We start from the raw sequence: 57,671 nt of genomic DNA on the forward strand, positions 1-57,671 counted from the left end.
GTGCATGTCACGCGGCGCCACGTTGGCGGTGACCGAGATGTTGCCGGCGCCGCCGCACAGCATCAGCGCCAGCGCCGTTGCATCGTCGCCCGAATAGACCGCAAAGTCCTTCGGCACGGCCTTGAGCAGTTCGAGGCCGCGGCCGATGTTGCCGGTGGCGTCCTTGAGGCCGACGATGTTCTCGATCGGCGCCAGGCGCAGCACGGTCTCGTTGCTCATGTCGGCCACGGTCCGGCCCGGCACGTTGTACAGGATTACCGGCAGGTCGACCGCTTCCGCGATCGCCCTGAAGTGGCGGTACATGCCTTCCTGGGTCGGACGGTTGTAGTACGGGACCACCTGCAGCGAGGCGTCGGCGCCGACTTCCTTGGCGTGGCGGGTGAGCGCGATCGCTTCGGCGGTCGAATTGCCGCCGGTGCCGGCGATCACGGGGATGCGGCCGGCGGCATGGTCCACCGCCAGCTTGATCATTTCGCCGTGTTCTTCCGGGCTCAAGGTCGCCGATTCGCCGGTGGTGCCGACGATCACGATCGCGTCAGTGCCTTCCGCGACGTGCCAGTCAATCAGCTTGCGCAGCGAGTCCCGGTCCAGACTGCCGTCTTCGAACATCGGGGTGACGATGGCTACAATGCTACCCTTAATCATATTCAATGGAACGTGCCGAGAAATAAAAGTTTGATTGTAGCGGATAGCCTGCCGTTATGGGTCATTCCTGACCAGATAAATGGCCGAGCTCCGCCCCTGAAAATGCATATGCCGGGCCGGCCGCGCACAGGCGCTGCACCATGGCCGGCCTGGGCCGCTGCACGCGGCCGTCCTCGAAAGCGATCACTTGCAGGCCGGCCGCGCGGGCCAGTTCCAGCAGTTCGCCGCGGCCCAGCAGGAAGCTTGGATTCGCGGGCTTGCCGAATGTTTCATTACCGATGGCGAAGGTTTCGTAAACCAGTACGCCACCGGGCGCCAGCGACGCCATCAGGGCCGGCATCAAGGGCCGGTGCAGGTAGTTGGTGACCACGATGCCGGCGAAGCGGCCCGCCGCAAACGGCCAGCGGGCGCCCTCGGCCTCGAGGTCGTATTCCATCGTGTCGATGCCGGGACCGCGGGTGGCGGCCAGCGCGGCCGGATCGCGGTCCAGCGCCAGCACCGGGTGGCCCAGCGCCGCGCACAGGCGCGCGTGACGGCCGCTGCCGCAGGCCAGGTCGAGCACCTCCCCTGCCGGTAGCAGCGGCGCGCAGCGGCGCACCCAGTTCGACGGCATGTCCATCATCAGGTGTAGAGGATCAGGTATAAGACAAGCCCATGGTGTCGCGCACGTCGCGCATGGTTTCCTGCGCCAGCTTGCGGGCCTTGTCGCAGCCGTCGGCGACGATGGCGCGCACCAGCGAGGGGTCGTCCAGGTACTGCTGGGCCCGCTCACGCATCGGCTCCTGCTCGGCCAGCACGGCGTCCACGACCGGCTGCTTGCATTCGAGGCAGCCGATGCCGGCGCTGGTGCAGCCCTGCATCACCCAGTCCCTGGTCGGCTGGTCCGAATACACCTGGTGCAGCTGGAACACCGGGCATTTCAGCGGATTGCCCGGATCGCTGCGGCGCACGCGCGCCGGATCGGTCGGCATGGTGCGGATCTTCTTGGTGACCGAGTCGCGGTCCTCGCGCAGCGTGATCGCGTTGCCATAGCTCTTGGACATCTTGCGGCCGTCCAGGCCTGGCAGGCGCGAGGCCTCGGTCAGCTTGACCTGGGGCTCGACCAGGATGATCTTGCGGCTGCCTTCGAGGTAGCCGAACAGGCGCTCGCGGTCGATGTTCGACAGGCTGCCGGACTCGTCCAGCATGGCCTGGGCCTGCTCCAGCGCTTCCCCGTTGCCGTCCTGCTGGAAGGCGGTGCGCAGCTCGGCGTACAGCTTGGCGCGCTTGCTGCCCAGCTTCTTGACCGCTTCCAGCGCCTTTTCCTCGAAGCCCGGCTCCTTGCCGTACAGGTGGTTAAAGCGGCGCGCGATCTCGCGCATCATCTCGATGTGCGGGATCTGGTCCTCGCCCACCGGCACCTGGGTGGCGCGGTAGATCAGCACGTCGGCGGCCTGCAGCAGCGGGTAGCCGAGGAAGCCGTAGGTGGCGAGGTCGCGGTTGGACAGGTTCTCGATCTGGTCCTTGTAGGTCGGCACCCGCTCCAGCCAGCCGAGCGGCGTGGCCATCGACAGCAGCAGGTGCAGCTCGGCATGCTCGGGCACGCGCGACTGAATGAAGATGGTCGACTGCGACGGATCGATGCCGGCGGCCAGCCAGTCGATCACCATGTCCCAGGTGCTCTTCTCGATGATCGAGGGGTCGTCGTAGTGGGTGGTCAGCGCGTGCCAGTCGGCGACGAAGAACAGGCAAGGCAGTTCGGACTGCATCTTGATCCAGTTCTTGAGGGCGCCGTGGTAGTGGCCAAGGTGCATCGCGCCCGTGGGGCGCATACCGGATACGACACGTTCGGGATACATGTTGTCAGCTCAGGAATAGTTGTAATGGGCGGGTCAGCAGGTTGATCAGCACGAAGGCATACTGCGACAGGTTGATGACCCAGAAATCGATCAGGTGCGTCAGCAGCAAGGCCATCACGATGAAGAAGCCATAGGGCTCGATCTGCGCGTACTGGTAGCCCATGCGCGGCGGCAGCAGGCTGGTCAGCACGCGGCCACCGTCGAGCGGCGGGATGGGGATCAGGTTGAAGGCGAACAGCAGCAGGTTGACCTTGATGCCGGCCACCGACATTTCATAGACGAAGCCGTCGGGGCCGCCGTAGTTGGACGAGAACAGGCCGAGGATCAGCCAGCCCAGCGCCATCAGGAAATTCATGGCCGGGCCGGCGAAGGCGACGAAGGCCGATTGCTTGCGCGGGTTGCGCAGGTTGCCGAAATTAACCGGCACCGGACGCGCGTAGCCGAACACCATCTGGCCGTGGCTGACCAGGTAGAGCAGCAGCGGCAGGAGGACGGTGCCGAAGGGGTCGATGTGCTTGAACGGGTCCATGCTGACGCGCCCGGCGATGTAGGCGGTCTTGTCGCCGAAGTACTTGGCGACGTAGCCGTGGGCGGCCTCGTGCAGCGTGATCGCGAAAAGAACGGGCAGTGCATAGACTGCAATGGTGCGTATGAGTTCATCCATAAGCGGGGATTCTATCAGAGGCGGGCAGCGTGGCCTAAGAGATACCGTCGCCCCCGCGCAGGCGGGGGGCCATGCTGAGTTTGCAGTTACGCGGCTTGTCTATGGCCCCCCTGCGCGGGGACGACGGTTTTAGGGCTAACTCAGATACCGAACGCGGCGGCATCGCCCCTGCCCTGGCGCAGCAGCACGGGTTCGTCGCCGGTCAGGTCGACGATGGTGGTGGGCTCCAGGGTGCCGGCGCCGCCGTCGATCACGAGGTCGATCTGCTTGCCGACGCGCGCCATCACTTCGTCCGGATCGGACAGCATGTGCTCGTCGCCTGGCAGTTGCATCGTGGTGCCGATGATCGGCTCGCCCAGCTCTTCCAGCAGCGCCAGCATGATGCGGTTTTCCGGCACCCGCAGGCCGATGGTCTTGCGCGAAGGGTGCGACAGGCGGCGCGGCACCTCGCGCGTCGCCTCCAGGATCACCGTGTAGGGTCCCGGCGTGGTGGCCTTCAGCAGGCGGTACTGGGTGTTGTCGACGCGGGCGTACTGGGCGATTTCGGACAGGTCGCGCACCAGCAAGGTCAGGTGGTGCTTCTCGTCGACGCCGCGGATCTGGCGGATGCGCTCGACCGCGGACTTGTCGTCGAGCCGGCAGACCAGGGCGTAGGCGGAGTCGGTGGGGGCGGCCACGATGCCGCCCTTGCGGATGATGTCCGCGGCCTGGCGCACCAGGCGCGGCTGCGGATTGTCGGGGTGGATCTGGAAGTGCTGGCTCATGCAATTCTAAAAGTTAGCCGCGCAGCTGCTGCAGCGCGGCGATCCGTTCCTCCAGCGGCGGATGGCTGGCGAACAGCGCGCCCCAGCCGCTGCCGCCGCCGGAGATGCCGAAGGCCTGCATCGACTGCGGCAGGCCATCGCCCTGCATCTGGCCCAGGCGCGCCAGTGCGTGCTGCATCGGCAAGGTGCTGTTCAAGAGGCGGGCCGAGCCGGCGTCGGCGCGGAATTCGCGCCAGCGCGAGAACCAGGCCACGATCATCGAGGCGACGATGCCGAACACGATTTCGCACACGAACACGCTGATCATGTAGCCGATGCCGGGGCCGCGGCGCTCGCTGTCGTTGTTGCGCAAGAGGACCTGGTCGACGAAGAAGCCTACCACGCGCGACAAAAACACGACGAACGTGTTGACCACGCCCTGGATCAGGGTCAGGGTGACCATGTCGCCATTGGCCACGTGCGAGATTTCATGGCCGAGCACGGCCTCGATTTCTTCGTGGTTCATGCCGCTCAGCAGGCCCGTGGACACGGCCACCAGGGCCGAGTTCTTGAAGGCGCCGGTGGCGAAAGCGTTCGGCTCGCCGTCGTACACGGCCACTTCCGGCATGCCGATGCCGGCGCGGTTGGCCAGGCTCTGCACCGTATTCACCAGCCACAGCTCGGTCGAGTTGGCGGGCTGGGTGATGACGCGGGCGCCGGTCGACCACTTGGCCATCAGCTTGCTCATCAGCAGGGAAATGATCGATCCGGTGAAGCCCACCACGACCGAGAACACCAGCAGCGCCGTCATGTTGTTCGGCCCCACCGCGCGGCCGACGCCGAGCAGGTTGAGGACGATGGTCAACACCAGCACCACGGCAAGATTGGTCGCGAGGAACAGGATGATGCGTTTCATGGAGGCCTCCGGGCCGTCGTATTAACAGGCCGCTAAGATACGGCTGCCCTATGGAAAATTCAAGGGCTCAGCCTTAACGCGGGCTTAAAACCAGTCGTGCCAGACCGGGGTGAGCTTGGCCGGCAGCGGCGGCAGCTGGGCGAAATCGATGCGCGCTTCGCCCGGGCCGTGGAAGTCGGTGCCGCGCGAGGCCAGGAAGCCGTAGCGGCGCGCTTCTTCCGCGTAGGTGGCGTACTGGTCGGGCGTGTGGCTGCCGGTGACCACTTCAATCGCGGCGCCGCCGAGCTGGCGGAACTGGTCGAACAGGGCGCCCTCCACCACCGGCACGAACTTGTAGCGGCCCGGGTGGGCCACCACGGCGACGCCGCCGGCGCCGCGGATCCAGCCGACCGCCTCCTCCAAGGTGGCCCAGCGGTGCGGCACGTAGCCGGGGCGGCCTTCGGACAGGAATTTGCGGAACACCTCGGCGGTGCAGTCGCAGGCGCCGATTTCGACGAGGTAGCGGGCGAAGTGGGTACGCGACATCAGGTCGGGATTGCCGACGTACTTGAGCGCGCCGTCGTAGGCGTTCGGGACGCCGGCTTTTTCGAGCTGCGCGGAAATGTCGCGGGCGCGGCGTTCGCGGCCGCTGCGGGTTTGCGCGAGGCCATTGATGAGCGCCGGGTTGTCCTCGTCCACTTGCAGGCCGACGATGTGCACGGTCTGGCCGGCCCAGGTGATCGAGATCTCGACGCCGGGGACGAAGCGCATGCCGAGGTCCTGGGCGGCGGCGCGGGCCTGCTTGATGCCGCCCACTTCGTCATGGTCGGTGAGCGCCCACACGTCGACCCCGGCCTTGCGGGCGTAAGCGGCCACGGCCGCCGGCGCGAGCAGGCCGTCGGAGATGGTGGAGTGGCAGTGGAGGTCGACTTTCATGCGGTCATTTTACGATGCATTCAGCCCTAACTTCAAAACGACGTCCCGGCGCGTGTGTTCCCGCTCAGCTCCCAAGCGCCGGGACGAGGTGCTAGATGGAAAGGAATTGTTCGATCATCCGCGCCAGCAGCTCGGGCTGGTCGTGGTGCAGCATGTGGCCGGCGTCGGGGATCATTTTCGGGGTCACGTTCGCCAGGTGGCCGAGACGGCGGTCGACTTCGGCGCGCGCCTCTTCCTTCGGCCCCATCCAGCGCCACATATTGGTGTCTTCCGCTTCCACCCACAGCACCGGGGCGGTGATCCGGCTGGAGCAGGCCAGCACTTCGTCGACGTGGTAGAGCAGCGGGCCGTGCTGCTTGTGGGCGGGGTCGCCGAGGATGAACCATTGGCCGGACTCGTCGCGCGCGGCCCAGTGCTCGGCGAGGAAGGCGGCGCGGGTGGCGGACAGGCGCGGGTTGGTCTTGCGCAGGCGCGCGGCAACGTCGTCCAGGCTGGCGTAGCCGCGCATCTGCGGCGGGGTGTGCAATTCATCCAGCCATTGCGCCACCCTGCCCGGCCATTGCTCGGCCCGCGTGGCCGGCAGGCCGAAGCCTTCCAGATTGATCAGCTTGCCCACGCGCCCGGGCCGCACGCCGGCGTAGATGCCGGCGATGTTGCCGCCCATGCTGTGGCCGAGCAGGTTAATCGCTGCGCCCGGCGCGTAGTGGTCGAGCAGGAAGTCGAGGTCGGCCACGTAGTCCGGGAACCAGTAGGTGTCGCCCGGCCCGCGCTCGGTCAGGCCGAAGCCGCGCCAGTCGGGGGCGATCACGTGCCAGTCGCCTTGCAGGCAATCGACCACGAACTGGAACGAGGCCGACATGTCCATCCAGCCGTGCAGCATGAACAGCTTGGGCGCGCCGGCGCGGCCCCAGTGACGCACGTGGGTTTGCAGGCCGCGGATGGGGATGAATTCGGAGCGGGAGGTTTTCATGGCGTTCACACTGCGCTGCGGAAATGGTGTTCCCGCGTGCGCGGGAACGACGTTCTCGTTTACTGAAATAGTACGATCGTTCAGATTATACGTGCCCTGTTGATTTCCTGCCGGTCATCCCAATCTTCCCTGCTCGGGCCTTGCCGGACCCGAGGGCGTAAAATAGCGGTATTTCAACCCTCTTCCGCGAGCATTCCATGGCGATTTACCAATTGGGCGACGATGTCCCCGAGATCGATGCGTCCGCTTTCGTGGCCGATTCGGCGAGCCTGATCGGCAAGGTGACGGTCGAGGCAAATGCGTCCGTGTGGTTCGGCGTGACCATCCGCGGCGACAACGAGCGCATCACGATCGGGGAAAACAGCAACATCCAGGAAGGCACCGTGATGCACACGGATCTGGGTTTCCCCCTGACCGTGGGCAAGAACGTGACGGTGGGCCACCAGGCCATGCTGCACGGCTGCACCATCGGCGATGGGGCGCTGGTCGGCATCCAGGCCGTGATCCTGAACGGGGCCAAGATCGGCAAGGGCTGCCTGGTCGGCGCCGGCGCGCTGGTGACCGAAGGCAAGGAGTTCCCCGACCATTCGCTGATCATCGGCGCGCCCGCCAAGGTGGTGCGCACGCTGACGGAAGAAGACTTGCAGCGCCTGTCCGCCAACGCCGCACATTATGTGGCGCGCGGCCAGCGCTTCAAGGCTGAGCTAAAGAAAATCGGATAGACAATGACGACAGTAGACAACAAGGACACCCTGCAACGCTTCATCTTCGAGAACGCCGCCGTGCGCGGCGAACTCGTCGAGATTTCCCAGGCCTGGCGCGAGATCCAGGCGCGCAACAGCTACCCGACAGCGGTGCGCGCGGTGCTGGGCGAGATGGTGGCGGCGGCCGCGCTGCTGTCGGCCAACCTCAAGTTCAATGGCTCGATCGTGATGCAGATACACGGCGACGGCCCGGTGCGCCTGCTGGTGGTCGAGTGCGACGCCGCGCTGCGCGTGCGCGCCACCGCCAAGCTGGCGCCGGAGGCGATGGTGGCGGATGGCGCGACCATCCCGCAGCTGTTCAATGCGCACGGCAAGGGCCGCTTTGTGATCACGCTCGATCCGCAGGACAAGGTGCCGGGCCAGCAGCCCTACCAGGGCATCGTGCCGCTGGTGGGCGACGACATGGCGACCGTGATCGAGAACTACATGCTGCGCTCGGAGCAGATGGATACCAAGCTGTGGCTGGCGGCGGACGAGCATGTCGCGCGCGGCCTGCTGCTGCAGAAGCTGCCGCGCAACAGCAATGCCTCCGACCAGGTCAAGCAGGCCACGGCGGAAGAGGACCAGGAAACGTGGAACCGCGCGGTCTCGCTGGCCAGCACTCTCAAGCGCGAGGAGATGCTGGAAGCCGATATCGCGACCCTGATGAAGCGCCTGTTCTGGGAAGAGACGCTGCGCGTGTTCGACCCGGCCCATCCGGAGTTCTTCTGCAGCTGCACGCGCGAAAAAGTGGGCGCGATGCTCAAGACGCTGGGCCAGGGCGAGGTCGATGCCGCGCTGGCCGAACTGGGCGAGCTGTCGATCAATTGCGATTTCTGCGGCAAGCACTACGGCTTCGACAAGGTCGACTGCGCGCAGCTGTTCGCGGGCGGGCCGGCCGCCGACGCGACCCAGCCGGCCAGCGGCACCAAGCACTGAGCTAGAGCCGGGTGCTGACCAGGGTCACGATGTTGGGGCGAGCGTGATGCCGCACGATGTCTTTTTTTTGCGAAGGCAAGGGGGACATATGCCTGGCGGTGGCATCGAGCGAGCCGGGCTACAACTTTGAGACCCGCTGATCGACTGAGCTTAGCGGTAGAGGTCGATGACCTTCATGATGGCGAGGGTCAGGTCGAGGGGGAGTTCGCCTGCGAGCAGGGCGTCGTGCAGGGCGGCGCGTGGGAAGCCGGCGGCGGCGGCTAATTCGGCCGCGGCGGGGGCGTTGGCGACGGCGCTGAAGGCCGCGCGGATGAGGTCGGCCTCGCCGGATTCGAAGGCGTCGGCGAGGTAGCTGGCAATCGCTTCGAGGGTGTCGAGCGGTGGGGTGGGGTCGGCCATGGCGGTGTGCTGGGGAACTGGGGTTCCCGCCGGCGCGGGAACGACGATGGAAAAATTAATCGTCGAGCGGTTTGGCGTTCTTGCCGGCAGGTTCGGCGGGGGGCTTGGGGTGCGGGGTCATGCTGGGGGCGTCCTTGCTGCCGGGCTTGAGGACCTGGATGAAGATCTCGTCCTGCTTGATCATGCCGAGCTCGTAGCGGGCCCGCTCCTCGACCGCGCCGGTGCCGTTCTTCAGGTCGCGCACTTCCGATTCCAGCTTGGCGTTGCGGGCCTTCAGTTCGTCCGTCTTCTTGCGGGTGGCGTCGACCTGGGCTTCCATCTCGTGCACGGCCAGCCAGCCGCCTTTCCCCAGCCACAGCGGGTACTGGATCAGCAGCAGCAAGGCAAACAGGGCCAGGGTGATCAGGCGCATGCGCGAACCCCGGCCGCGGCAAGCGGCCGGGGGCTCCCGGATTACTTCAGGTTGTAGAACGCGTCGCGGCCCGGGTAGCTGGCGATGTCGCCCAGGTCTTCCTCGATGCGCAGCAGCTGGTTGTACTTGGCCATGCGGTCCGAACGCGACATCGAGCCGGTCTTGATCTGCAGCGCGTTGGTGCCGACCGCGATGTCGGCGATGGTCGAGTCCTCGGTCTCGCCCGAGCGGTGCGAGATCACGGCGGTGTAGCCGGCGCGCTTGGCCATCTCGATCGCGGCGAAGGTCTCGGTCAGGGTGCCGATCTGGTTGATCTTGATCAGGATCGAGTTGGCGATGCCCTTCTGGATGCCTTCCTTCAGGATCTTGGTGTTGGTGACGTACAGGTCGTCGCCGACCAGCTGCACCTTCTTGCCCAGGGCCTCGGTCAGGATCTTCCAGCCGTCCCAGTCGCCTTCGGCCATCGCGTCCTCGATCGAGATGATCGGGTATTTGTCGCACCAGGTGGCCAGCATGTTGGTGAAGTCCTGGGCCGACAGCGCCAGGCCGCCTTCGCCTTCCAGCACGTACTTGCCATCCTTGTAGAACTCGCTGGCGGCGCAGTCCAGGCCGATGCAGATGTCCTGGCCGGCCACGTAGCCGGCCTGCTCGATCGCCTGCATGATCAGCTTGATCGCTTCCTCGTGGTTGGCGACCGACGGCGCGAAGCCACCCTCGTCGCCGACGGCGGTGTTCAGGCCCTTGCTGTGCAGGATCTTCTTGAGGGTGTGGAACACCTCGGCGCCGTAGCGCAGGGCTTCCTTGAAGGACGGCGCGCCGACCGGGATGATCATGAATTCCTGGATGTCCAGGTTGTTGTCGGCGTGGGCGCCGCCGTTGATCACGTTCATCATCGGGACCGGCATCTGCATCGCGCCGGAGCCGCCGAAGTAGCGGTACAGCGGCAGGCCGGCTTCCTCGGCGGCGGCCTTGGCCACCGCCATCGACACCGCCAGCATGGCGTTGGCGCCGAGGCGGCTCTTGTTCTCGGTGCCGTCGAGGTCGATCAGGGTGCGGTCGAGGAAGGCTTGCTCATTGGCGTCCAGGCCCATGATGGCTTCGCTGATCTCGGTGTTGATGTTCTCGCAGGCTTGCAGCACACCCTTGCCGAAGTAGCGCTTGGGGTCGCCGTCGCGCAGCTCGATCGCTTCGCGCGAGCCGGTCGAGGCGCCGGACGGCACCGCGGCGCGGCCCATGACGCCCGATTCCAGCAGCACGTCGCATTCGACGGTCGGGTTGCCGCGCGAGTCGATGATTTCGCGGCCGATGATGTCAACGATGGCACTCATGTAGTTCTGGTCTCCGAAGATTAAAAAGGGTGCGGGGCGGCACGCTCAGCATGGGTCCCCGCCTGCGCGGGGACGACGTGCCATATTACTTGAAGCTGTGTTCCATGAAGCCGGCGCGCTTGACGATGCGGTCGAGGTCGACCAGGGTCGTCAGCAGCTCCTTCATGCGGTCGAGCGGCATGGCGTTGGGGCCGTCCGACATTGCCACCGCCGGGTTGGGGTGGGTTTCCATGAACAGGCCGGCGATGCCGGCGGCGACGGCGGCGCGCGAGAGCACCGGGATGTGCTCGCGCTGGCCGCCCGACGAGGTGCCCTGCCCGCCCGGCAGCTGCACCGAGTGGGTGGCGTCGAACACCACCGGGCAGTTCGATTCGCGCATGATGGCCAGGCCGCGCATGTCCGACACCAGGTTGTTGTAGCCGAACGAGGCGCCGCGTTCGCAGGCCATGAAGTTGTCCGCTTCGAGGCCGGCGTCGCGCGCCGCGGCGCGCGCCTTGTCGATCACGTTCTTCATGTCGCCCGGGGCCAGGAACTGGCCCTTCTTGATGTTGACCGGCTTGCCGGAACGGGCGCAGGCGTTGATGAAGTCGGTCTGGCGGCACAGGAAGGCCGGGGTCTGCAGCACGTCGACCACGCTGGCCACCACCGGGATCTCTTCCTCGGTGTGGACGTCGGTCAGCACCGGCACGCCGATCTGCTGCCTGACCTTGGCCAGGATCTCCAGGCCTTTTTCCATGCCGGGGCCGCGGAACGATTTGCCGGACGAGCGGTTGGCCTTGTCGAACGAGGACTTGTAGATGAAGGGGATGCCGAGCGCGCTGGTGATTTCCTTCAGCGTGCCGGCCGTGTCCAGCGCCAGCTGCTCCGATTCGATCACGCAGGTACCGGCGATCAGGAAGATCGGCTGGTTCAGGCCGACGTCAAAACCGCAAAGCTTCATGCCACTTCTCCTTGCAGAACGGGCGCATTGGCCGCGGTGCGGGCGTTGGCGGCCTGGTGCGCCAGGGCCGCCTGGATGAACGAGGTGAACAGGGGGTGGCCGCCGCGCGGGGTCGACTTGAACTCCGGGTGGTATTGCACGCCCATGTACCACGGGTGGGTGCTGCGCGGCAGTTCCATGATCTCGCACAGGTCTTCATTCGGGGTGCGCGCGGCGACCACCATGCCGGCCGCTTCGACCTTGGGCAGGTAGAAGTTGTTGGCTTCGTAGCGGTGGCGGTGGCGCTCGGTGACCACGCTGCCGTAGATCTCGGCGGCCAGGGTGCCTTCCTTGACGGCGCAGGTCTGGGCGCCCAGGCGCATGGTGCCGCCGAGGTCGGAATTGGTGTCGCGCTTCTCGACCTTGCCGTCGTGGTTCTGCCACTCGGTGATCAGGGCCACCACCGGCTGGTCGGTCTCGGGATCGAACTCGGTCGAGTTGGCGTTCGGCAGGCCGGCCATGTGGCGCGCGTATTCGATCAGCGCGACCTGCATGCCGAGGCAGATGCCGAGGTAGGGGATCTTGCTTTCGCGGGCGAAGCGGGCGGCGGCGATCTTGCCTTCCACGCCGCGCTTGCCGAAGCCGCCCGGCACCAGGATCGCGTCGTACTTGGCCAGTTCGGCCGGGCCGCGGGTTTCCAGCTCTTCCGAGTCGAGGTATTCGATGTTGACCTTCGATTCGGTGTGGATGCCGGCGTGGCGCAGCGCTTCGGTGAGCGACTTGTAGGATTCGGTCAGGTCGACGTACTTGCCGACCATGCCGATCGTGACTTCGTGCTTGGGGTGCTCCAGCGTGTGGATCAGCTTGGTCCAGACGGACAGGTCGGCCGGCGGGGCCTGGATGTCCAGCGCCTCGAGGATGATGTCGTCCAGGCCCTGGTCGTGCAGCACCTGCGGCACCTTGTAGATGGTGTCGACGTCCCACACCGAGATCACGCCCTGCTCTTCGATGTTGGCGAACAGCGAGATCTTGGCGCGCTCGTCGTCCGGGATCGGGCGGTCGGCGCGGCACAACAGGGCGTTGGGCGAGATGCCGATCTCGCGCAGCTTCTGCACGCTGTGCTGGGTCGGCTTGGTCTTGAGTTCGCCGGCGGAGGCGATGTAGGGCACCAGGGTCAGGTGCACGAAGGCGGCCGACTTGCGGCCCACGCGCAGGCTCAGCTGGCGGGCCGCTTCGAGGAAGGGCAGCGATTCGATGTCGCCCACGGTGCCGCCGATCTCGACCAGCGCGACGTCGACGCCCTCGGCGCCGCGCCGGATGTAGTCCTGGATCTCGTTGGTGATGTGGGGGATCACCTGCACGGTCTTGCCGAGGTATTCGCCGCGGCGTTCCTTGCGGATCACGGATTCGTAGATCTGGCCGGTGGTGAAGTTGTTCACCTTCTTCATGCGGGTGCTGATGAAGCGCTCGTAGTGGCCCAGGTCGAGGTCGGTTTCGGCGCCGTCGTCGGTGACGAACACTTCGCCATGCTGCATCGGGCTCATGGTGCCCGGGTCGACGTTGATGTACGGGTCGAGCTTGAGCATGGTGACTTTGAGGCCGCGCGATTCGAGGATCGCGGCGAGGGAGGCGGCCGCGATCCCTTTGCCGAGGGATGACACGACGCCGCCAGTGACGAAGACAAATTTGGTCATTGTGCTGTTGGTGCCGAACGGCACGCGCGGGAAATTGAAATTATACCTTAAACCAGCCAATACTTCTTCATGTCAACGTAACGGCGCTACAACGGGCCCTATCCCCAAGCAACATCGTCCCCGCGCAGGCGGGAATCCGTAGACCGCTGGTTTGGCCGCCCCTTGCGCCGCCGTCCTGCAAACTCAGCATGGGGTCCCCGCCTGCGCGGGGACGACGGGGTGGCTTAGAACTGGGCGTGCAGGCGCAGCGCGTAGATGGGGACCGGGCCGCGGCTCTTGTTGTAGGCGGGGTTGCTGGCGCGCTGGACGTCGAGACTCAGGTTCAGCCAGCTGGCCAGGCGCGCCGCGTAATAGGCTTCGACGATTTTTTCGGCGCCGTAGCTGAGCGCGCCATCGCCGATCAGGATGCCCAGGCCGCCGCGCGCCAGGTAGGCGCGGGCGTCGCCCGACAGCTGGTTGGCGACGGCGGCCACGCCGAGCCGGTCGCCGGCGCGGCCCCAGCGTTCGCCCTCGACCACCAGCCCGGCCGCCAGCGAGCGGTTGATCTCGGTGAATTCGTAGGCTTCCTTGCTGCCGTCGTTGGCGCTGGCGCGGGCGAACAGGCCGATCCCGGCGTCCAGCTCCTGCTCCAGGTTGAGCGCCAGCCCGGCGCGCCAGCCGGGGCGCCGCACCAGCGCGATGTCGGGCGCCGCGCCCGCCCCGGCCAGCGCGACCGCATCGTCGTAGCGGCCCATGCGCGCCTTGTTGGCAAAGCCCAGCAGGCGCAGCGCGCCCGGGTGGCCGCGCCACTGGTAGCGCTGCTCCAGCTCGCCAACCAGCATGTACTGGCCGAAGCGGGGCTTGACGATCTTGTCGTTGGGCAGCGGCGACAGCTGGAACAGGCCGGCGCGCCAGGTGCGCGCGCCGCGCGCCAGTTCGGCCGCCACCCCGTAGGTGAAGCCCCAGGGGTCGGCCGCGTAGTCGAAGGCGCCGGCGTCGATCACCGCCCAGTTCAGGAAATCGGCGCGCGGGTCGTGGGCGTAGCGGTTGCTGTCGAAGATGTCGGTGACGGCGAACTTGCCGGCCGTGAGCGTCAGGCTGTCGTTGGGCACGCTGCCGGCCAGCTGGTTGGCGCCGCCCTCGACGGCCTCGGCCTCGGTGCCGAGCGCCAGCACGTGGCGCAGGAACAGGCGCGGCACCCGCAGGTAGGGGGCGTGGGCGCCGACCTTGTAGGCTTCGCCGCTGGGGAAGCCGGCCATGCCGGTGGTGTCGGCCAGGCCGAAGCCCTGGTCGATTTCGGGATTGATCCACAGTTCGGTGGCGCGGCCCAGGCGCAGGCCGGCGTACAGGGTGAGGTCGGTGGTTTCCTCAGTGTCGCCGCGCGCGTCCAGGCTGTTCGGGCCGCTGTAGGACGAGCGGAACGAGGCGTTCTTCTGGTAGACATTGGTGGCCTGGGCGTGGAGGGCCCAGTCCTCGGGGGCGGCGGTGGCGCGGGCGGCGGCCAGGCCCAGCAGGGCAAGCTGGCACAGCGCGTGGATCGGCTTGTTCATGGTTTGGCTCCGTAGTGCCGGCGGAGCTTAGCAGAAGTCACGCGTGCGCGTCGTGGCAAGGCGCAGCGGCGAGGGGTAGCGGTGAGGCGGCGGTGAGGCGGCGGTGAGGCGGCGGCGAGGCGGCGGCGGTGCGGTGGCAATGCGGCGTGGTAAGGCGTGTGGTCACGCGCAGCTGCACCGGGCCGTTGCGAGGCGCGGCGGCGTCAGGCCGGGGCTAGCGCGTCCATGCCGCGAGCAGCAGGCAGATGAAGCCGACCACGGCAATTCCTCCGTGCACCAGCACCAGCCATTTGGGCAGGGCGATCTCGTTCAGGTGAAAGCGCAGGTTCAATAGGACGCCGCCGGCCGCCGCCACCAGGAACAGGACCGCGGCCAGCTTGGCCGAGGCCGGCACAGGAGTGGTGGCCGCCGCGTACAGCAGCAGCGTGAGCGCGGCGCCGGCCAGCAAGCCGTGCAGCATCGCGAGCCAGTGCGGCGGACGCGGCGTGCCGCTGAAGCGCATCAGCGCCATGGCCGCGCCGCCCAGCGCCGCAATGGCGAACAGCACGGTCGAAGTTTGCAGCATCAGAGTCGAATCCATGCGGCCTCCTCATTCATGCGCTTTGCCAGCTACCAACTGAATGGTAGCCAAATCCAGCATCCGCGATCCGTGCGTTGACGTACGCCGCCTGTCCGAGTTCCCAGCCCGCCCATATGCAGTCCATGTCTAAGCTGATGTAAGCTGCCGGTGCAGATCAGTCCAGGCGGCAATCGTCGGCGAGTTCGTCGTCCGCGCGCCGGGCGCGGGTGACGCGCCGTTCGACCCGCGCGGCGGCCTGGTCGCGGGAATATTCAACCATCGCGAGCGCGGCATGCAGGGCTTCCGACATGCATTGTGCGGCGGCGCGCACCGCTTCGACCGGCGAGGCCGCTTCGGTTGGCGCGAGCTGCCTGGCGGCTAGTTCCTGCTCGCATATGCGGCGCAATTCGGATGCCGGCTGCCACTGCCGTTCGCCGGGCAACAGCACCCACAGGTCACGCCAGGCGTTGCGACACCGGCCGCCGCATTCCGTGGTGAAACTGTGCGGCGTTACGGTCCGTCCCTGGTAGAAGATGTTGTCGCCATCGACCTGTGCATAGTGAAACTGTCCGTCGAGGTACATGCGCAGGCCGCTGCCTGCAGGCAGGAACAGTACCTTCCACTGGTAGCCGCGCATCGGCGGCAAGCTGATGTTGGCCGGGTGGCCGCGCGCCGCCGCGATCCATTGATTGATGGCCATTGTCGCGGCCTGCTCCACCGTCAGCTCGCTCTCGATTTCTTGCAAAAATGCAGAGAGATGGCGCAGGGCTGCGGTGGGTGGCACGGGATGTGCTGCCGCTTTCATCTTTCACCTCCATGCGCGCTGTGTTGGTTTTTGTCGGTTCCTGTCTGTTTGACGGATTTGCGAAGGCTGAGTTCAACATCGACAGCAAGCGCAAAAATCGACAGCAAGCGCAGGCCATTTTCGACATGCTGCGTCAGGCCCCCTTGGCGATCCTGGTTTGCTTGCGCTTGCGGGAGCTGTTGATTGCTGTCGGTTCCTGTCGATTTGAGCCCGCTTCAATGGCTGGGTTCAGAAATCAACAGGAATCGACACGGACAGACAGAAAGCGCAGGCGGGTGCAAGCAAGAAGCTGCAAGGATATTTTCGGAAGGGGCCCATCCCATCCCGGCCGGCGCGGCGCTGGCGTTCCCGGCGGCGCAACGTGTATGCGGCGGGAGCGGCCACACTGGTGGATTTGGGCTGGTTCGGGCTGGTTCGGGCGATTCGGGCGGTTCGGGCGGCTCGGGCGGCTCGGGCGGTTCGGGCGGTTCGGGCGGTTCGGGCGGTTCGGGCGGTTCGGGCCGGTTCGGGCTGGTTCGGGCTGGTTCGGGCTGGTTCGAGCCGGTTCGGGCTGGTTCGAGCTGATTGACTGCCGTCAGCAGAAGTCGCGGCTGCGCGCATCGAGGCGCCCGAGCATCGACGACAGGTCGACCAGGCGCTTGGCGACGAGGTGGCGGACGTCGCCCTCCCGCTGCCAGATTCCGTAGACACCCAGCAAGGGCGCGTTGAGCACTTCGCGGCGCTGGCGTTCGACCAGATCGGGCCAGACGATGACGTTGACGTTGCCGGTCTCGTCCTCCAGCGTCATGAACAGCACGCCCTTGGCGGTGCCGGGCCGCTGGCGCACGGTGACGATGCCGCAGGCACGCGCCAGCTGGCCGTCCTCAAACCCGGCCAGCGTGGCGGCCGGCAGGAAACGCCGCGCCAGCAAGCGTTCGCGCAGCAGGGCCAGCGGATGGCGGCCGAGGGTCAGGCCCTGGGAGCGGTAATCGCCGACGATCTCGTCGCCTTCGGACGGCGCGGGCAATTCCGGCACTTCCTCGCGTGGCGTGGTCGGGCGCAGCAAATCCTGGTCGGGGACGGCGCCGACGGCCTGCCACAAGGCGTCGCGCCGATGGCCGGCGAGCGCGCGCAAGGCGTTGGCGGCGGCCAGCACCTGCAGGTCGGCGCGGTCGAGCGCGGCGCGGCGCGCCAGGTCGGCCACGCTGGAAAACGGCCGCACGGCGCGCGCCGTCTCGATCCGCAAGGCCGCCTCCTTGCTCATCCCGCGCACCAGCGACAGCCCGAGGCGTACCGCCGGCTGCGGGCGGGGCCGCCAGCCGGACGCGGACGGCGCCGGATCCGGCGTGGCGACCGCGTCCTCGGTATTGCCTGCGACACCGTCGCCATCGCCATCGCCACCGCCACCGCCACCGCCATCGTCATCGTCATCGTCATCGCCATCGCGATCACCGCACGCATCACCTTCGCCACCCGCTCCATCCCGGCCGTCGTTCCCGCGCAGGCGGGAACCCCAGTTCCCCTGCTCAGCCCCGGTCCCCGCATCCCGGCCCGGCTCCTCCAGCGCCGACTCCCAGCCACTGACCATCACATCCACCGGCCGCACCTCGATCTGGTGGCGGCGCGCGTCCTGCACCAGCTGCGACGGACTGTAGAAACCCATCGGCTGGCTGTTCAGCAGCGCGCACAGGAAGGCCGCCGGCTCATGGCGCTTGAGCCAGGAACTGGCATAGGCCAGCAAGGCAAAGCTGGCCGCATGCGATTCCGGAAACCCGTACTCGCCGAAACCCTGGATCTGGCTGAAGATCGCCTCCGCGAACGCCAGGTCGTAGCCGCGCTCCAGCATGCCGCGGACGATGCGGTCGTAATATTGTTCCAGCCCGCCCTTGCGCTTCCAGGCCGCCATCGCGCGCCGCAGCTGGTCGGCCTCGCCCGGGGTGAAGCCGGCGCCCAGGATCGCCACCTGCATCACCTGTTCCTGGAAGATCGGCACCCCCAGCGTGCGCTTCAGCGCGATCTCCATCTCGGGGCTCGGATAGACCACCTTCTCCTTGCCCTGGCGGCGCTGCAGGTAGGGATGCACCATGCCGCCCTGGATCGGCCCCGGGCGCACCACCGCGACCTCGATCACCAGGTCGTAGAACTCGCGCGGCCGCATCCGCGGCAGCATGCTCATCTGCGCGCGCGACTCGATCTGGAACACCCCCACCGTGTCGGCCGCGCAGATCATGTCGTAGGTGGCGCTGTCGGCGGCCGGAATGTCCTGCATCTCGAACACGATGCCGTGGCGCGCGCTGACCAGCTCGAGCGCGCGGCGCAGCATCGACAGCATGCCCAGCGCCAGCACGTCGACCTTCATCAGCCCCAGCTCCTCGAGGTCGTCCTTGTCCCACTGGATCACGCTGCGCTCTTCCATGGTGGCGTTCTCGATCGGCACCAGGCGCGACAGCTTGCCGCGCGCGATCACGAAGCCGCCCGGGTGCTGCGACAGGTGGCGCGGAAAGCCGAGCAGCCCGGTAGCCAGGGTGGCCCACTGCTGCGCCAGCGCCGCCTCCGGGTCGAGCCCGGCCTCGGCCAGCCGCTGCAGCAGGTCGGCGCGGCCGTCGAACCAGTGGTGGGTCTTGCACACCTTCTCGACGACCGCGAGGTCGACCCCGAGCGCGCGCCCGGCATCGCGCAGCGCGCTCTTGGGCCGGTAGCTGATCACCACCGCGGCCAGCGCCGCGCGGTCGCGCCCGTACTTGGCGTAGATGTACTGGATCACTTCCTCGCGCCGCTGGTGCTCGAAGTCGACGTCGATGTCGGGCGGCTCGTTGCGCTCGCGCGAGATGAAACGCTCGAACAGCAGCTTGGCGCGGGCCGGGTCGACCTCGGTGATGCCGAGGCAGTAGCAGACCGCCGAATTGGCGGCCGAGCCGCGCCCCTGGCACAGGATGCCCTGCGCGCGGGCGAAGCGCACGATGTCGTACACGGTCAGGAAGTAGTGCTCGTAGCCCATCTCGGCGATCAGGGCCAGCTCGTGCTCGAGCTGGCCCTGCACCTTGGCCGGGATGCCGTCGCGGAAGCGGCGGTGGGCCCCGATATAGGTCTCCTTGCGCAGGTAGCTGGCCGCGCTCTCGCCGGCCGGCACCACCTCGTTCGGGTACTCGTAGCGCAGCTCGTCCAGCGAAAAGGTGCACAGGCCGGCGATGCGCACCGTCTCGGCCAGCGCCGCGCGCGGGTACAGGTTGGCCAGGCGCAGCCGTGCGCGCAGGTGCTGCTCGGCGTTCTGGGCCAGGCCGTAGCCGCAGGCGCCCACCGCCTTGCCGAGCCGCACCGCCGTCATCGTGTCCTGCAAGGGCTTGCGCGAACGCACGTGCATCACCACATGCCCCAGCGCCGCCACCGGCAGCCGGTGCAGCGCGGCGACCTCCTCCACGGCGGTGCGGTGGACGTCGTCGAAGGCCCGGTGCAGCAGGTTCAGCCCGATCCAGGCGCGCCCCGGGAACTGCGCCGCCAGCCACGCGGCCTCCCCGTGCAGGCGGTCGACCGCCTGCGCCTCGTGGCCCGGATAGTCCGGCACCAGCAGCGCAAGGCAGTCGGGCATGCCGCGCAGGTGGGCGAAGCCGGGCGCGGGCGCCGCGATGTCGTCCGGCGTCAGCCGGTAGCTGCCCTTGGCGCTGCGGGTGCGCCCCAGGGTGACCAGCTCGCACAGGTTGCCGTAGCCATTGCGGTTCTGGGCCAGCAGCACCAGCGCCGGCCCGCCTGCCAGCCGGAAGTGGGCGCCGACGATGAACGGCAGCCCGGCGCGCTTGGCCGCCGCATGGGCCCGCACCACCCCGGCCAGCGAGCATTCGTCGGTCAGCGCCAGCGCCCGGTAGCCCAGCTGGCGGGCGCGCGCCACCAGCTCCTCGGCGTGCGACGCACCCTGCAGGAAGGAAAAATTGGACAGGCAAAACAGCTCTGCATACTCGGGCAGGCCGGCAAACGGGGCGCTCATCGGAACGGTGGCTGCAAAAACGCTACACTAAGCAGAGAATAAAACTACTGTATAAAAACACAGTATAACCGAAGGACGCCCGATGCGAACCACTTCCCTGCTCTGTTTCGGCAGCGCCGCCGGCGGCGGCAACCCGGCCCTCGTGGTCGCGGACGGCCCGGCCGACCCGGCCGCGCGCCAGGCGCTGGCGCGCGCGCGCAACACCACCGTCGTCTGCATCGACCGCGCCGCGGGCGCGGAGGGCCACGCGGCGGCCGGCGCCCCGCCCGTGCTCGACTACTGGTACCCGCACACCCGCAGCCCGCTGTGCCTGCACGCCACCCTCGCCGCCGCCGCCGTGCTGTTCGCCGAAGGAAGAACGTCGTTCCCGCGCACGCGGCAACCCCATCTTGCCGGCACCCCGCCCACGCTGGCCGTGACCACCGCCATGCGCGCCCAGCCGCTGGTCCTGTCGCGCGCAGGCGACGACTACTACGTGCGGCTCGCGGTGCAGCCGGCCCCGACGCTGGCCCGGCTGCCCGGCCTCGCCGCCCTGCTCGGCCAGCCCGTGATCCCGGCCAGCGCGCCCCAGGTAGCCTCGGTCGGCAGCCCCAAGCTGCTGGTCGAAGTGGCCGACGCCGCCACCCTGCACGGCCTGCGGCCCGACCTGGCCGCGATCTCGGCCTGGGGCAAGGCAGCCGGCGTGAACGGCATCTACGCCTGGTGCCGCCACCCGGACGGCCGCTACGAGGGCCGCAACTTCAACCACCTCGACCCGGCGCTGGAAGACAGCGCGACCGGGGTGGCGGCGGGCGCGCTGACGGTGCTGCTGGGCCACGGCCTGACCCTGCAGCAAGGCCGCGCCACCGGCCGCGATTGCCTGATCCGCACCCGCATCGAGCACGGCGCGATCCTCATCGGCGGCCGCGTCACCCCGCTGCCCTAAGCCACGCCACCAACCCAAAAACCGTCGCCCCGGCGCTCCCGTTTTCGTCCAGCGTAAACCGGCGCGCCGCCGCCGTCGCCACGATACCGGTGGTCAAGCCTCCGTTGCTGCAATGACACACCCGTTTTGCACCGCAGCATGGTTGTTAGCTAACATGGCGGTCTTCACCCAGGAGGCCCCGTGTTCCCACTTAAACCGCTGCGCCACGCAGTCTTGATCAGTCTTTATGGCGGCGCAGTCGCCGCCCTCGCCCCGGCCGCCCAGGCCCAAACCGGCGATGCCCCGCCAGCGGCCGCCCCGATGGCCACCGTCAGCGTGGTCGGCTCGCGCCGGGTCGGCACCGCCTCCAGCACCGACACCCCGGTGCCGGTCGACTTCATCCCGCTGACCAAGGCCGCCGAGCAAGGCGGCCAGTTCGACCTGGCCCAGACCCTGGCCTACATCTCGCCCTCGTTCAATTCGACCCGCCAGACCGGCGCCGACGGCGCCGACCTGGTCGACTCGGCCGCCTTGCGCGGGCTCGGCTCCGACCAGACCCTGGTGCTGATCAACGGCAAGCGCCGCCACACGGTGGCCCTGGTCAACCTGTTCGGCGCCCGCAACCGCGGCAACACCGGCACCGACATGAACGCCATCCCGCTGCTGGCGGTAAAGGACGTGCAGGTGCTGCGCGACGGCGCCGCCGCCCAGTACGGCTCGGACGCGATCGCCGGCGTGATGAACATCGAACTGAAGAAAAGCCTGGGCTGCGAAGCCGTGGCCGGCGCCGGCGAATACTCTAAGCACGACGGCAAGAACTGGCTGAGCTCGGCCTACTGCGGCGTGGCCATGGCCGGCGGCGTGCTCGGCATCACCGGCGAATACGCCCACCGCGGCCGCTCCAACCGCGCCGACGCCGACAACCCGCGCATCATCGGCGACACCAAGGTCAACAACCAGACCGTCTACCTGAACGGCGAATTCGCGGCCGGCGACGGCAAGCTGTACCTGACCGCCGGCGCCCAGAACCGCGACGCCTCGTCCGGCGCCTGGGCCCGCGGCGGCCTCGGCTCGGACGACATCCCCTCGCGCAATTCGGCGGCCATGTACCCGAACGGCTTCGTGCCCTTCATCAACGGCACCATCGACGACCGCTACGGCACCATCGGCTACCGCACCCGCCTCGGCGACGACTGGCACATGGACCTGTCGCAGACCTACGGCTCGAACCGGATGCTGTACGACATCAGCCACACCCTGAACGCCTCGATCGCCAACCTCGACCTGATCAAGGGCGGCAAGGGCATCAGCCCCGACCACTTCAATGCCGGCGGCTTCCAGTTCCGCCAGCTGACCACCAACGCCGACTTCTCGCGCTTCTACCCGGCCGTGCTGGAAGGGATGAACGCCGCCTTCGGTTTCGAGTACCGCAAGGAGAACTACCAGATCTTCGCCGGCGAACCCGGTTCCTGGATCGACGCCGACGGCGTCGGCTTCGGCGGCAACGCCGGCAGCCAGGGCTTCCCCGGCTTCCAGCCGGGCGACGCCACCGACAAGGACCGCCACAGCCACGCCGCCTACATCGACGTCGAGACCGATGTGACCCAGCGCCTCAAGCTGCAGACCGCGCTGCGCTACGAGCACTTCTCCGACTTCGGCTCGACCGTGAACGGCAAGCTGGCCGCCGCCTTCAAGGCGCTCGATGGCGTGCTGCTGCGCGGCTCGGCCAGCACCGGCTTCCGCGCGCCCTCGCTGCAGCAGGCCTACTTCTCGTCCACCTTCACCGACTTCATCAGCGGCGTGCCGATGGACGTGGTGCTGGCGCCGAACGGCGGCAAGGTCGCCAACGCGGCCGGCATCCCCAAGCTGCATGAAGAGAAATCGAAGAACTACACGCTGGGCCTGACCTGGTCGCCGACCGCGGCCACCTCGCTCACGGCCGACTTGTACCGGATCAACATCGACGGCCGCATCGTGCTGTCGGGCCGCTTCGACGCCGACAACTACCCGGCGCTGGGCGCGACCCTGTCGGCGCTGGGCGTGGGCCAGGCCCAGTTCTTCGTCAACTCGGTGGATACGCGCACCCAGGGCCTGGACCTGACGGTCTCGAACCGCAGCACGCTCGGCGCCGGCAAGCTGGTGACCTACCTGGCCGCCAACTTCAGCAAGACCGAAGTGACCGGGGTCCACGCGCCGGCCGCGCTCAAGGGCTTCGAGGACGTGCTGCTGTCCGACCGCGAGCGCCTGTTCATCGAACAGGGTGCGCCGCGCCGCAAGGCCACGCTCGACTTCGACTACACGCTGGGGCAGCTGGAGACGGACTTCAAGATCATCCACTTCGGGCCGCAGACGCTGGGCACGTTCTCGGGGCCGCCGGTGCCGAACCAGTACTACGCGCCGAAGACCTCGGCCGACCTGGCGTTCACCTGGGCGTTCACCGACAAGACCAAGCTGACGGTCGGCGCCAACAACATCTTCAACGTGCACCCGAGCCTGCAGAACCCGGACGAGACCGACAACGGCTTCAAGTACGAGAGCGTGCAATTCGGCCTGAACGGCGCCTCCTACTTCGCGCGCGTGTCGCACAAGTTCTAAGCACTTCCCCGTCGTCCCCGCGCAGGCGGGGATGACGGTTTTCAGCTAACGATTAAATCAGGCAGCCGGAAACGTCACGGTCGCCGACAGACCACCCAGCCGCGCCGACTCCCCCAGCACCAGCTTGGCCCCATGCCGCTCCGCGATCGACTTGATGATCGCCAGCCCCAAGCCACTGCCCTGCGCCTCGCTGCCCGCGATCCGGTAGAAGCGGTCGAACACCCGCTCTCGTTCCTCCGGCGCGATCCCGGGCCCGCTGTCCTCCACGCACAGCTCCGGACCCGCGGCCGTGGCCCGCACCGACACATCCACCGTACCGCCGCCTGGCGTGTACTTGACCGCGTTGTCGACCAGGTTGCGCACCAAAATATTGAGCGCCTCCGCCCGCCCCTGCACCACGACGGGCGCGGCCTGCTGCAGCCCGAGGTCGACCTGGCGCGCCTGCGCCACCGACACCAGGTCGGCCACCGCGCGCCGCGCCAGCCCGTCCAGCTGGACCGGCTGCCTGTCGGCCACGCTGGCCTCCTGGCGCGCCAGCACCAGCAGTTGCTCGACCAGCCGGGTGGCGCGCTCGATGCCGGCGGTCAGGCGCGCCACCGCCAGCTGGCGCGCTTCCACGCTGTCGGCGCGGCCCAGGCTCTGGGCCTGCAGCTTGAGCGCGGCCAGCGGCGTGCGCAGCTCGTGCGCCGCGTCGGCCACGAAATTCTGCTGCGCGTCGAAGGCCGTGCGCACCCGCCCGAACAGCAGGTTCAGCTCGCGCACCAGCGGCTGCACCTCGTCCGGCAAGCCGTTCTCCGACACCGGCGACAGGTCGTCGGCCTGGCGCGCCGCCACCTGCGAGCGCACCCGCTCGACCGGCTCCAGCGAACCGCTGACCACCCACCACACCACCAGCATCAGGATCGGCATCATCACCGCGATCGGCCCCAGCGTGCGCAAGGCCAGGTTGCGCGCCAGGTTGCTGCGCACCGACAGGTCCTGCGCCACCTGCACCGTCTGGTTATTCGACTGGATCGAATACACCCGGTACAGGGTGCCGTTGGCGCGCACATTGGAAAAGCCCAGCACCGCGCGCTGCGGCAGGCGCGCCCGCGACACGCTGTGGAACACCTGTACCCCGTCCGGGGTCCACACCTGCACCACCAGGTCGTCGCTGCCGCTGCCCGGGTCGACGTCGCCGAACGCGCCCTGGCTGGCCGCCAGCGGCGCGTTCGAGCGCAGCGACAACGCCATCTGCTGCATGTTCAGGTCGAAGATATTGTCGGCGTCGCGCAGCGCCGTGCGGTAGGCGATCGAGGCCTGCGCCATGGCCGCGATGGTGATCGCCGCCAGCAGATACCACAGCAGCCGGCCGCGCAGCGAGTGGGTCAGCTTGCGTACCCGCCTCATGCCTTGGGCACCATGTAGCCGACGCCGCGCACGTTCTGGATCAGGTCACTGCCGAGCTTCTTGCGCAGGCCGTGGATGTAGACCTCCACCGCGTTGCTGCTGACCTCGTCGCGCCAGCTGTACAGCTTTTCCTCGAGCTGGGCGCGCGACAGCACCGCGCCCGGGCGCGCCACCAGCGCCTCCAGCACCGCCCATTCGCGCGCCGACAGCGCCACCTGGTGGCCATCCACCGTCACTTCGCGGGTGGCCGGGTTGACCGCGATGTTCTTGTACTCGAACACCGGCTCGGCACGGCCGGCGGCGCGCCGCAGCAGCGCGCGGATGCGCGCCAGCAGCTCGTCCAGGTCATAGGGTTTGAGCACATAGTCGTCGGCGCCGGCATCCAGCCCGGCGATGCGCTGGGCCACGGCGTCGCGCGCGGTGGCCACCAGCACCGGGGTGCGGTCCTTCCGCGCGCGCAGCGAGCGCAGCACGTCCAGCCCGTCCTTGCGCGGCAGGCCCAGGTCGAGCAGCACCAGGTCATAGTTCTGGTTCTGCAGCAGGGCCGTGTCGGCCATTTCGCCATCCTTCACCCAATCGACGGCGTAGTGCTCGGCCCTGAGCAGGTCGAGCACTACTTCGCCGATCATCGTATCGTCTTCCACCAGCAACAGCCGCATCAACGCCCCCGTTTCTGTCGAACCAAGCGCAGGTGGTAGACGCTACGACCCTTAACCGATCCGCACTGGAATGAAGATTTTGTCATCCCCGCGTTGGATCAGCAAGGCCACGGACTTGGTGGATTTCGCCACCACGTCACGTACCTGGGCAACCGAACTGACCGGTTTCCCGTTTACCGACAACAGCACATCCCCCGGGCGCACGCCGGCGATCGCCGCCGCCCCGCCCGCATCCTCGATCACCAGGCCCGCCGGCAGCCCGCTCTCGCGGCGTTCGGCCGGATCGAGCGGGCGCAGCGCCAGGCCCAGCTTGGCGCCGGAATCGGCGCTGGCCACCTGCTCCGGCGCGGCCGGCTCGCCCTGGTCGCTGGCCAGGGTCGCGTTCAGGTGCACCAGCTTGCCGTCGCGCCAGACGTCGAGGCCCACTTTCTCGCCCGGCCGCGCCAGCGAGATCAGCGACGGCAGGTCGCCGGAGCTGACGATGTCCTGGCCGTTCACCTTGCGGATCACGTCGCCCGCCTTCAGGCCGGCCTTGTCGGCCGGGCTGCCGCGGCTGACGGTCGACACCAGCGCGCCTTCCACCGTGTCGAGCTTGAACGAATCGGCGAAGCCCTGGTTCACGTCCTGCACCGCCACGCCCAGCTTGGCGTGCTGCACCTTGCCGGTGGCGAGGATCTGGTCCTTCACGCGCACCGCGACATCGATCGGGATCGAGAACGACAGGCCCTGGAAGCCGCCGCTCTCGCTGTAGATCTGCGAGTTGATGCCGACCACTTCGCCACGCGTATTGAACAGCGGGCCGCCCGAGTTGCCCGGGTTGACCGCGACGTCGGTCTGGATGAACTGGGTGGTGTCGCCCGGCAGGCTGCGGCCCTTGGCGCTGACCACGCCGGCGGTCACGGTGCTTTCAAGCCCATATGGCGAACCGATCGCCAGCACCCATTCGCCGACCTGCAGGTTGCGGGTTGAACCGAGCGGCACCACGGGAAGGTTTTTGGCCTCGATCTTCAGCACCGCGACGTCGGTCTTGGCGTCCGAGCCGAGCACCTTGGCGCGGTACTCGCGGCGGTCCTGCAGCTTGACCGTCACCTCGTCGGCGTCGCGCACCACGTGCGCATTGGTCAGGATCACGCCGTCCGCGCTGACGATGAAGCCGGAGCCTTCGCCGCGCATGGTCGGCGCGCCGTTCGGCAGGCCGCCGCGGCCGCCGCGGGGCATGCCGGGGATGCCGAACTGGCGGAAGAACGAGAACGGGTCGTCGTCATCCATTTGCGGCGCGTTGCGCTGGCGCGCGCTGGTCTTGGTGCCGCCCACCACCTGGACGTTCACCACCGCCGGGCCGTTGCGCTTGACGATTTTGGTGAAGTCCGGCAGCGCCACCTGCGGGTCGGCCGGGGCCGCCGTTGCCGGGGCCACCTGGGCCACCGGGGCCTGCGCCGCGGCCGCGGCGCCCTCGGCCATTGCGTTATTGTGATTGACCGCGATTGCGCCCACCGCCCCGCCAATCACACCCGCGGCGCACAGCGCCAGCGTGAGACGTTTTGCGGTGATGGCCATCGAAGCACCTTCGTTTTGCATTTCCGTACTCCTGTTCTGGAAGAGATTATTGGTTGGGAATTTCTGTGCTGCCACGACATTATCTTGCTCCGGCAGACTTAGAACATGCTTAAGCTTGGGCTGGCCAGGGCGACAAAAAGGGCGCCCGCGGGCGCCCTCTCCTGCCTTACGGCCGGGCGTGCATTACGCGGCTTTCTGTTCCAGCGTCTGCACGTTGTTGGTGTTGCCGTTGCCGTCGGTGATCTGGATCTTGCGCGGCTTGAAGGCTTCCGGCACTTCACGCACCAGTTCGATGGTCAGCATGCCGTTGTCGAACGAGGCGGCGGTCACCTTCACATGGTTGGCCAGCTGGAAGCGCTGCTCGAAGTCGCGGGCGGCGATGCCACGGTGCAGGAAGGTCTTCTGGGCATCATCCTTGTGCTTGCGGCCGGTGACGGCCAGGGTGTCGCGCTCGGTGAGGATTTCCACTTCGTCGCGCGAGAAGCCGGCCAGCGCCATCACGATCCGGTACTGGTCTTCGCTGACCAGTTCGATGTTGTACGGCGGGTAGCTCGGGGTGTCGGCGCGCTGCTCCAGCAGGCTGGCCAGGCGGTCGAAGCCGATGGCGGAACGGTACAGCGGTGCAAGGTCAAAAGTACGCATGGTCATATCCTTTCAGTATTTAAGCGATATAGGGTGTCGGACCTCCGTGGAGCATCCGATGTCCCCCATCTAATGGCAGGTCTTTCCCATTTCAAGGCGTACGAAATAAGATTTTTTTCGTCACGCACAAAATTTTATTTCTGACGGTTCCGTCGGGCATTGCTTGTTGCTACACTCTTCCGCCACCGGCCGCGCCCGGTTCCCCGACGTCCAACCTGAACGGTTTCGAACAATGCCTGCACACCTGAGTTTTCCTTCGCTCGCCGCCCGCTCGGCATCCGCGCTCACGCTCGCGCTCGCCCTGGCCTTTCCGGCCGCCGCCGAGGTCCCGGTCCCGGTCGACCAGCCCTATCCCGGCACCATCGGCCTGACGGTCGATGCGACCGACCTGTCGCAGCAGATCTTTCGCGTGCGCATGAGCATCCCGGTGCGGCCGGGCCCGCTGACCCTGCTGTATCCGCAATGGCTGCCGGGCAACCACGGCCCCAGCGGCCCGCTGACCCAGCTGGCCGGGCTGAAGCTGTCGGCCAACGGCAAGGCGGTCGAGTGGACCCGCGATCCGGTGCAGGTGTTCGCCTTCCACCTGAACGTGCCGCAGGGCGCCAGCACGCTGGAAGCGGAATACCAGTACCTGTCGCCGCTGGACGGCAACCAGGGCCGCATCACGATGACCGACGACATCCTCGGCGTGCAGTGGCCGTCGGTGACCCTGTACCCGGCCGGCTACGTGGCGCGCCGCATCAATGTGCAGGCCAACCTGCTGCTGCCGGCCGGCTGGCAGTACGGCACCGCGCTCGAAACGGCCGAACGCCAGGGCAATGCAGTGCACTTCAAGCCGACCGACCTCGAAACCCTGGTCGACTCGCCGCTGTTCGCCGGCCGCTACTTCAAGCGCATCGACCTGGCGCCGGGCGCCAAGGTGCCGGTGATGCTGAACATCGTGGCCGACACGCCCGAAGCGCTGGAAGCCAAGCCGGAGCAGATCGCGGCGCACCGCGCGATGGTCGAGCAGGCCGCGAAACTGTTCCGTTCGCACCACTACGACCACTACGATTTCCTGTTTGCCCTGTCGGATGAATTCGGCGGCATCGGGCGCGAGCACCACCAGTCCAGCGAGAACGGCACCAAGGCCAGCTACTTCACCGAATGGAGCAAGGGCGAAGCCGGGCGCGACCTGCTGGCGCACGAGTACACCCACTCGTGGGACGGCAAGTTCCGCCGCCCGGCCGGCCAGGACGTGCCGAACTTCAACACCCCGCTGCAGAACAGCCTGCTGTGGGTGTACGAGGGCCAGACCCAGTACTGGGGCAATGTGCTGTCGGCGCGTTCCGGCATGTTCTCGCAACAGGGCGCGCGCGACGCCTTCGCCGCCGCCGCCGCCCACTACGACGCGGTCAAGGGCCGCGACTGGCGCGCGATGCAGGACACCGTCAACGACCCGATCATCAACGGCCGCCGTCCGCTCGGCTGGGCCAACTGGCAGCGCAGCGAGGACTACTACACCGAAGGCATGCTGATCTGGCTGGACGTGGACACCCGCATCCGCGAAATGTCGGGCGACAAGCGCTCGCTGGACGACTTCGCGCGCGCCTTCTACGGCGTCAACGACGGCAGCCACCTGCCCTCCTTCTACAACTTCGACGACGTGGTGGCGGCGCTGAACCAGGTCCAGCCCTACGACTGGGCGAACTTCCTGCGTGCCAAGCTCGACGGCCACGGCCCGGGCGCGCCGCTGGACGGCCTGGCGCGCGCCGGCTGGAAGCTGGTGTACACCGACACCCCGACCGACTACATCAAGAGCGGTGAGGAGCGCAGCAAGGCGACCGACTTCAGCTATTCGCTGGGCTTCTCGGCCAGTGTGGAAGGCAATATCCGCAATGTGGTGTGGGATGGGGTGGGCTTCCGTGCCGGGCTGGCGGCCAACAGCAGCATCGTGGCGGTCAACAACCGCGCCTACAAGGGCGCCCTGCTGAAGGCGGCGATCAAGGAAGCCAAGGAGAAGCACCAGCCGATCGAGCTGCTGGTCAAGAAGGGCAACACCTTCCGCACCGTCAAGCTGGAGTATTACGAAGGCCTGCGCTACCCGCGCCTGGAGCGGATCGCGGGGACCAAGGATCGGCTGGAGGAGATCTTCAAGGCGCTGAAGTAATCACCGCGCATCTGGGTGAATAAAGAACGTCGTGCTCGGCAGTGCCGGGCACGACGTTCTCCTTGTCAGCCGCTGTGCCGCGGCGCGAATGCCGAGCGTGAGGATGCATGAATTTTCCCGCCCTCAGGCTTGGGGTCCACCTTGCCACCTCGTGTCAGTCTGGAGCAAGCTGGATGCGCATTCGCCAAGGACACCCGCCGAGCAGCCACATCCTGCGAACCGCACGTGATACGGCCTTGCGTTCTTCACCCAAACAAGCCATGCAAAAACCAGCGCGGCTCGGCATCTTCGGCCGAGCCGACGATGCGTTCGCGGAACACCCAGTACAGCGCATGGTCCTGCCCTTCCGCCACGAAGTAATCGCGGGCCTGCGTGTCGTCCCACCAGCCCGCCTCGATGCGCTCCGGATTGGATGCCATCTTCAGCGGTGAACCATAGAACGGCCGGTGGTCGCGCATCAATAGCGCGATCGGCTTGGCCAGCATCCACACCGGCCGCGGCAGGCTGTGCACGTCCGGCGGCAGCTGGGCCGCGCGCTCGGACGGCCGGATCTTGCGGTCCAGCGGCACCCACGCGTTGGCCACCTCGGGCCGGTAATCGGCATACGGCGCCGCCTGCAGCACATTGTCCGCCCCCAGCCGCGCCACCAGCAGCTCGAACATGCGCTTGCGGTCTTCCTCGGTGCCGCCCGGCTCCGGGAACAGCGATTCCGTCGGCGGCGCCATCGGCTGCAGCTGCACCGCTTCCAGCCCCAGCCCGATCACCGGCGCGTCCAGCACGGTCTTGCCCAGGCGCTCGCGCAGCAGGCGTACCAGGTGCTCGTCGTGCCAGGTCGGCTCGGCCAGCGCGATGTCGATGAGGGTGGGCGGCCGCGCCACCCTGCCACGCTCGTGCACGAGCTTGAGCGTGACGCGCTCGGCCGCGAGCTGGCGCGCGCACAGCCAGCCGGTCAGCTGCAGCACCAGCCGGTGCGCGCCAGCCAGCAGCGCGTCCGCATGCTCGATGCGGTCGAACAGCTCGATGCGGGCGTTAAAGGTTGTTGGCGGCTCGATCCATTCGAACAGCTCGGGCAGCGAACCGTAGGCGGCATCGAGCAGGTCGATCAGCGGCCGCCCGCAGCGCCGCTGCAGGCCGGGCCGTGGCAGGCGCCGCAGGTCGGCCAGCGTGAAGCAGCCGATGCCTTCGAACCAGGGCAGGAAGGGCCGCGCCGGCGGCGGCGTGGACACCGGCAGCCGGTCCAGCCGGCGCATCATGGAGGCCGGCTTAAGCGCGCGTCCGGCGCGCCCCCGCGCCAGCAGCCAGGCGCCGCGCGCGGTGGGTGCGCAGGCGAGGATGCCGGTGAAGCCGAGCGCGCGCAGGTTGGCGCGGATGCGGCTGCACAGCCGGCGCACGCCGCCGAACAGGCGCAGGCTGGCGCCGACGTCCATCAGCAGCGTCGCTTCCTCGCCTTCGGTGACCAGCGGCGTGTACTGCAGCAGCGCCAGCGCCACCGCGCCCAGCGCCTCGGTCTCGCGCGCGGGATCGCGCTCGTGCAGGCGCGCCTCGGGCATCAGCATCAGCACGCTGCCACGCCGCATCCCCGGCAGCACGCCGGCCGCGCGCGCCGCCGGCGACACCGCCAGCACCCGCTCCTGCTCGAGCACGACGCTGCCGGGGTCACTGGACCAGGGCTGGCTGAAGACCTCGAGCGGTAGCTGGGGCAGGTAGAGGCCGATCCAGAGGCGCATGGCGCTGCAACAACGATGGGGTGAGTGGGAGGAACAGCGGCGCGTCGCGCTGCGGTCCCCGGCGTTTGATGAAATCGAGCTCGATGCCGCCGGCCGCCGGGCGCAGGGCCAGCCGCAGCGGCGCGGGCGAGGCGTCCTGCGCGGCCACCAGCGGCCGGAACAGGAAGAACAGGGTTTCGCCCTGCTGGGCCGCCAGGTGCAAGCGGCGCAGGCTTTCGCCGCGCGCGTGCTGCTGCCAGAACAGCAGCGCGCCGCAACTGCCGCTCTTGAGCACCTGCTCGGCGGCCCACAGGGCGTCCGCGTTGCGGCTGCTGCGCACCCAGACCAGCTGGGCCGGGTCCAGCCCCAGCGCGGCCAGCGCCAGGCCCTGCGGCGCGTGCGGCGGCGCCACCAGCACCACGCGGCGCGGCGCCACCTTGGCCAGCGCCGGCTGCAGCAGGCGGACTTCGCCGATGCCTGCCTGCTGCACCAGCAAATCGACCAGGGTGCCGACCGGCCAGCCGCCGCCCGGCAGCTGCGCCGACAGCGCGGCATGGCCGGTATCGACGCAGCGCGTGTTGGCATGCGCGAGCTGCGAAGCGCGCCACAGCGCCGGATGCAAATCCTCCGGCGCGGCAATGGATGCGGAACAGGTCATGGGAAATGGAAGAGAAAGTACTGTATAAACGTACAGTACCCGTTCGACCCGCTTTTGGCAAGGGCGAAGCGCCAATCGTGCGCGCCGGGCCTCACCCCCGCGGCAAAAGATGGAATAATGATCATTCTTTCCGCATTGCACGCACCAATGATCCCAGCCCTCCCTTCTCGCCCTAGCCAAGCATGAGCGACATGCAATTGACCGGCGCCATCGTGTTCGCCCTCGCCCTGCTGCACACCTTCAGCGCCAAGCGGTTCGAGCGCCTGGCGCCGCGCTTCCCGCGCCACGCCGGCCTGTTGCACCTGCTGGGCGAAGTGGAAGTCGTGTTCGGTTTCTGGGCCTTCGTGCTGATGCTGCTGATGGCCCTGTTCGAAGGCGGCGCCGCGGCCACCGCTTACGCCGAATCACGCCATTACGCGGAACCACTGTTCGTATTCGTGGTCATGGTGACCGCCGCCTCGCGCCCCGTGCTGGACGCGGTGCGCGCCCTGCTGCAGCTGGTCGCCCGCATCGTCCCGCTGCGCGCCGAGGTGGCGCTGGCCTGGCTCGGCCTGGCGGTGGTGCCGCTGGCCGGCTCCCTGATCACCGAGCCGGCCGCGATGACCCTGGCGGCCCTGATGCTGGCCCCGCTCGTGTTCCATCGAGGCATGCTCGAATGGCTGAAATACATGGCGCTCGGCGTGCTGTTCGTCAACGTGTCGATCGGCGGCACCCTGAGCTCCTTCGCCGCCCCGCCGGTGCTGATGGTGGCCAACAATTGGGGCTGGGACAGCGCCTACATGCTCCAGCACTTCGGCTGGCGCGCCGCCCTCGCCGTCCTCATCAATGCCACCGGCGCCACCGTGCTGCTCAGCAAGCACCTGGCGCCGCCGCCGGCCGAGGAAGACGGCCGGCCCCCGGTCCCGCTCGCCGTGCGCGCGATCCACCTCGCCTTCCTCGCGGCCGTGGTGCTGCTGGCCCACCACCCGGTGCTGTTCCTCGGCCTGTTCCTGCTGTTCCTCGGCTACACCCAGGCCTACCACCGCTACCAGGACGCGCTGATCCTGCGCGAAGGTTTGCTGGTCGGCTTTTTCCTCGCCGGCCTGGTGGTGCTGGGCGGCATGCAGCAATGGTGGCTGCAGCCGCTCGTGTCCAGCCTCGGCCCGACCGCCCTGTTCTTCGGCGCGCTGGGCCTGACCGCGATCACCGACAACGCCGCCCTCACCTACCTGGGCTCGCTGATCGCCGGCCTGTCCGGGCACGCCAAATATATGCTGATGGCCGGCGCCGTTGCCGGCGGCGGCCTGACCGTGATCGCCAACGCGCCCAATCCGGCCGGGGTCGCCCTGTTGCGCAACGGCTTCAGCGACGCCTCGATTGGCGCGGTGGGCTTGTTCCTGGGCGCGCTTGCCCCCACTATCGTGGCAGCGGCACTTTTCCTGATCTAGCGCTTCCACGGCCACGGAGGGATTGATGAGCGACGACGTACTGACCAGCAAGGCCGGCACCATCGAACGCTGCTGCCAGCGGGCGCGCGAGGAATACGAGAAGGACCCGACCACCTTCGTGAGCGACCTCACGCGCCAGGACGCGGCCACCCTGAACGTGATCCGGGCCTGGGAGGCGGCGGTGGAAATGGGCGACTACGTGCTGGCCCAGGGCGAAGGCGCCCTGGCGCGCGACGAGCGCGAGGTCATCAGCCTGCTGGCCGAACGCGGCTGGATCGACGCCGCCCTGGCCGAAGACCTCCAACGCAGCGGCGAGTTTTGCCGCGCAGAATGGGATTACCAGGCCAGCCCGCTGCCGGCCCTGGTCGCCATCCTGAAGCGCGGCCTGACCGACTTCGAAGCCTACGCCGCCACCATGCTCAACCTTGGCAAACCGAATTGAGATTCCTATAGGCAGCGACTATCTATCGTATGCCGCGACTTTGCAATTGAGGCTACCATCGGCTGCGTCCGACTCGCCTTCAGCACGGCGCCGCCGGACTCCCGCACGGATCAGGAGACCAGCCGATGGAATCGAAGGACGCCCTATCCCGCAGCACCTGCCCCGCCCCCGCCATTCGCATGGCCGCGGCAATCCCGGCGCCTGAGCGCGCATCCCTGACCAACAGCCAACCACCCTGCGCGGCTCAGCGGCGCAACCATCCGACCACCAGGCCGAACAGGCGCTCGACCAGGAATCCGAACGAACGGGTCGGGATCTGCTGGCCTGGCGTGCCAGCGTAATTGCAGCGCGGAATGTGCGACATGTTGAGGGCCTCCAAGGTTTCCAAAACAGAATAACTTTCGCGCAAGGTCCCCTTCTGTGCGCTGCCGCTCATAGCAGCGTTAACACAACAATTTTCGTGGAGGTGATGACATCGAGATTCCCCAGGGTAGCGAGTGTCCCCGCACGATTGAGCCACCTCAAACGTGCCACGCGCCGCCCCTCTAACCTGAGCCTTCACACAAGGGCTCGCCGACGTTTTGACAACAGGAGATACGACATGAGCTATATGGATCGCGACAAATACGGCATGTACAAGGACAAAAGCCGCACCGGCCCCGGCCCGGCGCTGATGGGGGCTGATACGCTGATCGGCGATACCGTGGTCAACGGTGCTGACGACGACCTCGGCGACATCAAGGAAATCATGCTGGACATGCAGACTGGCCAGGTGGCCTACGCCGTGCTTGCCTTCGGCGGCTTCCTCGGCATGGGCGAAAAGCTGTTCGCCGTCCCGTGGCAGGCCTTGCACCTGGACACCGCCAACAAGCGCTTCGTCCTCAATATCGACAAGGCGCGCCTGAAAACCGCCCCCGGCTTCGACAAGGACGCCTGGCCGGACATGAGCGACGTGACCTGGTCGAACCAGATCCACAGTTTCTACGGCACCGATCCGCACCGCAGCGGCGCACCGAGCATGGGCCCGGGCGTGGCGACGGGTGGCATGGTGTCGGGCATGGGCGGCGCCGGCGCCGGCCGCGGCATGGGCGCGGGCATGGCTGGCAGCTCCAGCGGCGCCGGCAGCTCCTCGCTCGGTTCCGGCGGTGGCACGGGCGTCGGCTCCAACACCACGCGCAACCGCGACCTCGACAACGATATTTAAGTTGCCGCCACCCAGCGTCCTCGCACGCTCGGGCACACACCTTCGAAACCCTGACGACCTCGTCAGCCAGGCCTGCCAACGGCAGAGCTAGCGGAGCTATTTCCCCCGCGCAAGCGGGGGCCACGGCTCTGCCGGGACGCTGGCCAAACAAGGTCGGAACAAGATAGGAACGTCGTCGCCAAACTTCGCAAATTGAGCACGTCGTCCCCGCGAAGGCGGGGGCCCCATTTTGCACGTGCCGACGCGAACGCCAGCGGAACGCCAGCGGGAGGCCGCCGCCTGCGCTCAACGCTGCATCGACTCCCACACCTTCTGCAGCCGCTTGGGCGACACCGGCATCGGCGTGCGCAGTTCCTGGGCAAACAGCGACACCCGTAACTCCTCCAGCAGCCACCTGAACTCGACCATGCGCGGATCCAGGTTCTTGCCCGGCTGGTTCTTCGACACCCGCTGGAACTGGCTCGCTGCGTTCTGCCACTCCGTCATCAGCTGCGCATCGCGCGCCGGATTGCCGCGCAGCTTTTCGATGCGCACATGGATCCCCTTCACGTAGCGCGGGAAATGCGCCAGCTGGCTGTACTCCGTGTCCGCCACAAAGCGCTTGTGCACCAATTCCTTCAGCTGCGCCTGGATATCGCTCGCCGCCTGCTGCGGCAGGCTCTGCAGCTTTTTCGGCAAGGTATAAAACTCGCCCAGGATCTGCCCCGCCAGCCGCGCGATCTCGTTGATCAGCAGGCCGAGCCGACCTTTGCCCTCGTCCTTGCGCTTGTTGAACGAGGCCGCATCGGTCGGCAGCGGATCCTGCAGGCAAGCGATGTCGATCGCCTTGCTGATGATCTGGTCGCGCAGCTCCTCCTGCGTGCCCACCGACATGAACTGCATGCCCATGTTCTGCAGTCCGGGAATATTCTTCTCCGCAAACTTCAGCTGGTCCTTGAACTGCAGCGCGAACAGCCGCCGCAAGCCCACCCGATGCGTGCGCGCCGCCACGTTCGGATCGTCGAACACCTCCAGGTCGCAGTGCGTGTTCTTGTCGACCAGCGCCGGGAAGCCGATCAGCGTCAGCTTGCCCTGGCTGATCTCCAGCAGCTCCGGCAGCTCGCCGAAGGTCCAGCCGGTGATATTGCTGTGCTGGCTGACCACCGGCTCCGCCGCTGGCGCGGCCGCAGCTTTGCTGGACGCGGCGGTAGCAGGCGCCGCGCCACCGCCGCGCGGCTTCTCGGAAACTGACGGCGTCAGTGTCGGCGCCGCCTCCGCCATGCGCTGGAAGCTCTGGCGCGCCTGTCCGCCCAGCTCCGCCTGCAGCGAGGCCAGGTTGCGTCCCATGTCCAGCTGGCGCCCGTGCTCGTCGATCACCTTGAAATTCATGAACAGGTGCGCCGGCAGCGTCTCCAGCTTGAAGTCGCTGGTCAGCACCTGCACCCCGCCCGTCTGCGAGCGCACGTCCGCGATCAGCGCATCGATCAGATCCCCGCGCCCGAACCTGCCCGCCTCCTGCACCCGCTCCGCGAAGCGCGCCGCGAATTCCGGCAGCGGCACGCAATGGCGGCGCAGCTTCTGCGGCAATGACTTGAGCAGCAGGTGCACCTTCTCCTTCAGCATGCCCGGCACCAGCCACGCCGCGCGCTCCTGCGGGATCTGGTTCAGCGCGAACAGAGGCACCGTCATCGTCACGCCATCGCGCACGCTGCCCGGCTCGAAGTGGTACGACAGACCCATCTCGATCCCGGTCACGTTCATCGTCTTCGGGAACAGCTCCGTCGTCACGCCCGCGGCCTCGTGCCGCATCAGCTCTTCGCGGATCAGGTAGAGCAGCTTCGGATTCTCGCGCGAGGCGTCCTTGTACCACTTGTCGAAGCCCGCGCCGTTCACGACGTCGGAGGGAATCTCCTTGTCGTAGAACGCGTAGATCAGCTGGTCGTCCACCAGCACGTCCTGGCGCCGCGATTTGTGTTCCAGGTTCTCGATCTCGCGCACCAGCTTCTGGTTGTGCGCGAAGAACGGCGCGCGCGTGTCGTAGTCGCCGCCGACCAGCGCGTCGCGGATGAAGATCTCGCGCGCCTCCATCGGATTGTGCAGCGCGTAGTTGATGCGGCGCTGGCTGTACACTACGATCCCGTACAGCGTCGCGCGCTCGCTCGCCGTCACCTGCGCCGGGCGCTTCTCCCAGCGCGGCTCGCCCCACGATTTCTTCAGCAGGTGCGCGCCGACCTTCTCCACCCACTCCGGCTGGATCTGCGCGATGGTGCGCGCATACAGGCGCGTGGTCTCGACCAGCTCCGCCGCCATCACCCACTTGCCCGGCTTCTTCGACAGCGAGGAGCCGGGCCAGATGTGGAACTTGATGCCGCGCGCGCCGAGGTACTGGCCGCCCTGCTCGTCCTCGCCCTTGAATCCGATATTCCCCAGCAGGCCGGTGAGCAGCGCCAGGTGCAGCTGGTCGTAGGTGGCCGGCGCCTCGTTCATGCGCCAGCCCTGCTCCTTGACGATGGTGAGCAGCTGCGAATGCACGTCGCGCCACTCGCGCAGGCGCAGCTGCGACAGGAAGTTCTCGCGGCAGGCCTCCTGCAGCTGGCGGTTCGACTTCTTGTGCTCGATCGCCTGCCCGAACCAATTCCAGATCTTCAGGTAGGACAGGAACTCGCTCTTCTCGTCCGCGAACTTCTTGTGCTTCTCGTCGGCCTGCTGCTGGTACTCCATCGGCCGGTCGCGCGGATCCTGCACCGACAGCGCCGACGCCACGATCAGCATCTCGGTCAGGCAGGCGCTGTCCACCGCCGCCAGGATCATGCGGCCCACGCGCGGATCGAGCGGCAGCTTGGCCAGCTTGCGGCCCAGCGGCGTGAGCTGGTTGACCTCGTCGACCGCGCCCACTTCCTGCAGCAGCTGGTAGCCGTCCGCGATCGCGCGGCCCTGCGGCGGCTCGATGAAGGGGAAGCTCTCGACATCGGTCAGGTGCAGCGACTTCATGCGCAGGATGACCGCCGCCAGCGACGAACGCAGGATTTCCGGGTCGGTGAAGCGCGGCCGCTGCGCGAAGTCGGCCTCCTCGTACAGGCGGATGCAGACGCCGTCGGCCACGCGGCCGCAGCGGCCGGCGCGCTGGTTGGCGGCGGCCTGCGAAATCGGCTCCACTTGCAGCTGCTCGACCTTGTTGCGGAAGCTGTAGCGCTTCACGCGCGCCAGGCCCGCGTCCACCACGTAGCGGATGCCCGGCACCGTCAGCGAGGTCTCGGCCACGTTCGTCGCCAGCACGATGCGGCGCGCGTTCGTGGTGCGGAACACGCGGTCCTGCTCCTCCACCGACAGGCGCGCGAACAGCGGCAGGATCTCCACGTGCGGCGGATGATGCTTGCGCAGCGCCTCGGCGCAATCGCGGATCTCGCGCTCGCCCGGCAGGAACACCAGCACGTCGCCCTGGCCCAGGCGCGCCAGCTCGTCGACGCCATCGACCACGGCGTCGATCAGGTCGCGCTTGTCGCGCGCGGCCTGCGCCTTGGTGACCTTGTTCGGATCGGTCCCCGGCGGCGAAACGACTTCGCTGTCCACCGGCCGGTAGCGCACCTCGACCTTGTACAGGCGGCCCGACACCTCGATCACCGGCGCCGGCTTCTCCGGCGTGCCGAAATGGCGCGCGAAGCGGTCGGCGTCGATGGTCGCGGACGTGATGATCACCTTCAGCTCCGGCCGGCGCGGCAGGATCTGCTTCAGGTAGCCGAGCAGGAAGTCGATGTTCAGGCTGCGCTCATGCGCCTCGTCGATGATGATCGTGTCGTAGGCCCGGAGCAGCGGGTCGGTCTGCGTTTCGGCCAGCAGGATACCGTCGGTCATCAGCTTGACCGAGGCGCCCTTCTGCAGCGTGTCGGTGAAGCGCACCTTGAAGCCGACATGCTCGCCCAGCGGCGTGCCCAGTTCCTGCGCAATGCGCTTGGCGGTGGACGACGCCGCGATCCGGCGCGGCTGCGTGTGGCCGATCAGGCCCTTCGAACCGCGCCCCAGTTCGAGGCAGATCTTGGGCAGCTGGGTGGTCTTGCCCGAACCGGTTTCGCCGGACACGATGACCACCTGGTTCTCCTGCACCGCCTTCGCGATCTCCGCGCGGCGGCTGGAAACCGGCAGCTCCTCCGGGAACACGATCGGCGGCAGCGGATTGCGGAATGGCGCTTCGTCCGCCGCACGCGGCTCGCGCCTGCCCTCGCCCGGCTGGCGCGGTTCGCGGCGCCCCGGCTGGCCCTCGCCACGACGCTCGCCGCGGCGCTGGCCGTCCCCGCGCGCCGGCTGGCCCGCGCCTCCTTGCGTCTCTTGACGGCGCTCGCCAGCACGCTGCTCCTTCTGTCCCTGCCCGGCCGCCAGCGCGTCGCGCCGCGATGCGTTATGCTCGGGCCGCGGCGCGCGGCGCGCTTGCGCATCCGATCCGCGCGCGCCATCGCCGTCCTGCCGCTTGCGGTGGTCGTTCGAACTGGGGGAAGACGCGCGCGCCGATGGCGGCGAAGGCTTGTTACTCTGCTCAGACATTGTTTTTGAAGGTATTTGGTGCGCTGATTGCGCAGCGAATTATAATGCGGCAAATATGGAAAACCCTATCCAATTCGTCCAGTGGCTGCGTTCCGTCGCGCCTTACGTCCACGCCTTCCGCGGCAAGACTTTCGTCGTCGCCTTCCCGGGTGAGCTGGTCCATGCCGGCGCCCTGCCGGTGCTCGCGCACGACCTGTCGCTGCTGGTCGCACTCGGCATCAAGGTCGTCATCGTGCACGGCTCGCGGCCCCAGGTCGCCGAACAGCTAGCGCTGCGCAACGTCGAGGGCCGCTTCCACGACGGCATCCGCATCACCGATGGCGCCGCGCTCGAATGCGCGAAGGAAGCCGCCGGCGAACTGCGGCTGGATATCGAAGCCGCCTTCAGCCAGGGTCTGCCCAACACGCCGATGGCGCACGCCGGCATCCGCATCATCTCCGGTAATTTCGTCACCGCGCGCCCGCTTGGCGTGATTGACGGGATCGACTTCGAACTCACCGGCGTCACCCGCAAGATCGCGGCCGAGACCATCCACCCGATCCTCGCCACCGAGAACAGCCTGGTGCTGCTGTCGCCGCTGGGCTTCTCGCCCACCGGCGAAGTGTTCAACCTGACCATGGAAGACGTGGCCGTCTCGGCCTCGATCGCCCTGCACGCGGACAAGCTGATCTTCATCACCGAGACCGAGATGATGAAGGACCTCGGCGGCGGCGAGCTGCGCGAGCTGTCCTCGCACCAGGCCGAAGCCGTGCTGCAGGCCGACTTCCTGCCCAGCGATGCGGCGTTCTACCTGCAGCACGCGATCAAGGCCACCAACGCCGGCGTCGACCGCGCCCACATCGTGCCGTTCCAGATGGACGGCTCGGCGCTGCTGGAGCTGTTCACCCACGACGGCGTCGGCACCATGATCAGCCACGAGAACCTCGAGAGCCTGCGCCAGGCCACAATTGAGGACGTCGGCGGGATTATCAAGCTCATTGAACCGCTCGAGGCCGACGGCACCCTGGTCAAGCGCGGCCGCGAGCTGATCGAACGCGAGATCGACCAGTTCTCGGTGATCGACCACGACGGCGTGATCTTCGGCTGCGCAGCACTGTACCCCTTCCCGGAAGCGAAGATGGCCGAGATGGCATGCCTGACCGTCAATCCCGACGCGCAGGCCCAGGGCGACGGCGAGCGCATCCTCAAGCACATGGAGAACCGCGCGCGCGCCGCCGGCATGGGCAAGCTGTTCGTGCTGACCACCCGCACCTCGCACTGGTTCAAGAAGCGCGGCTTCGTCACCGCCACGGTGGACGACCTGCCGAAGGACCGCCAGCACATGTACAACTGGCAGCGCAAATCGCAAGTCCTGATCAAGCAACTATAATTTCATCTTCACGAACAGATTCAGGAGCAAAAACAATGGCCCGCACAGTCCACTGCATCAAGCTGAACAAGGAAGCCGAAGGACTCGACTTCCCGCCTTACCCGGGCGAGCTGGGCAAGCGTATTTACGAATCGGTATCGAAGGAAGCCTGGGCAGGCTGGCTGAAGCACCAGACCATGCTGATCAACGAAAACCGCCTGAACATGGCGGACGCCCGCGCCCGCAAGTACCTGGCGGCGCAAATGGAAAAGCACTTCTTTGGCGAGGGCGCGGATCAGGCTTCCGGCTACGTTCCGCCGACGGCCTGATCCAAGTTCACGGCTGCTCAACGAAATGGGGTTCCCGCGCAGGCGGGAACCCATAGAACGCATGAGGTGCCGCGCAAACAGCGTCGCCCGTTAGCTCAGCATGCATCCCCGCCTGCGCGGGCACGACGTGCCGAAGCACTCACATCCGCTTGCACTGCCTCAGCTCGCAGCGCGCCATGTACACCTTGCCATCCCCGCACTGCATCCGGTAGACCTCCACCGGCCCCGGCTCCGTCACCAGCCCGGCGCCCATTCCGCCGCTGCACTGCGCGCGGCTGGCCATCTTTTCCACCGTCGCCGACGACACCCCGGCCCTGAACGGAATGCGCTCGATCGGCACCCCATCCGCCAACAGCTGCGCGACCGGCGCGGCCTTGGCCAGCGGCGCCGGCGCAGTGTCGGCGGGTCGATGAAAAGCCGAGCAGCCACCCAGCACCATCAGCGCGAGCACCAGCAGTCGTTTCATCTTCTCCTCCCCGGTCAGAAGGTCAGCTTCTTCACGCCGTCCGCGGTCCCCAGCAGGCACACATTGGCGCCGCGCTGCGCGAACAGGCCCACCGTGATCACGCCCGGCATCTGGTTGATCTGCGATTCCAGCGCCACCGGATCGGCGATCGCCAGCCCGGCCACGTCGATGATGTGCGCGCCGTTGTCGGTCACCACCGGCTCGGTGCCCTTCACGCGCAGCTTCGGCTGCCCGCCCAGCGCCACCAGCTGGCGCATGATCGCCTGCCCGGCCATCGGCACCACTTCCACCGGCAGCGGGAATTTGCCCAGCACCTGCACCAGCTTGGAGCCGTCCGCGATGCACACGAATTTGTCCGACACCGACGCCACGATCTTTTCGCGCGTGAGCGCCGCGCCGCCGCCCTTGATCATCGCGCCGCTGGCGGTGATCTCGTCGGCGCCGTCCACGTACACCGAGATGCGCTCGACGTCGTTCAGGTCGAACACCGGAATGCCGTGCCCGCGCAGGCGCTCGGCGGTCGCTTCCGACGACGCCACCGCGCCCTTGATGCGCTCTTTGATCTTGCCGAGTTCGTCGATGAAGAAGTTCGCCGTCGAGCCGGTGCCGACGCCGATGATCTCGCCATCCACCACGTAATCGATGGCGGCGCGCGCCACGGCCTGTTTGAGTTCGTCCTGGGTCATGATGTTCGAATGTGAAGAGGAATACGCCATTTTAGCGGATCGGCCACCGTCGCCGCCATTTCCCCCTTAGTCGGACAAGCAACCGTACAAGTGACGTCCTTCGTGCGCGTCCGCCCCGATGTGGCGCACCACCAGGACGCCACCGCCCTGGCGTACCAGGCAGAAGCGCGCTTCGTAAGCCTGCGCCGTGCCGCGCGCCTCGATCCGCACCTGGTACACCCGCCCCGGCTCCAGCTTGGCGGCCGGCGACTGCGGCAGCGCCTGGACCCGGCCGCCGTACGGGATGCACATGCTGAAATTGACCGGAAAGGTGCGCTCGGCCGGCATCGCCATCCGCCACAGCAGCGGCTTCCTCGCGTGCGGATCGGTGACCGTCACCGCATCGAAATCGGGCGCGCCACGGCGCTGCTCCTCGCGCTCGGAGATGGTGAAGCACGGCTCGCCATTCGCGCTGGCGCGCACCTCCGCCTCGCCCACGCGCACGGGATTGGCGGACACTTCGCAGGCTGCGGCCAGCAGCAGGCAGCAAAACAGGACCCTCATGGACGGACCTCGGACGTCGGATTGAAAGAACCCGTCCAGCCTAAATTGTTGCCATGAGGAAGTTATTGAGATTTCGCAAATGCGTGCGGCGTGCGTAGCAGCCGCGCCGCGGCCCCGCGCGGCAGGTTGGCGCGGCTGTGCGGCGCGTGCAGGAAGCCCGCCAGCACCGACTCGAACAAGGCCAGGCTGTCGCGATAACGGCGCTGGCTCATCGCCTCCGGCCCCAGGTGGCGCAGCGCGAAATAATCGGCCAGCAGCTCGCCCTGCGCTTCCATATTGTAGTCGGCCAGGGTCGCGCCTTCGCGCAGCGCGTAGCGGTACGACAGCCCAAGCCGGACCACGCCGCGCAGCCGCACCGGATAGCCCAGCTGGTGCTGCCACACGTGCACCATCTCGTGCATGAACCAGTGCCGCGCCGGCAGGTCGCCGCGGGCGTAGTCCTGCAGGAAGCAGGAATGGTGGAAGTAGATGCTGCCGTTCGGCGACATCGCGCAGTTACGCGGCTGCAGGCCGAACGGAAGATAGGGACGGTTGTGGACGCGCACGCGCGAGTAGTCGATGGCGTCGCCGAACAACAATGACGCCATCGCGATCTCGCCCGCCGTCAGCGGGCGCGCCCGCCGCTCCACGGGCTTACTTGCCGAGGGCGGCGGCCGCCGAGGCCAGCTCCGTGATCAGGTCCCAGTCGCCGGCCTTGATCGCATCGGCCGGGGTCAGCCACGAACCGCCCACGCACGCCACGTTCTTCAGCGCCAGGAACTGCGGCGCGGTCTCGATCGAGATGCCGCCGGTCGGGCAGAAGGTCACGTCCGGCAGCGGGCCGGCGATCGCCTTCAGCATGCCCACGCCGCCCGCCGGCACCGCCGGGAACAGCTTGAGCTGGCGGAAGCCGGCTTCGCGCGCGGCCATCACTTCCGACGGCGTCATCACGCCCGGCAGCAGCGGCAGGCCGCTCTTCTTGGCCGCGTCGATCAGCGCCGGGGTCAGGCCCGGCGACACGCCGAACACCGCGCCCGCATCGCGCGAAGCGGCGAATTCTTCCGGCTGGGTCAGCGTGCCGACGCCGACGATCGCGCCCTCGACCTGGCTCATGGCGCGGATCGCGTCCAGGCCGTGCGCGGTGCGCAGGGTCACCTCCAGCACGCGGATGCCGCCCTTGACCAGCGCGCGCGCCAGCGGCACGGCGGTGTCGGGGTCGTCGATCGCGATCACCGGGATCACGGTCGCCGAGCGCATGATGTCAAGCAGGTTCGTGGTAGTCATTTCGGATTCCTGATCAAAAAGTCTTCGTCTGAGCCGGGCATGATCTCGCCGCTGTCGGCGCCTTCATGCAGCGGCACGGTGGTGTCGATGGGCGACGGCAGCGGGAAGGTGCAGGCGCCATGCTCGGCTTCGCTGACGGCGTGGCGGAACACGGAGAACAGCTCGCGCCCCATGCCGATGTGGCTGGAGGTGAGGTCGCAGGTCGCCAGCTTGCGCGCGACCCAGACGTCTTCCGGCACCAGCGCGTCCAGCGTGCCGGCCGTCGCGTCGACGCGGATGATATCACCATCGCGCACCAGGCCGAGCGGACCGCCGGCCAGGATCTCCGGCGACACGTGGATCGCCGCCGGCACCTTGCCCGACGCGCCGGACATGCGGCCATCGGTGACCATCGCCACGTGGTGGCCGGCGTCCTGCAGGTTGGACAGCGCCGGCGTCAGCGCGTGCAGTTCCGGCATGCCGTTGGCACGCGGGCCCTGGAAGCGGATCACGGCCACGAAGTCCTTGTTGAGGTGGCCGGCCTTGTAGGCATGCATGAAGGCTTCCTGCGAATCGAAAGTCAGCGCGGGCGCCTCGACCACGTGGTGCTCCGGCTTCACCGCCGAGACCTTCATCACCGCGCGGCCCAGGTTACCTTGCACCAGCACCAGGCCGCCGTTGGCCTGGAACGGGTTCGAGGCCGGGCGCAGCACGTTCTCGTCGCCGCTCTTTTCGGGCAGGTCGCGCCACACCGCCTTGCCATCCTCGCCGATGAACGGTTCCTTGCAGTGGGCGCGCAGGCCGCGGCCCAGCACCGTGTTCACGTCCTCGTGCACCAGGCCGGCATCCAGCAGCTCGCGGATCACGAAGCCAGGGCCGCCGGCGGCCTGGAAGTGGTTCACGTCGGCGTCGCCGTTAGGGTAGATGCGGGTCAGCAGCGGCACCACTTTCGACAGCGCGTCGAAGTCGTCCCAGTCGATCACGATGCCGGCAGCGCGCGCGATCGCGATCAGGTGCAGCGTGTGGTTGGTCGAGCCGCCGGTCGCGTGCAGCGCGGCGATCGCATTGACGATGCTCTTCTCGTCGACGATGTGGCCGACCGGCGTGTAGTGACCGCCCTGCTGCGAAATGTGCACGGCCTGGCGTGCCGCGGCCGCGGTCAGCGCGTCGCGCAGCGGCGTGCCCGGCGGGATGAAGGCGGCGCCCGGCAGGTGCAGGCCCATCATCTCCATCAGCATCTGGTTGCTGTTGGCGGTGCCGTAGAAAGTGCAGGTGCCGGCGCTGTGGTAGGCCTGCGATTCGCATTCGAGCAGGTCTTCGCGGGTGGCCTTGCCCTGCGCGTACAGCTGGCGCACGCGCGCCTTTTCCTTGTTCGACAGGCCGGTGGACATCGGGCCGCCCGGCACGAACACCGCCGGGATGTGCCCGAAGTGCAGCGCGCCGATCAAGAGGCCCGGCACGATCTTGTCGCAGATGCCGAGATACAGGCTGGCGTCGAACATATTGTGCGACAGCGCGATGGCGGTCGACATCGCGATGGTGTCGCGCGAGAACAGCGACAGCTCCATGCCCGGCTGGCCCTGCGTCACGCCGTCGCACATGGCCGGCACGCCGCCCGCGAACTGGGCCACCGCGCCGACTTCGCGCACGGCTTCCTTGATCACGCGCGGGTAGTACTCGAAGGGCTGGTGCGCCGACAGCATGTCGTTATAGGACGAGACGATCGCTACCGACGGCTGCTTCTGCTCGCGCAGCTTGAGCTTGTCGTTGGCGGGAAATGCGGCGAAGCCGTGTGCGAGGTTCGTGCACGCCAGCGTCCCGCGCTGCACGCCACGCACCCGCGCCGCCTCCAGATGCGCCAGATAAGCACGGCGCGACGCCCGGCTGCGTTTAATGATCCGCTGGGTAACCTGTTCGACTACGGGGTGCACCATGATGGGTTCCTTGTGAATTGGAATTCTGAAATTTTACTACGAATTTGGAGATTCCGGTTTGAAAATAGCAAGCGCACCACGCCTCCATAGCTACCGTCATTCCCGCGCAGGCGGGAATCCCGTCTTGTTTGCATTTCCTTATATCTGAGACGGCGGCTGCGCATGAAAAATGGGGTTCCCGCCTCCGCGGGAACGACGGCGGCGGGCCGGCGCGAAGCGCGAGGCGGCGGCGCCAAAAATAATTTGTAGTGATTTTACGCGCGCATCCTGTATCATTCGATAATCTGACCTGACAACATTCTGCCGCAATCGCCATGTCCATGTCCCTGACCCGCACCGCAAGTTTCCAAGCCCTTGAAACCCACGCCGTCGACGCTGAAGACTGGCAGATGAGGAGCCTGTTCGCCGCCGATCCGCAGCGCTTCGAGCGCATGTCGCTGGAGGCGGCCGGCCTGTTCCTAGACTATTCAAAAAACCGTCTGGACGGGCGCACGCTTGAACTGCTGGCGGCGCTGGCGCGCGAGCGCCAGGTCGAGCAGCGCCGCGACGCCATGTTCGCCGGCGAGAAGATCAACAACACCGAAAACCGCGCCGTCCTGCACACCGCCCTGCGCGCCCCGAAAAACGCCAGCCTGGTGGTCGACGGCCAGGACGTGATCGCCGACGTGCACGAGGTGCTCGGCCGCATCCATCGCTTCACCGACGCCGTGCGCAACGCCGAATGGCTGGGCCACACCGGCAAGCCGATCACCGACATCGTCAACATCGGCATCGGCGGCTCCGACCTCGGCCCCAAGATGGCCTGCCTGGCGCTGCGCCCCTTCGCCCATCCGCGCCTGGCCATGCACTTCGTCTCCAACGTCGACGGCCACGACATGGACGCCGCGCTGGAGAAGTGCGATCCCGAGACCACCCTGTTCATCGTCGCTTCCAAGACCTTCACCACCGCCGAGACCATGATGAACGCGCAGACCGCGCGCGCCTGGTTCGTCGAGCGCGCGCCGGAAGCGGCGCTGCCGAAGCACTTCGTCGCCGTCTCCACCAACACCGAAGCCGTGCGGGCCTTCGGCATCGACCCCGCCAACATGTTCCCGTTCTGGGACTGGGTCGGCGGCCGCTACTCCGTGTGGTCGGCGATCGGCCTGTCGGTCGCGCTGTGCGTCGGCTTCGGCTACTTCAGCGACTTCCTCGCCGGCGCGCATGCCATGGACGAGCACTTCCGCACCGCGCCCGTCGAGCAGAACATGCCGATGCTGCTTGGCCTGGTCGGATTCTGGAACCGCGAATTCCTTGGCTGCCCGTCGGTCTCGATCGCGCCCTACCACCAGGACCTGAACCGCTTCCCGGCCTACCTGCAGCAGCTCGAAATGGAAAGCAACGGCAAGCGCGTCACGCGCGACGGCGCGCTGGTCGAGTACGAGACCTGCCCGGCGATCTGGGGCGAATGCGGCACCAACGGACAGCACGCCTACTTCCAGCTGCTGCACCAGGGTACCGACGTGACGCCGATGGACTTCATCGCCGCGCTGCGTCCGGCGCACGAACTGCACAAGCACCACACCGCCCTGCTGGCCAACTGCTTCGCGCAGTCGGAGGCTTTCATGAAAGGGAAGACCGCGGACGAAGTGCGCAAGGACCTGCAGCAGCAAGGCCTGCCGCTGGCCGAGATCGAGCGCCTCACCCCGCACAAGACCTTCCCCGGCAACCGCCCCAGCAACACCATCCTGATGGACCACCTGAACCCGACATCGCTGGGCGCGCTGATCGCGCTGTACGAGCACAAGACCTTCGTACAGGGCGTGCTGTGGGACGTGAACAGCTTCGACCAATGGGGCGTCGAACTGGGCAAGGTGCTGGCCAAGAAGATCGAGGCGGAGCTCGGCGGCGAACCGCAGCCGGAGCAGCACGACAGCTCCACCAATGGCCTGATCGCCCGCGCCCGCGCCGCGGTTTGAGGAATACTGTTTATGCCGTTTGACGAACTACAGGTCGCCGTCAATCAGCCGATGCAGGTTGGCGAATGCCCGCTGTGGCATCACGCCGAGAAAAAGCTGTACTGGGTCGACATCGACGGCCACGCCGTGCACCGGCTCGACCCTGCCAGCGGCGGCACGACCTCATGGCGGATGGAGAAGCAGCCTTCGGCCATCGCCATCGATGCAGAAGGCGGCCTCGTGGTCGCGCAGCGCAGCGGCATCGTCCATCTGGATACTGCAACGGGAGCGGTCAAGACGATCGCACCCGCGCCCTACGACACCGCCACCATCCGCTTCAATGACGGCCGCGCCGACCCTGCGGGCCGCTTCTGGATCGGCGGGCGCGACGAAGCCAGCGGCCGCGAAGCCGCCGCGATGTACGTGCTGGAACATGGCCGCCTGCGCACCGAGTGGCCGGCGACACTGAAGAATTCGAACGGCCTCGGCTTCAGCCCCGACGGCCGCCGCATGTACCACACCGACACCGCCACGCACCGCATCGACTGCTACGACTTCGATGCCGCGACCGGCGCGGCCATCAACCGCCGCACCTTCCACCAGTTCGTATCGGACAAGAACGCGCCCGACTACGGCGGCCGCCCCGACGGCGCGACCGTGGACAGCGAAGGCAACTACTGGTGTGCGATGTTCGAAGGCGGCCGTGTGCTGTGCCTGTCGCCGGACGGCAAGATCATCCGCGAAGTGAAGCTGCCGCTGCGCTGTCCCACCATGCTGGCCTTCGGCGGCGAGGATTTGCGCACGCTGTACATCACCAGCGCCAGCCACGGACGGTCGGAAGCGGAGCGCGCGCAGTACCCGCTGACCGGCTGCGTCCTCTCGCTGCGCGTCGACATCGCCGGCCGCCCCGAACCGGCATACCAGCCCTAAAGCCGGCGCCGGCCGGTCAGCAGGCAGGCATCAGCGCGATTCCTTAAACAGGGCCGGATAGGTGATCCCCGCCAACGCGGCGCCCACCAAAGGCGCCAGCCAGAACAGCCAAAGCTGGTGCAAATATGCAGAGCCGGCGAACAGGGCCTGGCTTGTACTGCGGGCAGGATTAACCGACGTGTTCGTGACCGGAATGCTGATCAGGTGAATCAAGGTCAGACACAGACCGATCGCAATCGGTGCGAAACCGGCCGGTGCGCGCACATCGGTAGCCCCCAGGATGACCATCAAGAATCCAAAGGTCATCACCACTTCGCACACCAAGGCAGCGAGCAAGGAATACTTGCCGGGCGAGAGCTCGCCGTAACCGTTGGCGGCAAAGCCGCCGATTTCAAAACCGGGTTTCCCACTGGCGATCAGGTACAGGATCGCGGCAGCGATGCAGGCGCCGACCACTTGCGCGATCCAGTATGGCAGCACTTCACTCTTCGGAAAACGCCCCGCGGTACTCAAGCCGAGCGTTACGGCTGGATTCAGGTGACAGCCGGAAATGTGGCCGATCGCGAACGCCATCGTCAACACGGTCAGGCCAAAGGCCAGCGCGACTCCGTAAAAACCAATGCCGAGACCCGGAAAGGCGGCGGCAAGCACGGCGCTGCCGCAGCCACCCAACACCAACCAGAAGGTTCCAAGCGTTTCTGCGGCCAAGCGTTTTGATAATTGCATCATCCCCCCTATTCACATAGATAACGATGAACAACTTCCTGGCGTCTGCGGCTTCAACCTTACTGTTGCCAGCGTACAATAAAAATACGCGCAACCGAGCGTTGCCGCAACTAGTTTATGCGGCACCGCGCGGCCCTGCTATTTTTGCAATTCGGCAGTCGACGCGGCATACTGATAATAATGTGGCAAATTGTTTTCGATCCAAGGCAAAACGCCATCAAAGGGGTTAATAATGAGGCGGCGGGGAGTGCAGTTGGTGAAGATTCGATGGGTTCGCTGGGTAGCGTATGTAGTTGGCTTGCTGGCCGCATACACGGTCGCAGGCTTTTGGCTGGTGCCGACCCTGATCAAGAACCAGCTCCCCAAGATCGGACAATCCGTACTGGAACGCCAGGCCAAGGTCGGCGACGTCACCTTCAATCCCTACACCTTGCGCCTGGAAGCGCAGAACCTGAGCCTGGCCGAAGCCGATGGCAAGCCGCTGCTCGACGTCGGCAAACTCGCGGTCGAGATGGGGTGGAAATCGCTAATCCGGCGCGCCTGGAGTTTTGCCGAAATCAGCATCGGCGCGCCGAGCGTGCACCTGGCAATTACTCCCGACGGCAAGTTCAACCTGGCCGAGCTGCTGGACACGCTCGCCCGTCGCCCGCATGACAAATCCGACAAGCTGCCCCGCCTGATCATCGAGCGCCTCGCGCTGGAAGACGGCAAGGTGGAATGGCGCGACAGCCGCGCCGGCTTTGCCGACAACGTCGTGCCAATCCATTTCACGCTGGCCAATTTCAGCACCCTGCCCGACCAGACCGGCAATTACACGCTGAGTGCGGATCTTGAGCACGGCGGCAAGCTGCGCTGGAAGGGCGACGCTTCCCTCAGCCCGATCCGCGCCAGCGGCGAAGTGACACTGCAAGACGCGCCCCTGCCGCAGTTCGCCGTCTACCTCAAACCCTACACGACGGCGACCATGGCAGCCGGCAAGCTCGGCGCCACCTTGCCCTATCGCGTTTCCTACGACGGCGGCAAGTTCAACGCCAGCCTGGCCGGCGCCAGCCTCGCCCTGCGCGACCTGGCACTGGCGCGCCAGGGCGCCAGCGATTCCTTCACCACGCTGACGAGCCTGGACGTAAAAGACGTCAACGCCGACCTGCTGCGCCGCGAAGCGACGGTCGGTGAAGTGCGCGCCGACGGCGGCAAACTCACGATGCGGCGCGACGCCAAGGGTGAACTCGACCTGGCGCACCTGATGGTAGCTGCCACGGGTCCCGCAACCGTGCCTGCGCAACCGGTCGTCGTCAACAACTGGAAGCTGAAGCTGCAGCAGGTCGTCTTCGACCAGATTGCCATCACGGCCATCGATGAAACGGTCAAGCCCGCGGTGACGCTAAGCGCGAAGAAGGTGCGCCTGAACTTCGCCATGAGCGCCGAGCAGGCCGGCGCCACCCTCAAGCTGGCGGTGGACGGCGCCGCGCTCTCGCTTGGCGACCTGTCGCTGGCAAGTGGCGCGAAGACGCCATTCAAGCTGGCGCAGCTGGGCTTCAGCGACGGCGATTTCGACCTGGCCGCGCACCACGCCAGCATTGGCCGCATGTACGCCGATGAGGGCCAATTGCAGCTCACGCGCGACCACAAGGGCCGCCTCGATATCATGGGCCTGCTGCCCAAGTTCGGCGGCGACGGCAAATCGAAAGCATCGCCTGCCGCCAGCGAACCTTGGGTCGCGACAGTCAAGAACGTCGAACTGAACAAACTCGGCGCCGAAGTCCTGGACCAGGGTACCGGCATCAAGGTTCACGTACAAGATCTCGGCGTGAAGCTCGAAAACGCCTCGAACGACCTCAAACAGGCAATCAAGTTCGATGCCGGCCTTGGCTTGCGCGAAGGCGGCCGCCTGTCGGCGCAGGGATCCGTAGTGCCGGCGAACGGCACGGTGCAGGCCGATGTGCGCGTGACGCGCCTCGCGCTGGCGCCGCTGCAGCCCTTGCTGGGCCAATACGTGAAACTGAAAATCGCCGGCGGCAGCGTCTCGGCGCATGGACGCCTCACCACCAAGCCAGGCGGCAAGGCCAGCACCAGCCTGCGTTACGTGGGCGGATTCGAAGTGGCCGGCCTCGCGCTCAAGGAACTCACCGGCGAACCCTTCGCGAGCTGGAAGAGCGTGCGCGCCGACAAGCTCACCGCCAGCGTCGGCCCCAATCTGCTCGACATCCCCGTGCTGCGCGTGATCGAGCCTGATGCCAAGCTGTTCATCGAAGACGACCACAGCTTCAATGCCGCGCGCCTGCTGGTGCACGCCGACGGCAGTACCGCCGCCGCACCACAAGCTCCGGCGCAATCCTCGTCGCCCACCTTCCCGGTACGCATCCAGCAAATTCGCGTCGATAACGCCAAGCTCGATTTCACCGACCTGAGCCTGCGCCCGCAATTCAGCGCGAAGATTTATGAGCTGAACGGGATCGTCACCGGCCTGTCGACCAACCGCGATTCGCACAGCCAGCTTCAACTCGACGGCCGGGTCAACGAGTTCGGCATGGCCCGCATTCGCGGCGGCCTGAATACCTTCGCACCGCGCGAGGACACCGACATCAACGTCGTGTTCAAGAATGTCGACATGGTGTCGACCTCGCCGTACACGATGAAGTTCGCCGGCTACAAGGTCGCCGAGGGCAAGATCTCGCTCGACCTGCAGTACAAGATCCACAACAACCAGCTCGAAGGCACCAACCAGGTCGTCATCGACAACCTGACCCTGGGCGAGCGCATCGACAGCCCCGACGCGTTCAAGCTGCCGCTGTCGCTGGCGATCGCCATCCTGAAGGACAGCGACGGCCGCATCGACCTCGGCATCCCGGTCACCGGCAATATGGACGACCCGCAGTTCAGCTACGGCGCGCTCATCCGCAAGGCCATCGGCAACGTGCTGACCAAGATCGTCACCGCACCGTTCCGCGCGCTGGCAAGCCTGTTCGGCGGCAGCGGCGAGAGACTCGAAGCGATCGACTTCGATCCGGGCCGTGACACCCTGCTGCCGCCGGAGCGAGAAAAGCTGCAGAAGGTGGCGCAGATACTGGCCAAGCGCAAGCAACTGAAGCTGCTGGTGCCAGGCCAATACAGCGAGGCCGCCGACGGCGCCGCGCTGAAGGCCCGCGCGGTACGGGCTGAGATCGACAAGCGCGCCGGCATCAAGCTCGAAGCCGGCGAGAGGCCCGGCCCGCTGGACCTGGGCGACCGCGCCGTGCGCAGCGCCCTGCGCAGCCTGTATTCGGATCGCTTCGGCGCCGCGGAACTCGACAAGCAGAAAAAGGCGGCCGAACAGGCGCCCGCTTCCGCCGGCCAGAAGGCCCCGGACAAGCTGCCGATCTGGCAGCGCATGGGCAAGATGATCCAGGGCGAGCCGCAGGTAGCCGATGCAAGCGCCTTCTACCGCAATCTGCGCGACCGGCTGAATCAGGCGCAGCCGCTTCCGGCGGGCGCCCTGACGCAGCTGGGCACGCAGCGCGCACACGCCATTGTCGGCGCGCTGACCGAAGCTGGCGTGGACCCGGCGAGCGTGCAGGCGGGCGCACCGGCGGATGTCGGCGCCGAAGTCGGCAAGCCGGTCGCCCTCAAGCTGGACCTCGAGGCGAAGTAATCCGGAAGGTCGCGACGCGAAATCGCCAAGTCTGTCACACTAAGGCGGCTTTACCCCAACAGTCCAAACCAAGGAGGTCTCAGTGAGCATCGAAAAAGTACTCTACCGTTCCAAGGCAACCTCGCATGGCGGCCGTGAAGGCACCTCGCGCAGCTCCGACGGCGTGCTGGACCTGAAGCTGACCACGCCCAAGGAACTCGGCGGCGCAGGCGGCAACGGCACCAATCCGGAACAGCTGTTCGCAGCCGGCTACTCGGCCTGCTTCCTGGGCGCGCTCAAGTATGTCGCCGGCCAGCAGAAAGTCACGCTGCCGCAAGACCTTACCATCACCGGCGAAGTCGGCATCGGCCAGATCCCGACCGGCTTCGGCATCGAAGTCGACCTGACCATCAACGGCCCGGGCATGGACAAGGCGCAGCTGCAAGGCCTGGTCGACAAGGCGCACATCGTCTGCCCCTACTCCAACGCCACCCGCAACAACATCGACGTGCGCCTGCACGTCAACACCTGACCAAGCCCCGGCGCGGCTGCACCAAGGTACTTAGAGCGGCTGCAGGGAGCGCATCGCCTTTCGCATCTTCTCGGCGATCACCGATGTTCCGCTATGGGTCATGACCAGGTCGCACGTTGACCTGGTCATGCCGACATACAGCAAGCGGGCCTCCTCTTCGAGGTCATCGCCCTCTTCAATCGCGCCAATCCCCGGCATGCAAACGAATGGGAATTCCAAACCTTTGCTGCTATGTAAGGTAATGACCTTGACGCTGTTTTCGGTCGGCTCAAATTTTTTCCGACCTTTTGCATATTGCCAGAAGAACGGGATCCCGCGCCGACCCAATATTTCAGCAATATCGCGGCCTAGTGCATAGCGCCGATACAAGATAGCGATATCACTCCAGGGAACCCCGAGACGGCTCGCCTCTGCGACGCGGTCTGCTACCAGTTCAATCTCGGCTGTCGTATCTGGCAGCTCAATCAACACCGGCTTGGGGCCGTGCCTTCCGGCGCTCATCGGCGGGACGACCGGCACCTGGTCCTCGTCGCCGTCGCTGGCCGCAAGCAAGTCGTCAGCAAAAGCCTTCGCCACAGTTAAGACTTCCGCAGTGTTGCGGTAATTTAGCTTCAGAATCGTCGTCCTGCCCTTTGCTTGCACGCCAACGCTGGAGAACGAGAACTTCAGTTTATTTGCCGCGTTATAGATAGACTGCGCATCGTCATACAGCACGAGTAAGGAATTCGATGCGGGATTCACCATCTGAACGATCAGCTTGAACCATTCCGGCCTGAAATCATGGCCCTCGTCGACCAGTATGGCTTCATACTGCCCGGATGGAATGTGCCCTTGGTCGACGGCCTGGATGACCTTCTCGACGCAGGCTTGGGAAAAGTGATTCTTGTCCGCTTCTTGCGGCGGCTTCTCCACGTGAAAAGCGTCCAGCTGACGCACGCACCAAGCGTGGAAGTTGACGGCGGTGACCTTTGTCGACAGCCCTTTTTCCTCCATCAGCGAAGCCAGTTTCGCCGCCAGGGTTTTGTTATAACATAGGACGAGAATAGGCCGCTCGCAAGTGCGCGCCAAATGCTCCGCACGGTAGCCAAGAATCAGCGTCTTGCCGGACCCGGCCACGCCATGTATGACGCGGTGTCCGTCTCCGAGACTACGCGCCAGTTGCTCTTGTTGCAGGTCCATCACGCGCAGCACATCCGGCAGTTCGAGTGTTGGCTCGTCATCAAATAATTCGCGCTGCGCATCGATTCGAACCTCAGGAAACAGGTGCCAGCGAATGCGATCAATCTGGGGCAGTGTCAATTGCCGATTAAACTTAATCGGGAACATCTGCCATAGACGCTCCTGGAATGCAGCGCTGTCGACTGCCTCCACCATCTCGTCCTGGCAAATAACCAGATGTTCAGGCAGCACCTCGTTCAAGTCCGTGCTGTTGAGCTGCTTACGGGTGATGTTGCACAAAACTACTCCGTGAGCATATGGAAATGCTGGCTTGCCCTTGAGCGAACCCGAGGGCCAGACCAGCTGCGGATCCCGCTCGAGACGGTTGACGACGACGTACATATACTGCCTGGCCTGCTCAAGCGGATTCAGCACCTGCTTGACGCCGTCACCGACCACGATCGTGGCGTGCTGCTTGTCCATCGCACGCAGAGTGTCCAGACGCCAATCCTTCAGTTCGAGCACCAGCAAACCGCGGCGCGGATGCAGAATGACGAAATCGGGATGCTGGGTCCGCTCACCAATCGGTACGTCATACCAGCACAGATAGTCATTCTCGAGCTTGTCCTCCAGCCGCGACGCGAAGCGCCGCTCGCCTGCTGTCATTCTCGATGAGCACGCTCCGATCGCCGGAATAACGGTTGCCATAGATTCTCCTGTAATTACAGGATATTACCCTAAGGCAACACGGTCGGGCACTGGCAATCCTGCCAGGGGCAAGCTTCAACTTTCGGCGCGGCTGATCGCCATCTCCGGATGGTCGGGGTCGCGCAAATCGAGCGACACCTCATAGGCGCCCGGCTGGTCGGTCTGGATGACCAGCCGGCCGCCGTGGTACTTCAGCTTCGTGGTGGCGGACGTGTCGATCCGGGTATCGCCACGGGCCGGCGCGCCAAGCGCCAATTGGCCGTCCGCGGATTCCAGCCTCAATTTCGATTCGCCGCGCGACAGCGCAATCTGCGCTACATAGCGGCCCTTCTCCACCTCGCGGAACGGCGTTCCGGCATTCCACTTGAACGCGGAACTCTTTAAAAAAAGCGGCGTGGTCGCGATGAACTCGCGCTTGCGCTCCGCACTGGCCTGCGACCAGTATTCAAAGGTAATCAGCGCCTCGTCCGACAGCGAACTGTCCTGGATCGGCGTGACGAGCCGGTAACCGTCGGCGCGCAGCGTCTTGCGCTTGTCTTTGTCCACCAGCGTCACCTTCATCGGCCAGTCATCGAGCAGCAGGCCGAAGGTGGCCTTGCGCGACGTGCACCAGTCGCCGCCAAACAGCACGGTATTGTAGAAAGCGCGCTGCGCGAAGTTCAGCTCCTTCTTCCCGATGGCGATGGTCACTTCGCATTGCAAGCGCAGATCGCCCATCCTTCGCACGTTATCGGCCAGGCCGGGCGTCAGCACCTTGGTGTAATAGCTGATAGTCGACTTGTTGCGGTTCAGGACGAGGTCCGCGTCTTGGTCGAAGGCGGCCTGGCTGCGCGGCAGCGTGAACGTGCCATCGGCCTCGATCGGCAGCGGGATCGAAAACTCGTCCCCAGCAAGGCGCAAGGTCACGCTGTCCCATTTTTGCGGCTCGCCGTACGAAGCGCCGTTCTGCAGCAGCCTGAATTTCAGTGCCGCAGCCGGCGCCAGTTTGCGATGCTCATCGAACGCATCCAGGCCGGCAGACATGATGCGATAAGGCTTGAGTCCGTGCCGCGATCCATCGACCACCACCTCGGGTGTCGGGTTCCCATCCGGCGCCTGCTCGCCGGTCTGCGCGGCAGCCTGGCCAGATGCAGACATCGACAGCAGCGTGGAAACCGCCAGCGCTATCGGGAGTCGCATGCTCATGCCTTCGGCGTGAACGAATACGTGTTGTGATACTGGCCGTCGCTGCCCAGCCCCTTGGCCGTGCCCTGCTCGTCGCGCTTGAGCACCACCAGGCGATTCGCGGCGACGCTGAACGAGAAGTCCTCCTTCGACTGCTGCTCGAACGACAGGAATACCAGCACCTTGGCCTTGCGCTTGTGCGTAATGCTGGCCGCCAGCGGTACGTTGTCCGCGCCCAGCCAGACCTTCGCGATATGCGCGCTTTCCTTCATGCTGACATGCTCGTCGTCCGGATTGCGCTCGACCAGCGCCAGTTCCAGCAAACGGGTCGGCTTGCCTTGAAACGTGTCGGCCCGTTCCGACTTGAGCTTCGCGCCTTCGAGCGCCCGCAGCAAGGCCGGAGCGTAATTCACGGCGCTGCCGATGCGCAGCGCGGACGAGGTGCCAAGCACCGTTGACAGCATCTGTCTCGGCTTGCCGTTATTTGGTGGGTCCGCCTCCTCGGCTGCACGCTTGAGCGTGGATCGGTCCCAGCGGATGG

Annotated in this window: 48 protein-coding genes (2 of these 48 running past the window's edge); 14 read left to right on the forward strand and 34 right to left on the reverse strand. The window is 66.7% G+C overall.

Features of this window, described 5'->3' with window-relative positions; translation table 11 throughout:
- The 8 genes from dapA to NX778_RS08060 all read right to left on the reverse strand — a co-directional run.
- Positions 1-645, reverse strand: partial view of a 4-hydroxy-tetrahydrodipicolinate synthase gene (dapA, locus tag NX778_RS08025; RefSeq protein ID WP_258811199.1) — the 5' portion only. Its footprint begins 240 nt before the window's first position; only the first 645 of its 885 coding nucleotides appear in the window; it begins with the start codon at positions 643-645; its stop codon lies off the left edge, out of view.
- 61 nt (positions 646-706) lie between these two features.
- Positions 707-1,264 carry a class I SAM-dependent methyltransferase gene (locus NX778_RS08030; RefSeq protein ID WP_370661325.1) on the reverse strand — a complete coding sequence of 186 codons (558 nt, stop codon included), beginning with the start codon at positions 1,262-1,264 and terminating at the stop codon, positions 707-709.
- Between the two features lie 16 nt (positions 1,265-1,280).
- Positions 1,281-2,483, reverse strand: coding sequence for a tryptophan--tRNA ligase (locus NX778_RS08035; RefSeq protein WP_258811201.1), 1,203 nt, complete (start codon positions 2,481-2,483; stop codon positions 1,281-1,283).
- Between the two features lie 4 nt (positions 2,484-2,487).
- Complete coding sequence (locus NX778_RS08040; RefSeq protein ID WP_258811202.1) at positions 2,488-3,147, reverse strand: site-2 protease family protein; 660 nt, start codon at positions 3,145-3,147, stop codon at positions 2,488-2,490.
- 140 nt (positions 3,148-3,287) lie between these two features.
- On the reverse strand, positions 3,288-3,911 hold the full coding sequence (locus NX778_RS08045) for an L-threonylcarbamoyladenylate synthase (RefSeq protein WP_258811203.1): 624 nt from the start codon (positions 3,909-3,911) through the stop codon (positions 3,288-3,290).
- 13 nt (positions 3,912-3,924) lie between these two features.
- Positions 3,925-4,806, reverse strand: coding sequence for a protease HtpX (gene htpX, locus NX778_RS08050; RefSeq protein WP_258811204.1), 882 nt, complete (start codon positions 4,804-4,806; stop codon positions 3,925-3,927).
- Positions 4,807-4,890: 84 nt separating this feature from the next.
- Positions 4,891-5,721 carry a 3',5'-nucleoside bisphosphate phosphatase gene (locus NX778_RS08055; protein ID WP_258811205.1) on the reverse strand — a complete coding sequence of 277 codons (831 nt, stop codon included), beginning with the start codon at positions 5,719-5,721 and terminating at the stop codon, positions 4,891-4,893.
- A gap of 91 nt (positions 5,722-5,812) precedes the next feature.
- Positions 5,813-6,691, reverse strand: coding sequence for an alpha/beta fold hydrolase (locus tag NX778_RS08060; RefSeq protein WP_258811206.1), 879 nt, complete (start codon positions 6,689-6,691; stop codon positions 5,813-5,815).
- Between the two features lie 197 nt (positions 6,692-6,888).
- Here NX778_RS08060 and NX778_RS08065 point away from each other — a divergent pair, with 197 nt between their 5' ends.
- Entirely contained in the window at positions 6,889-7,413 is a 525-nt protein-coding gene (locus NX778_RS08065) for a gamma carbonic anhydrase family protein (RefSeq protein WP_258811207.1), read from the forward strand.
- A gap of 3 nt (positions 7,414-7,416) precedes the next feature.
- Positions 7,417-8,373 (forward strand): Hsp33 family molecular chaperone HslO, encoded by a 957-nt coding sequence (hslO, locus tag NX778_RS08070; protein WP_258811208.1) that lies wholly within the window; start codon positions 7,417-7,419, stop codon positions 8,371-8,373.
- A gap of 150 nt (positions 8,374-8,523) precedes the next feature.
- Here hslO and NX778_RS08075 read toward each other — a convergent pair whose 3' ends face one another.
- The 9 genes from NX778_RS08075 to NX778_RS08115 form a co-directional block, all read right to left on the reverse strand.
- A complete protein-coding gene (locus NX778_RS08075; RefSeq protein ID WP_258811209.1) occupies positions 8,524-8,772 on the reverse strand; it encodes a helix-turn-helix domain-containing protein in 249 nt (82 codons plus the stop codon).
- 55 nt (positions 8,773-8,827) lie between these two features.
- Complete coding sequence (ftsB, locus tag NX778_RS08080; protein WP_258811210.1) at positions 8,828-9,184, reverse strand: cell division protein FtsB; 357 nt, start codon at positions 9,182-9,184, stop codon at positions 8,828-8,830.
- Positions 9,185-9,225: 41 nt separating this feature from the next.
- Complete coding sequence (gene eno, locus NX778_RS08085) at positions 9,226-10,512, reverse strand: phosphopyruvate hydratase (protein ID WP_258811211.1); 1,287 nt, start codon at positions 10,510-10,512, stop codon at positions 9,226-9,228.
- Between the two features lie 85 nt (positions 10,513-10,597).
- Complete coding sequence (gene kdsA, locus NX778_RS08090; RefSeq protein ID WP_258811212.1) at positions 10,598-11,452, reverse strand: 3-deoxy-8-phosphooctulonate synthase; 855 nt, start codon at positions 11,450-11,452, stop codon at positions 10,598-10,600.
- Complete coding sequence (gene pyrG / locus NX778_RS08095) at positions 11,449-13,125, reverse strand: CTP synthase (protein ID WP_258811213.1); 1,677 nt, start codon at positions 13,123-13,125, stop codon at positions 11,449-11,451. Before pyrG ends, kdsA begins: the two co-directional genes overlap by 4 nt.
- 224 nt (positions 13,126-13,349) lie before the next feature.
- Positions 13,350-14,654 (reverse strand): carbohydrate porin, encoded by a 1,305-nt coding sequence (locus NX778_RS08100; RefSeq protein WP_258811214.1) that lies wholly within the window; start codon positions 14,652-14,654, stop codon positions 13,350-13,352.
- A gap of 214 nt (positions 14,655-14,868) precedes the next feature.
- Positions 14,869-15,234 (reverse strand): hypothetical protein, encoded by a 366-nt coding sequence (locus NX778_RS08105; protein WP_258811215.1) that lies wholly within the window; start codon positions 15,232-15,234, stop codon positions 14,869-14,871.
- Between the two features lie 154 nt (positions 15,235-15,388).
- Complete coding sequence (locus NX778_RS08110) at positions 15,389-16,018, reverse strand: hypothetical protein (protein ID WP_258811216.1); 630 nt, start codon at positions 16,016-16,018, stop codon at positions 15,389-15,391.
- Positions 16,019-16,592: 574 nt separating this feature from the next.
- A complete protein-coding gene (locus tag NX778_RS08115; protein WP_258811217.1) occupies positions 16,593-19,976 on the reverse strand; it encodes an error-prone DNA polymerase in 3,384 nt (1,127 codons plus the stop codon).
- 82 nt (positions 19,977-20,058) lie between these two features.
- On the opposite strand from NX778_RS08115, the gene NX778_RS08120 reads away from it, so the two are divergent.
- Both NX778_RS08120 and NX778_RS08125 read left to right on the forward strand, forming a co-directional pair.
- Complete coding sequence (locus NX778_RS08120; RefSeq protein ID WP_258811218.1) at positions 20,059-20,901, forward strand: PhzF family phenazine biosynthesis protein; 843 nt, start codon at positions 20,059-20,061, stop codon at positions 20,899-20,901.
- 180 nt (positions 20,902-21,081) lie between these two features.
- Positions 21,082-23,475: a TonB-dependent receptor plug domain-containing protein gene (locus NX778_RS08125; protein ID WP_258811219.1), complete on the forward strand. Its 2,394-nt coding sequence runs from the start codon at positions 21,082-21,084 to the stop codon at positions 23,473-23,475.
- Positions 23,476-23,532: 57 nt separating this feature from the next.
- On the opposite strand, the gene NX778_RS08130 is transcribed toward NX778_RS08125, so the two are convergent.
- From NX778_RS08130 to NX778_RS08145, 4 genes are all read right to left on the reverse strand, one after another.
- A complete protein-coding gene (locus NX778_RS08130) occupies positions 23,533-24,864 on the reverse strand; it encodes an ATP-binding protein (protein ID WP_258811220.1) in 1,332 nt (443 codons plus the stop codon).
- Positions 24,861-25,523, reverse strand: coding sequence for a response regulator (locus NX778_RS08135; protein WP_258811221.1), 663 nt, complete (start codon positions 25,521-25,523; stop codon positions 24,861-24,863). The genes NX778_RS08130 and NX778_RS08135 overlap by 4 nt, the downstream gene beginning before the upstream one ends.
- A gap of 51 nt (positions 25,524-25,574) precedes the next feature.
- Positions 25,575-27,101, reverse strand: a complete 1,527-nt coding sequence (locus tag NX778_RS08140; RefSeq protein WP_258811222.1) for a Do family serine endopeptidase — start codon at positions 27,099-27,101, stop codon at positions 25,575-25,577.
- Positions 27,102-27,263: 162 nt separating this feature from the next.
- Positions 27,264-27,722 (reverse strand): Hsp20 family protein, encoded by a 459-nt coding sequence (locus tag NX778_RS08145; protein WP_258811223.1) that lies wholly within the window; start codon positions 27,720-27,722, stop codon positions 27,264-27,266.
- 232 nt (positions 27,723-27,954) lie between these two features.
- On the opposite strand from NX778_RS08145, the gene NX778_RS08150 reads away from it, so the two are divergent.
- Positions 27,955-29,871: a M61 family metallopeptidase gene (locus tag NX778_RS08150; RefSeq protein WP_258811224.1), complete on the forward strand. Its 1,917-nt coding sequence runs from the start codon at positions 27,955-27,957 to the stop codon at positions 29,869-29,871.
- Between the two features lie 245 nt (positions 29,872-30,116).
- On the opposite strand, the gene NX778_RS08155 is transcribed toward NX778_RS08150, so the two are convergent.
- Complete coding sequence (locus NX778_RS08155) at positions 30,117-31,598, reverse strand: Y-family DNA polymerase (protein ID WP_258811225.1); 1,482 nt, start codon at positions 31,596-31,598, stop codon at positions 30,117-30,119.
- Positions 31,528-32,235, reverse strand: a complete 708-nt coding sequence (gene imuA, locus NX778_RS08160) for a translesion DNA synthesis-associated protein ImuA (RefSeq protein WP_258811226.1) — start codon at positions 32,233-32,235, stop codon at positions 31,528-31,530. Before imuA ends, NX778_RS08155 begins: the two co-directional genes overlap by 71 nt.
- 182 nt (positions 32,236-32,417) lie before the next feature.
- On the opposite strand from imuA, the gene NX778_RS08165 reads away from it, so the two are divergent.
- From NX778_RS08165 to NX778_RS08175, 3 genes are all read left to right on the forward strand, one after another.
- Positions 32,418-33,662: a putative Na+/H+ antiporter gene (locus tag NX778_RS08165; protein ID WP_258811227.1), complete on the forward strand. Its 1,245-nt coding sequence runs from the start codon at positions 32,418-32,420 to the stop codon at positions 33,660-33,662.
- A gap of 25 nt (positions 33,663-33,687) precedes the next feature.
- Positions 33,688-34,104, forward strand: a complete 417-nt coding sequence (gene hepT, locus NX778_RS08170; protein WP_258811228.1) for a type VII toxin-antitoxin system HepT family RNase toxin — start codon at positions 33,688-33,690, stop codon at positions 34,102-34,104.
- Between the two features lie 601 nt (positions 34,105-34,705).
- On the forward strand, positions 34,706-35,308 hold the full coding sequence (locus NX778_RS08175) for a PRC-barrel domain-containing protein (protein ID WP_258811229.1): 603 nt from the start codon (positions 34,706-34,708) through the stop codon (positions 35,306-35,308).
- Positions 35,309-35,593: 285 nt separating this feature from the next.
- On the opposite strand, the gene hrpA is transcribed toward NX778_RS08175, so the two are convergent.
- On the reverse strand, positions 35,594-39,823 hold the full coding sequence (gene hrpA, locus NX778_RS08180) for an ATP-dependent RNA helicase HrpA (RefSeq protein WP_258811230.1): 4,230 nt from the start codon (positions 39,821-39,823) through the stop codon (positions 35,594-35,596).
- A gap of 55 nt (positions 39,824-39,878) precedes the next feature.
- On the opposite strand from hrpA, the gene argA reads away from it, so the two are divergent.
- Entirely contained in the window at positions 39,879-41,192 is a 1,314-nt protein-coding gene (gene argA / locus NX778_RS08185; protein WP_258811231.1) for an amino-acid N-acetyltransferase, read from the forward strand.
- Between the two features lie 35 nt (positions 41,193-41,227).
- The gene (locus NX778_RS08190) at positions 41,228-41,500 is read left to right on the forward strand and encodes an oxidative damage protection protein (RefSeq protein ID WP_258811232.1); all 273 of its coding nucleotides are present in this window, start codon (positions 41,228-41,230) and stop codon (positions 41,498-41,500) included.
- Between the two features lie 139 nt (positions 41,501-41,639).
- On the opposite strand, the gene NX778_RS08195 is transcribed toward NX778_RS08190, so the two are convergent.
- From NX778_RS08195 to edd, 6 genes are all read right to left on the reverse strand, one after another.
- Positions 41,640-41,966 (reverse strand): hypothetical protein, encoded by a 327-nt coding sequence (locus NX778_RS08195; protein ID WP_258811233.1) that lies wholly within the window; start codon positions 41,964-41,966, stop codon positions 41,640-41,642.
- Positions 41,967-41,980: 14 nt separating this feature from the next.
- Complete coding sequence (gene rpiA / locus NX778_RS08200) at positions 41,981-42,652, reverse strand: ribose-5-phosphate isomerase RpiA (RefSeq protein WP_258811234.1); 672 nt, start codon at positions 42,650-42,652, stop codon at positions 41,981-41,983.
- A gap of 66 nt (positions 42,653-42,718) precedes the next feature.
- Positions 42,719-43,195 carry a hypothetical protein gene (locus NX778_RS08205; protein WP_258811235.1) on the reverse strand — a complete coding sequence of 159 codons (477 nt, stop codon included), beginning with the start codon at positions 43,193-43,195 and terminating at the stop codon, positions 42,719-42,721.
- A 62-nt stretch (positions 43,196-43,257) separates the two neighbouring features.
- Positions 43,258-43,782, reverse strand: a complete 525-nt coding sequence (locus tag NX778_RS08210) for a Rhs element Vgr protein (RefSeq protein WP_258811236.1) — start codon at positions 43,780-43,782, stop codon at positions 43,258-43,260.
- A 46-nt stretch (positions 43,783-43,828) separates the two neighbouring features.
- Positions 43,829-44,458, reverse strand: coding sequence for a bifunctional 4-hydroxy-2-oxoglutarate aldolase/2-dehydro-3-deoxy-phosphogluconate aldolase (gene eda / locus NX778_RS08215; RefSeq protein WP_258811237.1), 630 nt, complete (start codon positions 44,456-44,458; stop codon positions 43,829-43,831).
- Positions 44,455-46,374: a phosphogluconate dehydratase gene (gene edd / locus NX778_RS08220; RefSeq protein ID WP_258811754.1), complete on the reverse strand. Its 1,920-nt coding sequence runs from the start codon at positions 46,372-46,374 to the stop codon at positions 44,455-44,457. Before edd ends, eda begins: the two co-directional genes overlap by 4 nt.
- Before the next feature lie 311 nt (positions 46,375-46,685).
- On the opposite strand from edd, the gene pgi reads away from it, so the two are divergent.
- Positions 46,686-48,326, forward strand: a complete 1,641-nt coding sequence (gene pgi, locus NX778_RS08225; protein ID WP_258811238.1) for a glucose-6-phosphate isomerase — start codon at positions 46,686-46,688, stop codon at positions 48,324-48,326.
- Positions 48,327-48,338: 12 nt separating this feature from the next.
- Entirely contained in the window at positions 48,339-49,235 is an 897-nt protein-coding gene (locus NX778_RS08230) for an SMP-30/gluconolactonase/LRE family protein (protein ID WP_258811239.1), read from the forward strand.
- Between the two features lie 30 nt (positions 49,236-49,265).
- On the opposite strand, the gene aqpZ is transcribed toward NX778_RS08230, so the two are convergent.
- On the reverse strand, positions 49,266-49,961 hold the full coding sequence (gene aqpZ, locus NX778_RS08235) for an aquaporin Z (protein ID WP_258811755.1): 696 nt from the start codon (positions 49,959-49,961) through the stop codon (positions 49,266-49,268).
- 256 nt (positions 49,962-50,217) lie between these two features.
- Between aqpZ and NX778_RS08240 the strand changes: the two genes are divergently transcribed.
- Both NX778_RS08240 and NX778_RS08245 read left to right on the forward strand, forming a co-directional pair.
- A complete protein-coding gene (locus tag NX778_RS08240; RefSeq protein WP_258811240.1) occupies positions 50,218-53,589 on the forward strand; it encodes a DUF748 domain-containing protein in 3,372 nt (1,123 codons plus the stop codon).
- Positions 53,590-53,671: 82 nt separating this feature from the next.
- Positions 53,672-54,100 carry an organic hydroperoxide resistance protein gene (locus tag NX778_RS08245; protein WP_258811241.1) on the forward strand — a complete coding sequence of 143 codons (429 nt, stop codon included), beginning with the start codon at positions 53,672-53,674 and terminating at the stop codon, positions 54,098-54,100.
- Between the two features lie 30 nt (positions 54,101-54,130).
- Here the strand turns inward: NX778_RS08245 and NX778_RS08250 are convergent, their stop codons facing one another.
- The 3 genes from NX778_RS08250 to NX778_RS08260 form a co-directional block, all read right to left on the reverse strand.
- The gene (locus NX778_RS08250; protein WP_258811242.1) at positions 54,131-55,966 is read right to left on the reverse strand and encodes a DEAD/DEAH box helicase; all 1,836 of its coding nucleotides are present in this window, start codon (positions 55,964-55,966) and stop codon (positions 54,131-54,133) included.
- Positions 55,967-56,041: 75 nt separating this feature from the next.
- Positions 56,042-57,145, reverse strand: a complete 1,104-nt coding sequence (locus NX778_RS08255; RefSeq protein ID WP_258811243.1) for a hypothetical protein — start codon at positions 57,143-57,145, stop codon at positions 56,042-56,044.
- A gap of 2 nt (positions 57,146-57,147) precedes the next feature.
- Positions 57,148-57,671: the 3' portion of a hypothetical protein gene (locus tag NX778_RS08260; protein ID WP_258811244.1), read on the reverse strand. Its footprint extends 214 nt past the window's final position; only the last 524 of its 738 coding nucleotides appear in the window; the start codon falls outside the window, past its right edge; it ends in the stop codon at positions 57,148-57,150.

The organism is Massilia terrae, assembly GCF_024753145.1.
GTDB classification, from domain to species: Bacteria; Pseudomonadota; Gammaproteobacteria; order Burkholderiales; family Burkholderiaceae_D; genus Telluria; species Telluria terrae.

Coding starts and splice junctions, on each gene's coding strand:
- NX778_RS08030 (WP_370661325.1), bottom strand. CDS start 1,264: ATGGACATGCCGTCGAACTGGGTGCGCCGCTGCGCGCCGCTGCTACCG.
- NX778_RS08035 (WP_258811201.1), bottom strand. CDS start 2,483: ATGTATCCCGAACGTGTCGTATCCGGTATGCGCCCCACGGGCGCGATG.
- NX778_RS08040 (WP_258811202.1), bottom strand. CDS start 3,147: ATGGATGAACTCATACGCACCATTGCAGTCTATGCACTGCCCGTTCTT.
- NX778_RS08045 (WP_258811203.1), bottom strand. CDS start 3,911: ATGAGCCAGCACTTCCAGATCCACCCCGACAATCCGCAGCCGCGCCTG.
- htpX (WP_258811204.1), bottom strand. CDS start 4,806: ATGAAACGCATCATCCTGTTCCTCGCGACCAATCTTGCCGTGGTGCTG.
- NX778_RS08055 (WP_258811205.1), bottom strand. CDS start 5,721: ATGAAAGTCGACCTCCACTGCCACTCCACCATCTCCGACGGCCTGCTC.
- NX778_RS08060 (WP_258811206.1), bottom strand. CDS start 6,691: ATGAAAACCTCCCGCTCCGAATTCATCCCCATCCGCGGCCTGCAAACC.
- NX778_RS08065 (WP_258811207.1), top strand. CDS start 6,889: ATGGCGATTTACCAATTGGGCGACGATGTCCCCGAGATCGATGCGTCC.
- hslO (WP_258811208.1), top strand. CDS start 7,417: ATGACGACAGTAGACAACAAGGACACCCTGCAACGCTTCATCTTCGAG.
- NX778_RS08075 (WP_258811209.1), bottom strand. CDS start 8,772: ATGGCCGACCCCACCCCACCGCTCGACACCCTCGAAGCGATTGCCAGC.
- ftsB (WP_258811210.1), bottom strand. CDS start 9,184: ATGCGCCTGATCACCCTGGCCCTGTTTGCCTTGCTGCTGCTGATCCAG.
- eno (WP_258811211.1), bottom strand. CDS start 10,512: ATGAGTGCCATCGTTGACATCATCGGCCGCGAAATCATCGACTCGCGC.
- kdsA (WP_258811212.1), bottom strand. CDS start 11,452: ATGAAGCTTTGCGGTTTTGACGTCGGCCTGAACCAGCCGATCTTCCTG.
- pyrG (WP_258811213.1), bottom strand. CDS start 13,125: ATGACCAAATTTGTCTTCGTCACTGGCGGCGTCGTGTCATCCCTCGGC.
- NX778_RS08100 (WP_258811214.1), bottom strand. CDS start 14,654: ATGAACAAGCCGATCCACGCGCTGTGCCAGCTTGCCCTGCTGGGCCTG.
- NX778_RS08105 (WP_258811215.1), bottom strand. CDS start 15,234: ATGGATTCGACTCTGATGCTGCAAACTTCGACCGTGCTGTTCGCCATT.
- NX778_RS08110 (WP_258811216.1), bottom strand. CDS start 16,018: ATGAAAGCGGCAGCACATCCCGTGCCACCCACCGCAGCCCTGCGCCAT.
- NX778_RS08115 (WP_258811217.1), bottom strand. CDS start 19,976: ATGAGCGCCCCGTTTGCCGGCCTGCCCGAGTATGCAGAGCTGTTTTGC.
- NX778_RS08120 (WP_258811218.1), top strand. CDS start 20,059: ATGCGAACCACTTCCCTGCTCTGTTTCGGCAGCGCCGCCGGCGGCGGC.
- NX778_RS08130 (WP_258811220.1), bottom strand. CDS start 24,864: ATGAGGCGGGTACGCAAGCTGACCCACTCGCTGCGCGGCCGGCTGCTG.
- NX778_RS08135 (WP_258811221.1), bottom strand. CDS start 25,523: ATGCGGCTGTTGCTGGTGGAAGACGATACGATGATCGGCGAAGTAGTG.
- NX778_RS08140 (WP_258811222.1), bottom strand. CDS start 27,101: ATGCAAAACGAAGGTGCTTCGATGGCCATCACCGCAAAACGTCTCACG.
- NX778_RS08145 (WP_258811223.1), bottom strand. CDS start 27,722: ATGCGTACTTTTGACCTTGCACCGCTGTACCGTTCCGCCATCGGCTTC.
- NX778_RS08150 (WP_258811224.1), top strand. CDS start 27,955: ATGCCTGCACACCTGAGTTTTCCTTCGCTCGCCGCCCGCTCGGCATCC.
- NX778_RS08155 (WP_258811225.1), bottom strand. CDS start 31,598: ATGCGCCTCTGGATCGGCCTCTACCTGCCCCAGCTACCGCTCGAGGTC.
- imuA (WP_258811226.1), bottom strand. CDS start 32,235: ATGACCTGTTCCGCATCCATTGCCGCGCCGGAGGATTTGCATCCGGCG.
- NX778_RS08165 (WP_258811227.1), top strand. CDS start 32,418: ATGAGCGACATGCAATTGACCGGCGCCATCGTGTTCGCCCTCGCCCTG.
- hepT (WP_258811228.1), top strand. CDS start 33,688: ATGAGCGACGACGTACTGACCAGCAAGGCCGGCACCATCGAACGCTGC.
- NX778_RS08175 (WP_258811229.1), top strand. CDS start 34,706: ATGAGCTATATGGATCGCGACAAATACGGCATGTACAAGGACAAAAGC.
- hrpA (WP_258811230.1), bottom strand. CDS start 39,823: ATGTCTGAGCAGAGTAACAAGCCTTCGCCGCCATCGGCGCGCGCGTCT.
- argA (WP_258811231.1), top strand. CDS start 39,879: ATGGAAAACCCTATCCAATTCGTCCAGTGGCTGCGTTCCGTCGCGCCT.
- NX778_RS08190 (WP_258811232.1), top strand. CDS start 41,228: ATGGCCCGCACAGTCCACTGCATCAAGCTGAACAAGGAAGCCGAAGGA.
- NX778_RS08195 (WP_258811233.1), bottom strand. CDS start 41,966: ATGAAACGACTGCTGGTGCTCGCGCTGATGGTGCTGGGTGGCTGCTCG.
- rpiA (WP_258811234.1), bottom strand. CDS start 42,652: ATGACCCAGGACGAACTCAAACAGGCCGTGGCGCGCGCCGCCATCGAT.
- NX778_RS08205 (WP_258811235.1), bottom strand. CDS start 43,195: ATGAGGGTCCTGTTTTGCTGCCTGCTGCTGGCCGCAGCCTGCGAAGTG.
- NX778_RS08210 (WP_258811236.1), bottom strand. CDS start 43,782: ATGGCGTCATTGTTGTTCGGCGACGCCATCGACTACTCGCGCGTGCGC.
- eda (WP_258811237.1), bottom strand. CDS start 44,458: ATGACTACCACGAACCTGCTTGACATCATGCGCTCGGCGACCGTGATC.
- pgi (WP_258811238.1), top strand. CDS start 46,686: ATGTCCATGTCCCTGACCCGCACCGCAAGTTTCCAAGCCCTTGAAACC.
- NX778_RS08230 (WP_258811239.1), top strand. CDS start 48,339: ATGCCGTTTGACGAACTACAGGTCGCCGTCAATCAGCCGATGCAGGTT.
- aqpZ (WP_258811755.1), bottom strand. CDS start 49,961: ATGCAATTATCAAAACGCTTGGCCGCAGAAACGCTTGGAACCTTCTGG.
- NX778_RS08250 (WP_258811242.1), bottom strand. CDS start 55,966: ATGGCAACCGTTATTCCGGCGATCGGAGCGTGCTCATCGAGAATGACA.
- NX778_RS08255 (WP_258811243.1), bottom strand. CDS start 57,145: ATGCGACTCCCGATAGCGCTGGCGGTTTCCACGCTGCTGTCGATGTCT.